46 protein-coding genes and 1 other RNA gene (2 of these 47 running past the window's edge) are annotated in these 57671 nt (G+C 47.1%); 10 read left to right on the top strand and 37 right to left on the bottom strand.

Annotated features, from left to right (window positions below; genetic code table 11):
* The 23 genes from ACO0KZ_RS02805 to ACO0KZ_RS02695 all read right to left on the bottom strand — a co-directional run.
* Positions 1-2045, bottom strand: partial view of a 3-hydroxyacyl-CoA dehydrogenase/enoyl-CoA hydratase family protein gene (locus ACO0KZ_RS02805; protein ID WP_422992494.1) — the 5' portion only. 355 nt of this gene lie to the left of the window's left edge; 2045 of the gene's 2400 nt are visible here — the first part of the coding sequence; its start codon is at positions 2043-2045; the stop codon falls past the left edge of the window.
* A gap of 249 nt (positions 2046-2294) precedes the next feature.
* Positions 2295-4085, bottom strand: coding sequence for an acyl-CoA dehydrogenase C-terminal domain-containing protein (locus ACO0KZ_RS02800; protein WP_422992492.1), 1791 nt, complete (start codon positions 4083-4085; stop codon positions 2295-2297).
* 116 nt (positions 4086-4201) lie between these two features.
* Entirely contained in the window at positions 4202-4822 is a 621-nt protein-coding gene (locus tag ACO0KZ_RS02795; protein WP_422992490.1) for a TetR/AcrR family transcriptional regulator, read from the bottom strand.
* A 351-nt stretch (positions 4823-5173) separates the two neighbouring features.
* Complete coding sequence (locus ACO0KZ_RS02790; RefSeq protein WP_422992488.1) at positions 5174-6853, bottom strand: methyl-accepting chemotaxis protein; 1680 nt, start codon at positions 6851-6853, stop codon at positions 5174-5176.
* 203 nt (positions 6854-7056) lie between these two features.
* The gene (locus ACO0KZ_RS02785) at positions 7057-7443 is read right to left on the bottom strand and encodes an RNA-binding S4 domain-containing protein (RefSeq protein WP_422992486.1); all 387 of its coding nucleotides are present in this window, start codon (positions 7441-7443) and stop codon (positions 7057-7059) included.
* A gap of 8 nt (positions 7444-7451) precedes the next feature.
* A complete protein-coding gene (locus ACO0KZ_RS02780; RefSeq protein ID WP_422992484.1) occupies positions 7452-8615 on the bottom strand; it encodes a phospholipase D-like domain-containing protein in 1164 nt (387 codons plus the stop codon).
* 6 nt (positions 8616-8621) lie between these two features.
* Positions 8622-9449, bottom strand: coding sequence for an endonuclease/exonuclease/phosphatase family protein (locus ACO0KZ_RS02775; RefSeq protein WP_422992482.1), 828 nt, complete (start codon positions 9447-9449; stop codon positions 8622-8624).
* Positions 9450-9480: 31 nt separating this feature from the next.
* Complete coding sequence (gene nudB, locus ACO0KZ_RS02770; protein WP_422992480.1) at positions 9481-9927, bottom strand: dihydroneopterin triphosphate diphosphatase; 447 nt, start codon at positions 9925-9927, stop codon at positions 9481-9483.
* A gap of 129 nt (positions 9928-10056) precedes the next feature.
* On the bottom strand, positions 10057-11859 hold the full coding sequence (gene aspS / locus ACO0KZ_RS02765) for an aspartate--tRNA ligase (protein ID WP_422992478.1): 1803 nt from the start codon (positions 11857-11859) through the stop codon (positions 10057-10059).
* 96 nt (positions 11860-11955) lie between these two features.
* Positions 11956-12585, bottom strand: coding sequence for a DUF502 domain-containing protein (locus tag ACO0KZ_RS02760; protein WP_422992476.1), 630 nt, complete (start codon positions 12583-12585; stop codon positions 11956-11958).
* Positions 12586-12614: 29 nt separating this feature from the next.
* Positions 12615-12971, bottom strand: a complete 357-nt coding sequence (locus tag ACO0KZ_RS02755; RefSeq protein WP_422992474.1) for an FmdB family zinc ribbon protein — start codon at positions 12969-12971, stop codon at positions 12615-12617.
* Positions 12972-13127: 156 nt separating this feature from the next.
* Positions 13128-14549: a sodium:solute symporter family protein gene (locus tag ACO0KZ_RS02750; protein WP_422992472.1), complete on the bottom strand. Its 1422-nt coding sequence runs from the start codon at positions 14547-14549 to the stop codon at positions 13128-13130.
* A gap of 189 nt (positions 14550-14738) precedes the next feature.
* Positions 14739-15035, bottom strand: coding sequence for a response regulator (locus ACO0KZ_RS02745; RefSeq protein ID WP_422992470.1), 297 nt, complete (start codon positions 15033-15035; stop codon positions 14739-14741).
* 275 nt (positions 15036-15310) lie between these two features.
* Positions 15311-20131: a PAS domain S-box protein gene (locus ACO0KZ_RS02740; RefSeq protein WP_422992468.1), complete on the bottom strand. Its 4821-nt coding sequence runs from the start codon at positions 20129-20131 to the stop codon at positions 15311-15313.
* Positions 20132-20347: 216 nt separating this feature from the next.
* Entirely contained in the window at positions 20348-20998 is a 651-nt protein-coding gene (pcp, locus tag ACO0KZ_RS02735) for a pyroglutamyl-peptidase I (RefSeq protein WP_422992466.1), read from the bottom strand.
* A 39-nt stretch (positions 20999-21037) separates the two neighbouring features.
* Positions 21038-22039, bottom strand: coding sequence for a DUF979 domain-containing protein (locus ACO0KZ_RS02730; RefSeq protein WP_422992464.1), 1002 nt, complete (start codon positions 22037-22039; stop codon positions 21038-21040).
* Complete coding sequence (locus ACO0KZ_RS02725) at positions 22036-22776, bottom strand: DUF969 domain-containing protein (RefSeq protein ID WP_422992462.1); 741 nt, start codon at positions 22774-22776, stop codon at positions 22036-22038. The genes ACO0KZ_RS02730 and ACO0KZ_RS02725 overlap by 4 nt, the downstream gene beginning before the upstream one ends.
* A 68-nt stretch (positions 22777-22844) precedes the next feature.
* Entirely contained in the window at positions 22845-23636 is a 792-nt protein-coding gene (gene pxpA / locus ACO0KZ_RS02720; protein ID WP_422992460.1) for a 5-oxoprolinase subunit PxpA, read from the bottom strand.
* Complete coding sequence (locus ACO0KZ_RS02715; protein WP_422992458.1) at positions 23629-24618, bottom strand: biotin-dependent carboxyltransferase family protein; 990 nt, start codon at positions 24616-24618, stop codon at positions 23629-23631. Before ACO0KZ_RS02715 ends, pxpA begins: the two co-directional genes overlap by 8 nt.
* A gap of 30 nt (positions 24619-24648) precedes the next feature.
* A complete protein-coding gene (pxpB, locus tag ACO0KZ_RS02710; protein ID WP_422992456.1) occupies positions 24649-25314 on the bottom strand; it encodes a 5-oxoprolinase subunit PxpB in 666 nt (221 codons plus the stop codon).
* 54 nt (positions 25315-25368) lie between these two features.
* Complete coding sequence (locus tag ACO0KZ_RS02705; RefSeq protein ID WP_422992454.1) at positions 25369-26103, bottom strand: hypothetical protein; 735 nt, start codon at positions 26101-26103, stop codon at positions 25369-25371.
* A gap of 147 nt (positions 26104-26250) precedes the next feature.
* A complete protein-coding gene (locus tag ACO0KZ_RS02700) occupies positions 26251-27657 on the bottom strand; it encodes an MBL fold metallo-hydrolase RNA specificity domain-containing protein (protein ID WP_422992452.1) in 1407 nt (468 codons plus the stop codon).
* A gap of 109 nt (positions 27658-27766) precedes the next feature.
* On the bottom strand, positions 27767-29467 hold the full coding sequence (locus ACO0KZ_RS02695) for a thiamine pyrophosphate-binding protein (protein ID WP_422992450.1): 1701 nt from the start codon (positions 29465-29467) through the stop codon (positions 27767-27769).
* Positions 29468-29760: 293 nt separating this feature from the next.
* Between ACO0KZ_RS02695 and ACO0KZ_RS02690 the strand changes: the two genes are divergently transcribed.
* The 3 genes from ACO0KZ_RS02690 to ACO0KZ_RS02680 all read left to right on the top strand — a co-directional run bounded on the left by ACO0KZ_RS02690 (position 29761) and on the right by ACO0KZ_RS02680 (position 34622).
* A complete protein-coding gene (locus ACO0KZ_RS02690) occupies positions 29761-30366 on the top strand; it encodes a chalcone isomerase family protein (RefSeq protein ID WP_422992448.1) in 606 nt (201 codons plus the stop codon).
* Between the two features lie 184 nt (positions 30367-30550).
* Positions 30551-30930: RNase P RNA component class A (rnpB, locus tag ACO0KZ_RS02685), an RNA gene on the top strand.
* 500 nt (positions 30931-31430) lie between these two features.
* A complete protein-coding gene (locus ACO0KZ_RS02680; protein ID WP_422992446.1) occupies positions 31431-34622 on the top strand; it encodes an EAL domain-containing protein in 3192 nt (1063 codons plus the stop codon).
* 32 nt (positions 34623-34654) lie between these two features.
* Here the strand turns inward: ACO0KZ_RS02680 and ACO0KZ_RS02675 are convergent, their stop codons facing one another.
* From ACO0KZ_RS02675 to ACO0KZ_RS02650, 6 genes are all read right to left on the bottom strand, one after another.
* On the bottom strand, positions 34655-35380 hold the full coding sequence (locus ACO0KZ_RS02675) for an ABC transporter ATP-binding protein (protein ID WP_422992444.1): 726 nt from the start codon (positions 35378-35380) through the stop codon (positions 34655-34657).
* A gap of 151 nt (positions 35381-35531) precedes the next feature.
* Positions 35532-36197: a prepilin-type N-terminal cleavage/methylation domain-containing protein gene (locus ACO0KZ_RS02670; RefSeq protein ID WP_422992442.1), complete on the bottom strand. Its 666-nt coding sequence runs from the start codon at positions 36195-36197 to the stop codon at positions 35532-35534.
* Positions 36198-36354: 157 nt separating this feature from the next.
* Complete coding sequence (locus tag ACO0KZ_RS02665; RefSeq protein ID WP_422992440.1) at positions 36355-37446, bottom strand: sensor histidine kinase; 1092 nt, start codon at positions 37444-37446, stop codon at positions 36355-36357.
* The gene (locus ACO0KZ_RS02660; RefSeq protein WP_422992438.1) at positions 37439-38056 is read right to left on the bottom strand and encodes a response regulator; all 618 of its coding nucleotides are present in this window, start codon (positions 38054-38056) and stop codon (positions 37439-37441) included. Before ACO0KZ_RS02660 ends, ACO0KZ_RS02665 begins: the two co-directional genes overlap by 8 nt.
* Positions 38053-38775: a hypothetical protein gene (locus ACO0KZ_RS02655; protein WP_422992436.1), complete on the bottom strand. Its 723-nt coding sequence runs from the start codon at positions 38773-38775 to the stop codon at positions 38053-38055. Before ACO0KZ_RS02655 ends, ACO0KZ_RS02660 begins: the two co-directional genes overlap by 4 nt.
* Positions 38776-38791: 16 nt before the next feature.
* Positions 38792-39559 carry an ABC transporter permease gene (locus tag ACO0KZ_RS02650; RefSeq protein WP_422992434.1) on the bottom strand — a complete coding sequence of 256 codons (768 nt, stop codon included), beginning with the start codon at positions 39557-39559 and terminating at the stop codon, positions 38792-38794.
* A gap of 237 nt (positions 39560-39796) precedes the next feature.
* On the opposite strand from ACO0KZ_RS02650, the gene ACO0KZ_RS02645 reads away from it, so the two are divergent.
* Both ACO0KZ_RS02645 and ACO0KZ_RS02640 read left to right on the top strand, forming a co-directional pair.
* A complete protein-coding gene (locus ACO0KZ_RS02645) occupies positions 39797-40777 on the top strand; it encodes a type II secretion system protein (RefSeq protein WP_422992432.1) in 981 nt (326 codons plus the stop codon).
* Entirely contained in the window at positions 40752-41681 is a 930-nt protein-coding gene (locus ACO0KZ_RS02640; protein WP_422992430.1) for a type II secretion system protein, read from the top strand. The genes ACO0KZ_RS02645 and ACO0KZ_RS02640 overlap by 26 nt, the downstream gene beginning before the upstream one ends.
* 199 nt (positions 41682-41880) lie before the next feature.
* Here ACO0KZ_RS02640 and ACO0KZ_RS02635 read toward each other — a convergent pair whose 3' ends face one another.
* The 8 genes from ACO0KZ_RS02635 to ACO0KZ_RS02600 form a co-directional block, all read right to left on the bottom strand.
* Positions 41881-42423: a hypothetical protein gene (locus tag ACO0KZ_RS02635; RefSeq protein WP_422992428.1), complete on the bottom strand. Its 543-nt coding sequence runs from the start codon at positions 42421-42423 to the stop codon at positions 41881-41883.
* 41 nt (positions 42424-42464) lie between these two features.
* A complete protein-coding gene (locus tag ACO0KZ_RS02630) occupies positions 42465-43157 on the bottom strand; it encodes a hypothetical protein (RefSeq protein WP_422992427.1) in 693 nt (230 codons plus the stop codon).
* A 1-nt stretch (position 43158) separates the two neighbouring features.
* A complete protein-coding gene (locus tag ACO0KZ_RS02625) occupies positions 43159-44724 on the bottom strand; it encodes a hypothetical protein (RefSeq protein ID WP_422992425.1) in 1566 nt (521 codons plus the stop codon).
* Between the two features lie 17 nt (positions 44725-44741).
* Positions 44742-45944 carry a type II secretion system F family protein gene (locus ACO0KZ_RS02620; RefSeq protein WP_422992423.1) on the bottom strand — a complete coding sequence of 401 codons (1203 nt, stop codon included), beginning with the start codon at positions 45942-45944 and terminating at the stop codon, positions 44742-44744.
* Positions 45941-47647, bottom strand: a complete 1707-nt coding sequence (locus ACO0KZ_RS02615; protein WP_422992421.1) for a GspE/PulE family protein — start codon at positions 47645-47647, stop codon at positions 45941-45943. Before ACO0KZ_RS02615 ends, ACO0KZ_RS02620 begins: the two co-directional genes overlap by 4 nt.
* A 75-nt stretch (positions 47648-47722) precedes the next feature.
* A complete protein-coding gene (locus tag ACO0KZ_RS02610; protein ID WP_422992419.1) occupies positions 47723-49369 on the bottom strand; it encodes a tetratricopeptide repeat protein in 1647 nt (548 codons plus the stop codon).
* Positions 49366-51150 carry a pilus (MSHA type) biogenesis protein MshL gene (mshL, locus tag ACO0KZ_RS02605; RefSeq protein ID WP_422992417.1) on the bottom strand — a complete coding sequence of 595 codons (1785 nt, stop codon included), beginning with the start codon at positions 51148-51150 and terminating at the stop codon, positions 49366-49368. Before mshL ends, ACO0KZ_RS02610 begins: the two co-directional genes overlap by 4 nt.
* 95 nt (positions 51151-51245) lie before the next feature.
* Entirely contained in the window at positions 51246-52727 is a 1482-nt protein-coding gene (locus ACO0KZ_RS02600) for an ExeA family protein (protein ID WP_422992415.1), read from the bottom strand.
* 339 nt (positions 52728-53066) lie between these two features.
* On the opposite strand from ACO0KZ_RS02600, the gene ACO0KZ_RS02595 reads away from it, so the two are divergent.
* The 5 genes from ACO0KZ_RS02595 to ACO0KZ_RS02575 all read left to right on the top strand — a co-directional run.
* Complete coding sequence (locus tag ACO0KZ_RS02595) at positions 53067-55313, top strand: beta strand repeat-containing protein (protein ID WP_422992413.1); 2247 nt, start codon at positions 53067-53069, stop codon at positions 55311-55313.
* A gap of 476 nt (positions 55314-55789) precedes the next feature.
* Complete coding sequence (gene mraZ, locus ACO0KZ_RS02590; RefSeq protein WP_422992411.1) at positions 55790-56218, top strand: division/cell wall cluster transcriptional repressor MraZ; 429 nt, start codon at positions 55790-55792, stop codon at positions 56216-56218.
* A gap of 9 nt (positions 56219-56227) precedes the next feature.
* The gene (gene rsmH, locus ACO0KZ_RS02585) at positions 56228-57184 is read left to right on the top strand and encodes a 16S rRNA (cytosine(1402)-N(4))-methyltransferase RsmH (protein WP_422992409.1); all 957 of its coding nucleotides are present in this window, start codon (positions 56228-56230) and stop codon (positions 57182-57184) included.
* The gene (ftsL, locus tag ACO0KZ_RS02580; RefSeq protein WP_422992407.1) at positions 57184-57459 is read left to right on the top strand and encodes a cell division protein FtsL; all 276 of its coding nucleotides are present in this window, start codon (positions 57184-57186) and stop codon (positions 57457-57459) included. Before rsmH ends, ftsL begins: the two co-directional genes overlap by 1 nt.
* On the top strand, positions 57456-57671 hold the 5' portion of the coding sequence (locus ACO0KZ_RS02575) for a peptidoglycan D,D-transpeptidase FtsI family protein (RefSeq protein ID WP_422992405.1). 1548 nt of this gene lie beyond the right edge of the window; 216 of the gene's 1764 nt are visible here — the first part of the coding sequence; its start codon is at positions 57456-57458; the stop codon falls past the right edge of the window. Before ftsL ends, ACO0KZ_RS02575 begins: the two co-directional genes overlap by 4 nt.

Below are 57671 nucleotides of genomic sequence, written 5' to 3'. Positions count from 1 at the left end.
AAAACGATCACGTCATTTTGATCGAGGTAACCCATCTTCTGTGCTTCTAAGGCTGACTTCGATACATTCGCAGTTGCTGCATTCGTGAAGTAGTTCTTCAAGAATTGCAGGAGGTCAGTACCTTTGGCATCTTTGGCTGCACGTACCGCGGCTTCTTTCAAACCGCCGCCGCCTGGAACCAGACCGACACCAACTTCGACCAAGCCGATGTACGATTCCAACGCTGCTACACGTTTCGATGCGTGCATCATCAGTTCGCAACCGCCACCCAGCGCCAAGCCTGCAACGGCAGCAATGACTGGAACATTCGCGTATTTCAAAGCTTGATGCGCGTTTTGCAATTGTGAGATTGCTGGTTCGATCGCTTTCACACCACCAGACATAAACAATGGCAACATCGCTTGCAAATCTGCACCGGCAGAGAAAGCGCCGCCTTCAGCTGCATCTGCATGCCAGATTACCAAGCCTTTGAAATTTTTCTCAGCTTCTGCCAAGGCTTTTTCCATACCCGCGACGACGCCTGGGCCGATCACATGCATCTTCGTTTTGAAGGACAGGATCAAGACATCATCATTCTGATGCCAGATGCGTACAGATTCATCTTCAAAGAATGTCACTCCTGCGGTAGCGCCTGTTTCCGCACCAGCACCTAGAACTGGGGCACGGAATGCTTGACGATCGTAGACTGCCAAGCTTGAACGTGGAACGAAGGTGCTGCGGCTGATAGACCATGAACCTGCAGAGCTATGCACGCCAGCGTTATCAGCCACTGGGCCTTCGAATACCCAAGCTGGCAACGGTGTTGCGCACAATGCTTTACCTGCATCAATATCTTCCTTGACCCAAGTCGCAACTTGTTGCCAACCAGATGCTTGCCATGTTTCAAATGGACCGACGTTCCAACCAAAGCCCCAACGCATAGCGAAGTCGATATCGCGTGCATTGTCAGCAATCGTTGCGCCATGAATGGCGATGTAATGGAAAGCGTCGCGGAAAATAGACCACAAGAACTGTGCTTGCTTGTTGGTTGACTCACGTAAGGATTTCATTTTCTTGACAGGATCTTTTTCCTTCAAGATGCGACCAACCAAATCGTCTGCCTTAGCGCCGCCAGGTACGTAAGTGCCACTCGCGAAATCTAAACGCAGAATATCTTTGCCGACTTTCTTGTAGAAGCCTGCACCGGATTTGGAACCGAGCGTACCAGCGGCGACCAATTTCGCCAATACTTCTGGTGTTTTGTAGACCGCGAAGAAAGGATCATCTTGCAAATTGTCTTGCATAGTTTTGATCACGTGCGCCATGGTGTCGAGACCAACCACATCAGCAGTACGGAACGTGCCAGAAGAAGCGCGACCCAATTTTTTACCAGTTAAATCATCAACGACATCTACACTCAAACCGAATTGTTCTGCTTGATAGATGGTTGCCAACATGCCGAAGATACCAACGCGGTTCGCGATGAAGTTTGGTGTGTCTTTTGCGTGAACTACGCCTTTACCCAAAGTCGTTGTCAAGAATCCTTCGAGTTGATCGAGGATGTCAGAACGCGTTGCTGCAGTTGGGATCAATTCGACCAAATGCATATAACGTGGTGGGTTAAAGAAGTGAACGCCACAGAAACGTGCTTTCAGTTCAGCGTCAAAACCTTCTGACAAGGCAGTGATCGACAAACCAGAAGTGTTAGACGCGAAGATCGCATTTGGCGCGATATGTGGTGCGACTTTCTTGTACAGATCATGTTTCCAATCCATACGTTCAGCAATCGCTTCGATGATCAAATCGCAGCCAGCTAAAACGTCGAGGTTGTCTTCATAGTTTGCGACTTCGATCAAAGCGGCATCGTCTTTGTCGCCGAGTGGCGCTGGGTTGAGTTTTTTCAGATTCTCAATCGCTTTGAGAACGATGCCGTTTTTCGGGCCTTCTTTAGCTGGCAAGTCGAATAAAACGACAGGAACTTTGGCATTGATACAGTGCGCAGCAATTTGCGCTCCCATCACACCTGCGCCGAGTACGGCGACTTTTTTGACGATGAAATTAGGCATTGGATTACCTTTACATTAAATTCAAACTTGGTTGGGGTAGGGCGGCTATAAGTCGCTTCGCCATTTTTTACAACTTTTATTTCCCTCTCCCGCAAGCGGGAGAGGGGCCAGGGTTGAGGGAAGCTCAGCATACTCAACAATTATTACTAGCTGATTGCTCATTCAATTCGAGAAAAAGTAAACTTCATCTTTCTCAAGCACCTTCACCCCAACCCTTTCCCGCTTGCGGGAGAGGGAGCTTAAAACTAATTAAAATAAATCAGCTTCCAGTGACAACAAATTCGCAGAACCAGAACGTGCCTGACGGATGCACATCGCTGTTTCTGGATACAAGCGTGCAAAGTAGAAACGGATCGTTGCTAATTTCGCTTTGTAGAAAGTGTCGTCAGAATCTTGTTTTGCTAAAGCGATTTTCGCCATTTGTGCGAAGAAGTAGCTGTAGACTAAATGTCCCGCAACGCGCAAATAGGGAACCGCAGCCGCACCAACTTCATCAGGATTTTGGAACGCCTTCATACCAATTTCCATCGTCAGCTTAGTCACTTTATCGCCGAGTTCTGCCAACGGTGTGATGAATTCTGACATCGCTTCATCAGTACCATTTTCCTCAACGAAGGCTTGTACTTTTGCACCGAATTTGCGAAGCTTCGCGCCGTTGTCTTGCAAAATCTTACGACCCAATAAATCCAAAGATTGGACGGTATTTGTACCTTCGTAGATCATGTTGATACGAGCATCGCGTACATATTGTTCCATACCCCATTCAGCGATGTAACCGTGACCGCCGAATACTTGCAAACATTCAGAAGTCGCTGTCCATGCGTTATCGGTGATGAAGGCTTTGATGATCGGTGTCAGCAAAGCGACTTCGTCCGCACATTCTTTACGTACTTCTTCATCTGGGTGATTCAATTCTTTGTCGAGTTGTAAAGCGACATATGAGCAGAATGCACGACCACCTTCTGCCCATGCTTTTGCTGTCAATAGCATACGACGTACGTCAGCGTGAACGATGATAGGATCGGCTGGCTTATCCGGCGCTTTTGGACCAGACAGGCTGCGCATTTGAATACGGTCTTTAGCGTAGATCAAGGCATTTTGGTAAGCGACTTCAGTCAAACCCAAGCCTTGCATACCAACACCCAAGCGCGCGGCGTTCATGAATACGAACATCGCGTTCAAACCTTTGTGTGGTGCGCCGATCAGCGTGCCCACTGCGCCATCCAAATTCATTTGGCAAGTCGAATTGCCATGAATACCCATTTTTTCTTCGATCGCGCCGCAGAAAATAGGATTACGTGCACCTAAGCTGCCATCAGCATTTGGCATGAACTTCGGTACTAAGAAGAGGGAAATACCTTTAGAGCCTTCAGGTGCATCTGGCAAGCGTGCTAACACCAAGTGAATGATGTTTTCTGCGCAGTCATGTTCACCCGCAGAGATGAAGATCTTTGCACCAGTGATTTTGTAAGTGCCATCACCTTGCGGTTCTGCTTTAGAACGCAACATACCAAGATCAGTACCGCAATGTGGCTCTGTCAAGCACATCGTGCCTGTCCATTCGCCAGAAGTCAGCTTCGGTAAATACTGCGCTTTTTGTTCTGGCGTGCCGTGTTCATGCAAACACTCATAGGCACCGTGTGATAAACCTGGATACATGGTCCAAGCTTGATTTCCGGAATTCATCATTTCGTACATGGAATTGTTCATCACCAGTGGCAGGCCTTGGCCGCCGTATTCTGGATCGCACGCGAGCGCAGGCCAGCCAGCTTCTACATACTGCTGGTAGGCTTCTTTGAAACCTTTTGGTGTGGTGACAGCATGGGTAGTCTTGTCGTGGTGGCAGCCTTCACGATCACCAGAGTGATTGATAGGGAAAATCACTTCCGAGCAAAACTTGCCGCCTTCTTCCAATACCTGATTGATGATGTCGGCGTCGACTTCAGCGTACTTAGGCAATTCTTTGAGTGCTGCTTCGACACCTAACAATTCATGTAAAACGAATTGCATGTCACGCAGGGGAGCGACGTATTGACCCATAATATTCTCCTGAGAACTAATTTAAAAAATTTTAAAAAATCGAAAAAACGGTTGGACTGTTTCTGCCTAAATAGACTGACTACTATGGCGTGTTCTGATTCACGCACTGATTAAATTCACGCTGACTTCTTCGGCGCATACGACTCAAGCACCCTCTCAAAACCTATTCTGGCGCGCTCCACGCTGCCTGACTTTTTCAAGAAGCGAGCATCGTGATGAAGCGCCAAAATCAAACCATACATGTCAAACACAATTTGTTCCGCTTCAACATCGTTACGCAAGTGATGGAGTTCCATCGCTTGCATGGTGGCTCGCAGCAAAGCACCTTGCCAAGCACCCACCATTGCGACCAACTCATCACGGATCAAACCATGGCGGTCATCGTATTCGGTGGCACCACTAATGTAGATACAACCCGATGCAATTTCCTTGGTTACCCGTTGTATCCATAAAGCGAACATTGAGCGCAAACGCGGTAAACCACGCGCTTCTTTCATACTGGGGTAAAACACTTCCTGCTCGAAGGTATGGTGATACAAACGTAATACTTCAATCTGTAGGTCTTCGCGCGAACCGAAATGCGCAAAGACGCCGGACTTACTCATATTCATCTTGTCAGCTAAAAGACCAATTGTTAAACCTTCCAGTCCATCACGGCTGGCGGTTTCCAACGCAGTCTCTAAAATTGCAGCACGGGTTAATTCTCCTTTGCGCAAAAACTTCGATGTAATAGTCATTGTTTCAGTTTAACTTCGCCTGGTCAGTTTTTTGATCTTACTACGCTGTTTTGTGGCTTGTTTTTTCAACTACAAAAATGCGAATAAGAAATTAATCGAACGACCGTACTATTCAACAGGCGACATCAAAAGTCAATCATAAAACTCCCATTAGAATGGATTACCTACAAGTCTGTGCGTGATTGCGACAGTTCTTGTTTTCTCTCTGAAACCTTAGAAAAAGACTGCTAACTTATTTGATGCTTTTGTCCCGGTTTTTATTTCTGAACTAGATCAATTTTGCTGTACATGTTGGCGCTTGAGACAACAAAGCCGAGACGAGCTCGGCTTTGTTGGTACAGCTTTGGACATTTAGAATTCTTCCCAGTCCTGCGTTTCTTCGCTCTTGGCTTTGGCTGGCGCAGCTTTGATACGAGGGGCTGCCATGCTCGCGGGCGGTGCTGATCTTGCAGCGGGGCGGGGCGGTGGCGCGTTGAACGTATTGTGATCGAGTTTAAAGACGCTCACCACTTTGACTAGGTTTTCTGCCTGTTCTTGCAAAGTCGCCGCGGCAGCTGCCGCCTCTTCCACTAAGGCAGCGTTTTGTTGTGTGACATTGTCCATCTGAATGATCGCAGTGTTAATTTGATCTATACCGGTGCTTTGCTCTTGGCCTGCAGCGGTAATTTCACTAATCATATCGCTCACGCGTTTGACGCTATCGACCACTTCTTGCATGGTGCTACCGGCACTGTCGACTAACTTACTACCTTGGCCGACTTTCTCGACTGAGTCGTTAATCAATTCTTTAATCTCTTTAGCTGCGCTGGCTGAACGTTGTGCCAAGCTGCGAACTTCGGACGCAACGACGGCGAAACCACGGCCTTGTTCACCGGCACGCGCTGCTTCAACAGCGGCGTTCAATGCCAGAATATTGGTTTGGAAAGCGATACCATCAATCACGCTGATGATATCGACAATTTTACGTGAAGATTCGTTGATCGAAGTCATGGTGGCGACTACCTCAGAAACCACACTTCCACCTTTCACAGCTACCGCAGTGGCAGATTGCGAGAGGATATTGGCTTGGCGTGCGTTGTCGCTATTGTGCTTGATTGTTGAGGTGATTTCCTCCATCGACGACGCAGTTTCTTCTAAGGAGCCTGCTTGTTCCTCAGTCCGGTTCGATAAATCTAAATTGCCGCTCGCGATGGAAGCGGATGCAGCGTTAATCTGGTCGGTGCCAGTACGTACTTCTGCAACTACTTGCAGCAAGCTCGTATTCATATCAGACAAAGCTTGAATTAATTGGCCGGTTTCGCAGCTGCTACTTGGGACGACGGTCCGGGTGAGGTCGCCACGGGCAATGGCTTCGGCAAACTCGACCGCTTCTTTCAGTGGTGCCGAAACAATGCGGGCTAACCAAGTTGCGAGCACTAAGCCAATGATAATGGCAGCGATAATGACCCCAACTACCCAAGTTTGCGCACGTTTGTAAATGGCACTACTTTCTGCGAAGGCCAACTTGCCACCGGAGATATGGTCTTCAGTGATCTTCTCCACCATGTCACGCAGTTTCTTATTCGCTTTAGATGAGTCAGTGCGCAGGAGATTTACTGCGGCTGGTGTATTGGCTTCTTTGGCGAAGTTACCGATTTTTGCGGAGATTTGCACGTAATCATTGAACGCGCTTAGCGTATCGTCTAGTGCTTTTTTTTCACCGGCTTGATCCGCATATTTGAGTGAAGCCGTATGATGTTTCTTGAACTGCTCAATTGCTTCGTTGGTGCGCTCTTGATATTTTTTGACTTCGTCGGGCGATTCTGCGGTTGCCAGTTGAGCCTCTTGCGAACGCATGCGGGACATGCTTTCTTTCATGCCCATGGCCTCAATCGCACTCGGCATCCAGTCATTGCCAATTTCATCAGCGGCGGCGTTCACCTTTGCCAATTGCGACACTGAGAATAGACCTAAAAATGCTGTCAGAAAGAGCACGCTGACGAAGCCGACGATAAGTTTTGTTGCAATCTTTAAATCGTAAAACGCTTGCATTTGCTTCTCCTTCGAAGGAACAAGTGGTGAACATTAAAAGACCGATTTTGCGTATAAAAATTCCATCTAGACAATATATACTGATTCAGAAGAAAGTAAACGCCATCGATCCAAAAAGCTTGCAATTATTCAACATCGGAATGATGTTTATTGAGAAAGTACATGGTCAGCGCTTGCCATGGCTTGAGAATCCCGTGATTGGCTCAGTCGAAACTAATATGAGTGAGTTGGCGACGTTGTTTCTTAGTGGGGCGGCTTTGAATGTGTATGCTTGGCTCCACCTGCATGCGGCGGTTTTCGGCGCGCTGTTGGCGCTTTTCTTTGCTCTCCTCGGTTTCTTGATATAGGGTTTGTGCGACCGGAGCTGGTCCGCGCACCTCACTTAATCCCAAAACGACGACAGTCCATGTTTGCTCGCCCTGTTGAATTTCCAGCTGATCGCCGAGTTTGACGGCATGGGCCGGCTTAACCCTTTGTTCGTTTTGAAGGACTCGTCCAAGTTCAACCGAGTTGGTCGCAAGGCTACGTGTCTTAAAAAAACGGGCGGCCCAAAGCCATTTATCGATGCGCAAAGAAGTGGAAGAACTCATAAACAGAATTAACGATATTGACCTAAGGTGGCTAATTGTAATACCCAACGGTACAGCATGTAAGCGAATCGATTTTTCATTTGCCGAAAAAAACTTTGTTTAGCGACGGTGTCGGCCGTAATCTCGACCGCTTCTTCAAAGCCCTTCATTAGGTGCTGTTCGAGCTTACTTCCCAATACACTGTCGTTGATTAGAATGTTTGCTTCATGATTTAAGAAAAGGCTAAGGCCGTCAAAATTGCTCGAGCCAACGGTACTCCATTGACCATCAATGACTGCCACTTTGGCATGCATTTGTGTGCGGTGGTATTCATAAATTCTGATGCCATGCATCAGCAGCCGTGGGTAATACGATTGCGCCACGAGGTCTTGTAGATCAAACTCACCGACACCTAATAGTAGCCGCACATCTACGCCGCGCTTCGCCGCATTGATTAAGCCATTGCGCAAACGACGACCGGGGGCAAAATAGGGATTGGCAAAATAGGCTTTGGTTTTGGCTCTACCAAGAGCACGCAAATAGGCGCTTTGAATCGAAAAACGATGGCGTAAATTATCGCGAAAGACGACGGCAGCCGCGCTGCCGTCAGTGCCTCTGATGGTAGTTGTCCGGCGTAACTCTCTGGCCAAGCGCAGGCGATTTAAGAGAGGTATTTTGCCAAGTTTTAGCCATTCTGCGGTAAGTTCTTTGTGGATCGTCGAAACGCAACTTCCTTGCGCTTGAATGGCAAAATCCCAGCGAGGAAAGGGGAGTTGTCTTGGGGGTATATCGTTAGTTAGCAGGTCGTCAACGATATTGATACCGCCAATGAAGGCAGTCTCCCTATCGACCACGCAAAGTTTTCTATGGGTGCGTACCAAGCCACGACGAAACCATATATTGAAGACACGACAGCTCACGCCATTTTGTGCAAAACGCGCTTGCAATTTCATACTGGCATCGCGACCGCTGCCGACCCAATCAATGATGACTTGAACCCGTACTTCGCGCGCTGCTGCTTTGATTAAGGCGACTTCAATTTCTTTTGAACTTTGGTCATGCGCGAAAATATAGGTTTCGAGGTAAATTTCTTCGCGGGCTTGATCGATTGCGGAAAGTAACGCGGGGAAAAAGGCTTCACCCGTATAGTGTAGTTGTAAATGATTCCCACTTTGGTAAAGGATCTTTGGCATCGTGCGTCAGCCTAAATGCTTAGTGATCAAGTCAAATCGATTTAAACTTAGGTCGACACTGAGCGGCACATGGTCTGATAAAGTTTTCCATGACCCGCCTTGCATGACTCTCGCATGCTCAACCTTGAAGCCACGGAGGTAGATGCGATCAAGACTGAGCCAAGGCAGTCCAGCTGGAAAGGTGCGGGCATGAGCGTTTTGTCCTAGGCCGATACCACGCAGCTTAAACTTTGGCGCCAATTGTTCTATCCCTAGTTGCGGGGCGCTGTCGAAAGCTTCAATGACATTCAGTTCTTTGTATAAAGTGTGACTCAAACGCTGGCTCCAATCATTAAAGTCACCAGCGATGATCAATGGCGATTGAGGCGGAACGTGTTCTTTTATCTGTTGAATCAGTGCTTGAACTTGACGACGTCGGCTAGCAGCAAATAAGCCTAGGTGAATAACAAAGCAGTGTGCTTCCAATTCTGCTATTTGGACCACCACATGCAAGATGCCACGTTGTTCATAAGCATGATCAGAAATATCACGATTGGTTGATGTTTTGATCGGCAAACGACTTAGTAAGGCATTGCCATGATGCCCGTGCTCATACACTGCATTCATACCATAGACGCATTGATGTGTATCGCCTGCTAGAAATTCATGTTGTGCTTGACTCGGCCATGTGTCGTGCCGTTTGGCATGGTGGTCGTGTTGGCCTTGTACTTCTTGCAGGAAAACGATATCGGCATCGAGTGTTTTGATCGCTTCTTTCAATTCATGGATGCGTGTCTTGCGTCCAAACGCAGTCACCCCTTTATGAATATTGTAGGTGGCGATGCGTAGTTTCATGGCAGTACTTCCTGATTGATGTTACAGAGCTCTATGTTTGCAGTCGTCGCCCGAGCTGAAGAATAGCCTCGGCGTTTGATGCGGAAAAACAGCGATCAGCGGCTTCTTTTAAGGGTAACCATTCAAAGCGCAAATGTTCGCGTGGAGCTAGTGTAACGGAAGTTTGGCGCGGCACACATAAGCCAAACACATGCTCTTTGTTTTGTGTCACACCTGGAGCATAGCGATGGCGCCAAACGGGGTAAATTTCATACACATTACTCAGTTTCCAATCACTGAGTGTATGCAAGCTGGCGTCAATACTCGTCTCCTCCAGGACCTCGCGTTGTGCGGTAAATGCTAAGTCTTCCTCCATGCTATCCTTAGAGCCCGTGACCGATTGCCAAAAACCTGGTCTATCGGCCCGCTCCAGAAGAAGCACCTCGAGTTCAGGGGAGTAGATGATAACGAGAACGGATTCAGGGATTTTATAGGACACGGTGTTTCATTGTAATAGGCTTGAGTGAGACATAGTATACCGTTTTCCTTGATCGTATTTTTACTCAATCCGGAACAAAAAAATGGCAGACCGAAGTCTGCCATTTTGTCTTAGATTGTGCGTATCGGCTTATACGACTTTAGGCTCCACTGCACGCAGACGAATATGCAATTCTTTTAATTGCTTTTCATCGACTTCAGATGGGGCTTGCGTCAGCAAACATTGTGCACGTTGTGTTTTCGGGAAAGCGATCACATCACGGATTGATTCCGCACCGGTCATCATCGTCACGATACGATCCAAGCCGAACGCCAAACCACCATGCGGAGGCGCGCCGTATTGCAAAGCGTCGAGCAAGAAACCGAATTTCAATTGTGCTTCGTCATCATTGATCTTCAATGCGCGGAATACTTTGCTTTGTACTTCAGCGCGGTGAATACGCACGGAGCCACCACCGAGTTCCCAACCGTTCAAGACCATGTCGTAGGCTTTAGCGATACATTTGCCCGGATCGGTTTCCATCAAATCTTCATGGCCATCTTTTGGTGCGGTGAATGGATGGTGGGTCGCAGTCCAACGATCGTTTTCTTCATCGTGTTCAAACATAGGGAAGTCGATTACCCATAGTGGGCGCCATGCATCTTCGAACAAGCCATTGTTTTTGCCGAATTCGCTGTGACCGATTTTCACGCGTAATGCACCAATCGCATCGTTGACGACTTTAGCTTTGTCTGCGCCGAAGAAAATTAAATCGCCATCATTCGCGCCAGTCAATTCCAGAATTTTTGCCAGGGCTGCGTCGTGCAAGTTCTTCACGATAGGCGCTTGTAAACCATCGCGACCAGCCGCTTTGTCATTGACTTTGATATAAGCCAAACCTTTAGCGCCGTAGATGCGCACGAATTGATCGTAAGCGTCGATTTCAGAGCGAGGCATGCTTCCACCGCCTGGAACTAACATGCCGACTACGCGGCCATTGTGCATGTTCGCTGCGTTGGAGAAGACTTTAAAGTCCACGTCTTTCATGACTTCGGTCAAGTCGGTGAATTGCAATTTCACGCGCATATCTGGTTTGTCGGAACCATACAGACCCATCGCTTCAGCGAAGTCCATGACTGGGAATGGGTTAGGCAAATCGATATCCAGTGTTTTCTTGAATACGCCACGGATCATGCCTTCAAACATATCGCGAATTTCTTGTTCGCTCATGAATGAAGTTTCGCAGTCGATCTGCGTGAATTCTGGCTGACGATCTGCGCGCAAGTCTTCGTCGCGGAAGCATTTGGTGATTTGGTAGTAGCGGTCAAAGTTTGCGACCATCAACAGTTGTTTGAATAACTGTGGTGATTGTGGCAAAGCGAAGAAATTACCGGCATTGACGCGAGATGGGACTAGATAATCACGTGCACCTTCTGGTGTCGATTTGGTCAACATCGGAGTTTCGATGTCGATAAAGCCGTTTTCGTCGAGGAATTTACGTACTTCCATCGCGACTTTGTAACGCAAACGCAAATTATTTTGCATTTGTGGACGACGCAAGTCTAAAACGCGATGTGTCAAACGCGTTGTTTCAGACAGATTATCATCGTCTAACTGGAACGGTGGCGTGACGGATGGATTCAGAATCTCTAAATCATGGCACAAGACTTCGATTTTGCCTGACTTCAAATTATTATTAATCGTGCCATCAGGGCGATTGCGTACGATACCTGTGATGCGTAAGCAAAACTCATTACGTATAGTCTCTGCATTCTTAAAGACTTCAGCGCGATCAGGATCGCATACTACTTGCACCAAACCTTCACGGTCGCGCAAATCGATAAAAATAACCCCACCGTGATCACGACGGCGATGCACCCAGCCACACAGGCTGACGGTTTGGCCGAGTAATGCTTCAGTAGTAAGGCCGCAGTAGTTGGTACGCATGGACATAATTTCTTACCTGTTTTCTTAAAAGTTAATAGCTTTGATGTTAATTCGCTAAGCGTGAGGCTTGTTCAATTCGCATAGATAGGGTCTTGAACAACATTAATTACAAATCTTGTTTTGCGCCGTTGCTGCTTGCTCTGCCGCCTCAGGCGCGACGACACCCATAGAAACTACGTATTTCAGCGCCGTATCGACACTCATATCAAGTTCAATCGCATCCTTTTTGGGGATAATCAGAAAATACCCAGATGTTGGGTTGGGGGTGGTTGGGACATAGACGCTGACGAAGTCACCATCGAGATGTTGGGCGACTGCATGACCTGGTTTGCCAGTCAGAAAAGCGATAGTCCAAGACCCTTCGCGCGGATACTGAATCAACAAGGCTTTACTAAAGGCGTTGCCGGACGAAGAAAACAGCGTGTCAGAAACTTGTTTGACACTGGAGTAAATCGAGTTGACGATGGGAATCCGATTGAGTAATTTTTCCCATAGACTGACGACATATTTACCAATAAAATTTTTGGTTAATAAACCCGTAACAAATATGATTAAGACGGTGAGCACCGCGCCTAAGCCAGGAATCCTAAAGCCAATTAGGGCTTCGGGGCGCCACTGCTCGGGTAGTAACAGTAGCGATTGATCCATGGTGCTGATGACGGCATGCAATACCCACGCGGTGATCGCGAGTGGGACAAGTATCAATAAGCCAGTAATAAAATATTTACGCATAGGTCCTGAATCTTTTTGGTTCGATTTGCTTATGCTGCTTTGTTATCGCTGCTGCCAGTGCTACTTGTGCTGACAGCGGTGCCGCTATCCGTACTTGATGTGCTGACCGCTGGTGCAGTGCTACCTGGTGCGTCTGTTGCTGTAGATTCACCGGTTTTATCTTCGTTTTTAGCAGCAACGCCAGTTGCCGCTGCATTTCCTGCTCCACCACGGAAGTCGGTCACATACCAACCCGAGCCCTTTAATTGAAAGCCCGCCGCTGTGACTTGTTTTTTGAAGGCTGGCTGATTGCATTCAGGGCAAACCGTGAGTGGGTCTTCCGACATTTTTTGCAGCACATCTTTGGCAAAGCCACATTCATCGCAGCGATAAGCATAGATAGGCATTTTTATCCTTAGGAAAACTTGTAAAACCCTGAATTATAACGGTTTACAGGCAATTTTTGCAGAATTGCCTCAGGGCTTTAGAATATCCTAAGGATACTTGCTTGCTTTTTGAGTTTTAGATTGCCATGCAAAAGCCGGTTTACTTATTAAATTTGCTTAATGGGCAAGTTTTCCTTTGAATTGCGGTAGAAGCGAGCCGAACAGCATCCCCGCCAAGCTCATCAAGACCCCAACCAATTGCGGCGGCCAGAATTCTTCAGGCGCATTCACTTCCAGCAGAATCCAAGAACTTAAACCTAATATGATAGACAAAATAGCACCTTGTCTTGTTGCAGGCTTCCAGTACAGACCAAAAGCCAATGGAATAAAGGCCGCTACCAAAGTCACTTTGTAGGCGTTCTCCACCATTTTGTAGATGCTTGCTTCCGTGTTCATCGCAAATAAGGTCACAACCGCGGTAAATATCAAGACCACCACACGCATCATGAACAGAAACTGTTTATCCGACTGATTTGGGAAGAAGGGTTTCAAAATGTTTTCAGAAAACGTCACGGATGGTGCCAATAAGGTGGCACTGGCACAGCTCTTAATCGCTGACAGTAGGGCACCAAAGAACATCACTTGAGCGAACAAAGGCATGTGTGTCATGATCAATGTTGGCAAAATCATTTGAGAATCGGTGTTAATCAGCTTAGCCACCATCGTTGGATCAATCAATGTTGCTGAATAGGCCAGAAACATCGGAATGAAAGCAAACAAGAAATATAGGCTGCCGCCAAGAACGGCGGAATTAGCTGCCGCATTTTCAGTTTTGGCGGAAGCAACTCGTTGAAATACGTCTTGCTGTGGAATTGATCCTAGCATCATGGTGATCCAAGCGGCGAAGAACCACAGAACCTCACGGGTCGTTGGCGCAGGCCAAAATTCCATCTTGCCGGCATTGACGGCATGGTTAATCACGGCGCCGGCACCACCAACCATGTTGGAAACTTCCCAGCCCATGTACAGCATGCCTATCATAATGATGATCATTTGCAAGAAATCGGTAATTGCAACCGACCACATACCGCCCATCAGTGTGTAGATTAGGACGCTGCCAGCACCGATCATCATGCCTGTGTTCATATCAACTGCACCGCCTGATACGACGCTAAAGACGAGGCCGAGTGCCTTAATTTGGGCAGCTACCCAACCGAGGTAAGAAACAACAATACAAAGCGATACCAAAACCTCAACGGTACGACCGTATTTGGCTTTGTAATAGTCGCCGATGGTCAGCAGATTCATTCTGTAGAGTGGTCGCGCGAAGAAAAGGCCCACAAATATCAGACATAAAGAGGAGCCAAATGGATCAGCCACTACACCTTTTAAACCCTCCTTCACGAAGGTGGAGGAAATGCCCAGCACGGTTTCGGAACCAAACCAGGTTGCAAATACGGTCGCGGTGACAATGTACATAGGCAGGGAACGTCCAGCGACCGCGAAATCTTTGGAATTATTAACGTAACGTGCTGCGTAGAGTCCCAGGCCAACGGAAATAACCCAGTAAATTACAACTAGCCAGAGCAGAGTATTCATGGAAGAAATAGCAAAAAGGATAAAGAATAAAAATGCCCGCAGATTTGCGCGGGCATTATAAGACAATTCAAGCTTATAAAAACAATGCAGAATTTTATCTAAGATTTATGCGCTAGTTGGTGTCTTGCTGCCAACAAATTTAATTTAATTGTTTAAAACAAGACAAATAATGGATCAGAGAATAATTTGCTAGTTGGCGAGCATTTGATTGATTTTCTCAACGATTGCTTCCTTGCTGACGGGTTTGGTTATATTGCCAAGAAAATTTTGGCGCGACAATTGCGCAACCAGAACGGCCGAATGCATGATGCGCGAACTTTGAGCGGACATGATTACGACACCACCAGCAAATTGTCTTTCACTCATTTTCTTCATAATTTCAAAACCGTCAATATCTGGCATTTGTATATCACAAAGCAAAAGATCAGGTCTCGCTTTTGCATTGTCAAAAGCGAGTAAGCCCGCTTTGCCACCATTTGCCGCCATTATTTAACTGACACCTAATTCATCTAATATTGAGGAAACAAAGTCCACCTGGAAATCGTCGTCTACGATCAACACACTAAGACGTCGATATCGCTTTGAATTTGTGTTCGGGATGGGCTCCATCCTTTGGGTAAAAATTGTCACTAGAAAGTGCTTCGGTCAATTTTTTCAATGGCACTGGCAAGAAGTGATAAAGCAAAGCAAGCAATAAAAAGCAAGCTCAAGAAAACGGCAAAAGTGCTATTTAGCCAGTTTTCTTGTCCCAATATCTCGCTCTAATTTTCACGTTTTAATTTCTTCTCCCAAGCGATTTTCCATTCAAGGAATTCGCTCGCAGGCATGGCTGGAGCCACGAAGTAGCCTTGTACATCGTCACAACCGGAGTCCACGATGAAGTCCCAATCTTGTTTTGTTTCGACGCCTTCTGCGACCAAATTTAAATTAAATATCTTGCCTAGTTGAATACTAGAATTGAAGATTGCTCTTGCTGCTTCGTGGTCCAAAGCGGCATTCACAAAGGCGCGATCAATTTTTAACTCGGTGAAAGGTAATTGTTTGAGATTCTCCATAGTTGAAAACCCAGTGCCAAAATCATCGATCGATAAGCCGAATCCTTTCAGACGCAGTCGTGTCAGTATCTCTAGGCTAACCGTCAGATTTTCCATAAGACGTGGTTCGGGCAGTTCTAAAATGAATTGTGAGGGACGCACGCCAGTTGATTGCAAAATCGATTCAAATTGTTCCGGCAAATCGAGCTGAGTTAAATTGTCCATAGAAATATTAACTGACAGCTTTATTTGGTGCCCTTGTTTATGCCATTGACGCAGTTGTATTGCACTTTTCTCCAAGACTATCTTACTCATTGTGTCTATGAGACCGTGTTTTTCAAGTCCTGATACAAAAGCAGAAGGGCCGAGCAAGCCGCGAATAGGATGACGCCAGCGCGCGAGACATTCTGCGCCGGTGATACGCTTCGCGCTGATCGAGATTTTTGGTTGAAAGTGAATTTCTAAACAATCCTCAGCAAGTCCTTTTTTCAATTCTTCTAACGATAGTAAAGTCACTTTGGGTAATGCACTTGAATGTGCAGGTAAAGAGGACTGGCGGGTCAGCACTTCCAACATCTCTTCAGTTTCTAAGGGTTTTTGCAATGAACCTAACAAGTTCAAACCGTAAGCTCGCGCCAGATTTTCGGCGGCCTTAATCACACTACGATCCGCAGCGCTCAGGATAATGATTCCCCCTTGATAGTCATTTTCGGCAACAATACGTAAGAAACTAATGCCATCCATTCCAGGCATAGTCAGATCACAAAGTATGATTTCCGGCTGATGGTTATTCAATATGGCAAGAGCATGAGCCCCATTGCTACAGTTAGAGATACGATTAACACCTGCTTTACGTAAAATTGTACAAGCGATTTCCATATCAATTGGGTCATCTTCCAATACTAAGATATGTAAGTCTGGCTTTAGTTTGAAATTTTTGTCTGTTTTCGAAACCGTATCGACATGTATGGCGCTGACCCCTGTCTCAATTGCAGTTTGAGGATTCAGATAGTGTTGGATCTCAATTTCAACTTGGTCCAACATAGGTCGCAATTGAGCTATCAAGGGTTTTGCTTGCGCCATGTTTCCCGAGGGTATTAAACCCTCAAGTTGGTGGCAGAGTTCGCCAAATTGAATAGCACCCACGGTGCGCGCACTTGATTTGAGCTTATGCCCAAGAGCAGCTATTGCTGCCAGATCTTGATTCTTTTGTGCCTCTTCAATTTCTTGCAATCCCCGTTGCGCTGAGTCCAAAAATTTCAGTGCAAATTTGCCGATTTTCTCTGCTGAGTTGCCGACTAATTTTGCTAATATACTCAGATCAATGTTAGCCTCAATTGCTGTAGGTTTGTCTTGTTTTTGGGTTTCCGAAATGACCGATATTGTTTCGTTATCCGTATTGTTCAATTCTCGATCAACCCAATGCAATAGCGTGGAATATAGTAAATCGGGAGAGAATGGTTTGGGAATAAAATCGTTCATGCCTGTCGTTAGACAATAGACACGGTCCTCTTTCATTGCGTTGGCCGTAATTGCGACTACCGGTAGGGTAGCAAATTCTGGGATCGCCCGAATTTGTCGGGTTGCCTCAAGTCCGTCCATGACAGGCATTTGTATATCCATCAAGATGCAGTCAAATCTGTGCAGCTTTTGTTTTACTAAATTGACCGCTTGTAGGCCATCTGCAGCGAGTATTACTTGGCAGTTTGCTGTTTCTAATAACTCCGTTCCAACTTGTTGATTAAACTCATTGTCGTCAACAAATAGGATATGAATTTGTGACTGGCCTTGATTAATCTTTTTGAGTCGTGCCAGTGGATTATGTTGGTTCTGCTGGCGTGTCGCGTCTACTCCTTGTAGTTTGCTCTGAGCAAGCATAGCGGTGAACCAAAAGGTACTGCCTTTGCCTAATTCACTTTGAACGCCCACTTCCCCGCCCATTAATAACGCTAGTTGCTTACTGATTGCTAAGCCCAATCCCGTACCGCCAAATTTACGGGTAGTTGAACTGTCAGCTTGTTCAAATGATTGAAATAGTTTTTTTTGTTGCTCCTCACTCATACCAATACCTGGATCTTTGACCTCGAAGCGGATTAACCATGCTTCGGCTAATTCTTGTGCACGTTTCACGTGAATTTTGATTTCTCCACGTTCGGTGAACTTAATTGCGTTGTTCGTATAATTGATGAGAATTTGACTCAAGCGGTGTGGGTCGCCATGCATTTGACGCGGTACGTCGGGGTCAACCTGAATACGCAGTTGTAGTTGACGACCAGCAAGTTTGGTATTCATGATCGTCAGTAATTTGCCTAGCAATTCATCCAGGCTAAAATCAATGCCCTCGATGGTCATTTTGCCGGCCTCAATTTTAGAAAAATCTAAAATATCATCCACAATGTGCAGTAGGTGCTGTCCAGATAAGTGTATTTTTTGTAGGTAGTCGCGTTGTTTGGGATCTGTAGCGGCGGCCAGTGCCAGATAGGTCATTCCCAACACACCGTTCATTGGCGTGCGTATTTCATGACTCATATTCGCGATAAAGTTGCTTTTGGCTTGATTCGCTGCTTCTGCTAATTGGCGCGCTATAGCCAACTCTTTGGTACGACTTTCTACCAGTTCTTCCAGATGATGTCGGTGCTTGTCGAGTTCTTCGCCGAGCTGTTTTTTTTCATTAATATCTTCCTGCGTTGAGACAAAATGGGAGATGCTACCGTCTGACTGACGTAAGGGGGAGATAGTGGCATATTCCGTTGATAGCGATCCGTCCTTGCGCCGGTTGATGAGTTCGCCTTTCCAGGTGTTACCCGCACGCACGGTCTTCCACAATGTCGTAAAGGTTTCCGTTGGTGTCATGCCTGAGTTTAAGATATTTGGGTACTTACCAATGACCTCTAACTTGCTAAAACCAGATTTACGCACGAAGGTATCGTTGACGTATTCGATTTTACCGATCACGTCGGTAATGATGATTGCTTCGGTACTTTGCTCCACCGCTTGTGATAATTGGTTTAAATGTGCTTCGGCGCTGAGGCGCTGCGTGATGTCTTGAATCTGTGTGACAAAGTTCAGCGGAAGTCCGTCCGTATCACGCAATAGTGAGACATTGATCTGTAACCAAAGGAAATCACCGTCTTTGTGGCAGTAGCGTTTGTAGATTTCATAGCGTTCAACAGCGCCACTGAGTAATTGTTTTAGTAGTAGTTTGTCATTTTCAGCATCATCTTGGTGAGCATGTTGACGCCAGTCATTTTGCAGCAATTCTGTTTCTGGATAACCCAGCATATCGCACAGTACCCGGTTGACCTTGAGGAATTTTCCTTCGAGATCGACAAGTGCCATACCGATAGGTGAGCTGCCGAAGGCTTGTTCCATTAAAGCGTGGTTGAGCTGACGCTCTTCTTCTTGTTGCTTGCGCTCTGTGATGTCCTGTACGGTACCGGTCAAACGTGTGATTCTGCCTTGCGCGTCTTTTTGTTTGCGTCCAGTTTTCGCCCATATGGATCGTATGCTGTTGTCGGGTAAAAGAATGCGATATTCAAAAGGGTCGTAGTCTTCTTTGGACTCGAAGGCCTCTTTGCAAGTCTTGATTATGAATGGCTGATCTTCTGGCAGCACAGTGCGACGTATCATTTCGAACAGATCACCATCGAACTCATCAGGGTCACGTTGCCAAATGCGCTTCATTTCATCAGACCAGGAAATTTTGTTGGTTTCTGCAACCCAGATCCAATGTCCGACCCGACTCGATTTTTCCGCTTCTAATAAGTCATGTTCACTTTGCCTTAGCGCTTCCAATGTACTTTTTCGGTCGGTGATATCGCGCGTCACGCCAACAAAATGGGCTAATTGACCTTGATCATCAAAGACTGGCGTAATGCTGAGTTCATTCCAAAAAAAACTGCCGTCTTTACGGTAGTTGAGAATTTCACCGTTGTAAGGCTGTCTCGCCGCGACTGCCTCACGAATGGCTAGCCGCGAAGTTTCACTGGTCAATGGACCTTGAATCATGCGACAGGTGTTACCGACAATTTCTTGATTGCTGTAACCAGTTTGTTTAATAAAAGCATCATTGACCGAAACGATGACTTGATCGGGGGTCGTGATGATGACGCCTTGCGAAATGACTTTCAGAGCAAGATCGCTAATTAATAGACGAGACTTTGCTTCATGTTTGTACAGCGCCATCTCGATGACAGTGCGTAATTCTTGATCCGAAAAGGGTTTGATAATGTAACCAAAGCCGTTGGCTCGGGTGGTTCTTTCGAATTCTTCGTCCGACCGTCGATTGGTCAGGAAAATAACGGGTACCGTATAGTGCTTGTAAATTCGTTCGGCCGCGGTAATTCCATCCATATCACCGACCAACTGAGTGTTCATTAATATTAGATCGGGTTTTAACTCACAGGCAAGTCGAATCGCCTCATCACCGCGATTGGCTTGCCCTATGGTTTGGCAGCCATACAGTTCAATTTTAAGTTGTATGAAAATCCCGACTAGCTCATCGACTTCGACAATCAGGATTTTCGGTTTTTTCAACGAACCCAGCATGCTTAACTCCGCGGCGACGTGGACGGGATGGCTTTTGCACTAGCGAATGTTTCTTTATGGATTTGTATTGTACTGTGCAGGATGCCAAAAGGTCATAATAAAATGAAGCTTGGCTTTTGAGTTTGAGTGCTGCAAACAGCCAAGAAATAGAATATGGCGCCCAAGGATCAACATGCTTTGAAAAAAATCTTACAAAATAAAGTCCATCTAGTGCGATTAATGTGTTGTTCCAGCACCTAGTTTCAGGTCATTTACTTGGGTAATGCTGGTCTCGAGAACGAGATTAAGTGCTTTTTTCATTTGTTCTAATGCCATACTTGCTGCACCAGGATGAGCGCATGCCTGATTCGGTAGGTAAGGTATATGTACAAAACCTGCGCGTAAAATCTGACTAGATTTGTTGGCATAATGCATCAACCCATAGAATACATGGTTGCAGACATAGGTGCCTGCAGTTTGCGAAACACTAGCTGGAATACCGTTGTCTCGCAGATTCTTAACGATGGCTTTGATTGGCAGTGTGCTGAAGTAAGCTGCGGGTCCCTCTGGCACAATACTCTGATCGATAGGCTGCGCCCCCGCATTATCGGGAATGCGCGCATCATCTATGTTGATCGCGATACGTTCCAGACTGATGTCGACACGACCGCCAGCTTGTCCAACGCAAATAACAATTTCCGGCTGAATCTGAGCGAGTAACGTCGTCAATACTGTATTGGATTGACCAAATTCACAGGGTAATTGCGCGATGTGGACTGTATGATTTGCTAAGATTTTTTTATCTTTAAACAGCTTCACAACTTCCCAAGCTGGATTGGTGATCTCGTTATTGAAGGGCTCAAACCCGGTGAGTAAGATGTGCGGCATAGAGTAGACTCATTTGGAAGATGAAAGTCGAAAACGAAATTAGACGATGAAATACATCAAACCGATATTACAGACTAAGACCGCAACAGCGGTTGGAATCTGATATTTAATGACCAGGTATTTGTCTTTAAGCTCTAGTAATGCTGCGGGGATAATATTGAAATTGGCCGCCATCGGTGTCATCAAGGTGCCACAGTAACCGGACAGCATGCCCATTGCCACCAATGGTGCAGGATTAGCGTGATGCTGCTGAATCAAAAAAGGTAAAGCAATACCGGTCGCCATCACGGGGAATGCTGCAAAGGCATTCCCCATAATCATGGTGAACAAAGCCATACCTAGGCAGTAAATAATGATCAAGGCTAAGCGACTATCAGGATTAACCAAGAGCGTGACCAAGGTTTGTATGGACAGCCCAGTTTTTGCCGCGACGAATACACCGCCTAACATGGCGAGCATCAATGGCAAAATTAATGCCCAACCTATCGCATCGACCAAGCGACGCGATTCTTGTATCGCAGTGACAGGCGTGCCGCCTGTGATTTTGCAGGCATATAAAACGCTGATGACGCAGGCTAAAGTCAGACAGGCGAGTGTCAGATTTTTTGGGTCGAGTAAAGCGTAATTGCCCAGCGCGACATCTTTGCCTGCAATGGTAAGGACGACGGTAACAATCGGAATGCAGATGGCGGGTAAAAAAAGTTTGTTGCCCAGACGTTTAGCAGAAACCACTTTTTCTGCATCGACGGTTGCTTTATCCACGGTATTGTATTTGCCAGCACCTAAGAGATTAAACCCCGCTAGCAACGCCAAAAGCATGACGATAATGCCTTGCAATTTGTGCGTTAGCGCCTTGCCTAAATACATCAGCATTAGATCGCCGAATAAAAATCCTATGCCAAACAAAAACCAAAATAGGGCGGTTGTCAGGCGTTTAGGATTGCTGTGATCACGTAAGCTCATCCAGGCTATCGCCATGACGATGAAGCCAATTAGATAAAAAATCAAGTTAATGCTGATCAATACATGTGGTGCATTCATAATGTTTGCCCCGCGCTGTCCGTGTGCTTTTGCGTACTGGATAGGGTTCTATATTCCGCAATCTCACGCGCGATTTTTGCGTCTAAAAATGACAAACGCAGCAAGTGAATAATTAAAGCGCAAAGACCAGTAGGGATCGCCCATAAACCTATCTCGAGTGGCTCGACATTGCTGATGCCATTTTCCTTCAGAAATCCACTCATCAACAATACGGCACCAAAAGCAATAAAGATGTCTTCGCCAAAAAATAATGCGACGTTATCGCAAGCGGCAGCGTGGGCAGCGATACGATCGCGTAACGCTTCTGGTAAGTCACCATATTGACTAATTGCAGCCCCTTCGGCCATAGGGAATAGTAAGGGGCGCACCGTCTGAGCCTGACCGCCTAGGCTGATCAGACCCAGCGAACAGGTGAACTGCCGTACTACTATGTACAACATCAATATACGTCCAGTCGTTGCGCTACGGATTCCGGCAACCCAGCTTTGTGCTCTTTCTTTAAGGCCGAATTTTTCTAATAGGGCGATGATAGGTAAGATCAAAATAATACTGGCAAGTTGTCGGCTGTTCATAAATTTTTCACCGAAGGTTTCTAGTAGCAACGCGAAATCCATACCAACGGCCAGTCCAGTGGCTAAACCCGCACTGACGACGACCAACAAGGGATTAAATTTCAAAGCGAAGCCCAAAACAATGATGGGAATGCCGACTAGGGGAAGTAAAGTTGCTAAGTCCATCTGGGTCTCCGAGGGTCTTTGTGGATATTGCTATTTTTAATTTGTTTTTTCGCGCTAATGAACTTAAATCACCCATTACTTGATGCTTTGGTCTGGCTAGTCACTTCGATACCATGTTCGTCAAATGCCGCTCGTAATGCCTGTATCGTCGCGAGTGCATGTACGCCATCGCCATGTACGCATATGGTATCCGCCTGTACTTTGATTATGTCTCCGTCAACGGTGCACAGCTGATGCTTTTTTATGAGTTGTAGACTTTGTGCAACGGCCTCATCGCGATGCTCTATGCAAGCGTTCGCTTGGGAGCGTGGCACCAGGCTGCCATCGGTTCGATAGCGTCGGTCCGCAAATGCTTCGCTAATGACCTGCAATCCAGCGGCTCGCGCTCGCCCGATTATCGGACTACCTGCTAGAGCGACGAAGCTGAGTTGAGGTGCAATATCTTGCATGACCTGAATAATAATATCAGCCAGAATTGGGTCAAAAGCCGCTTGATTGTATAAAGCGCCGTGTGGTTTGACATGTCGTAGATGCGCGCCGTGTTCCGTTGCAATCCGTATTAAACTACTTATTTGATCACGTAGGTCTTGCGCAACGTGATCATAGGGTGGTGTTTGAATCTTTCGTCCAAAATTTTCTTTATCTGCGAAGCTGGGATGCGCGCCGATGGTGACACCATATTGTTGCGCGAGTTGAACTGCGACACGCATACTGTCCTCGTCGCCAGCATGCCCGCCACAAGCGATATTGGCAGAGCTGACCAACGCCAATATTTGCCCATCACAACTTGCGCCTTCGCCTAGATCCGCATTTAAGTCTATGGATAACAATTGCTGTTGAGTTGTTTGTGATTCAGGCATGAATAATCCAGTCAATTCGTGCGAATTCTCTCCGCCATTTTTCTTGCGCCAAAATTGCGGTGTCGTTTTCTACGGGAATAAAACAAAAACTGTGACCGGGTGGTGTCTGTGCCACTTTCCACAAGTCGGCTTCGATCACACAAGCAATTTTCGGATAACCTCCGGTTGTTTGTGCATCGGCTAATAAGATGATGGGTAGTCCGTTCGGCGGTACTTGAACCACACCGGGTAAGACGCCATGCGATAGTAAATCCTGCGACACGGTACGTTGTAAAGCGAGGCCTTGTAAGCGGCAACCCATACGATTACTTTGTGGGCTGAGTTTCCATGCTTGCTGCCAAAACTGCTGGCGTGCGGCTGAACTAAATTGCTCATATTCCGGACCAGGAATGGCGCGAATTTCTGGCGACCAGATGCGCTGTTGGACACCCAGTGACTTTTGTAAATCTTGTGCGGGGCCTAATTCGAGGACATCACCAGACATTAAGGCGCGACCATGATAGCCGCCGAAGCCGGCCTGTAAGTCAGTCGAGCGCGATCCCAATACTTGTGGAACCGCTATCCCACCATCAACCGCGAGATAAGCTCGTGCTTCTTTAACTGCGCCTGTTAGTCGCAGAATTTGACCCGCTTTCGCAAAGTGACGCCATGCTTTGGCGACGGATTTACCGTCGAGCAGAGCGGCAAAATTAGCACCGCCAATCGCAAACCAGCTATCGCGTTGGAATTGAATTTCTACTGGCCCTATGACGATTTCTATGCCAGCACATTGCACGGCATTTCCGACCAGTTTGTTCGCCAGCATGAGGGAGTATCGGTCAAGTGCGCCGCTTTGACTAATCCCTAAGTGACGTTGACCATGTCGCCCTAAATCCTGTACAGAAGTTTGTATGCCGGCTTTGAGTACACGCAACTGAGATAGTTGATTATCCTTGCCATTAGCCGCGCTTGGGTTTGCCTTGCTGGGTGAGCTAATAGTCATAGGAATTTAGCGTGTGTTAAGTAGCGTGTGTTAAGAGAACTGAATATGTTCGACAACAAATCGTACGCTATCACCCGGTTGCAAAAGTGTTGGTTCGGCTCGCTGTGGATCAAATAGTTTCAGTGTCGTATGACCAATCAACTGCCAACCACCTGGGCTCGCAGCAGGATAGATCCCAGTTTGTTTGCCACCAATTCCGACTGAGCCTGCAGGCACACGCGAGCGTGGCTCGGCGCGCCTCGGCGTCGCCAAACTTTCAGGCATACCACCGAGATAGGCAAAGCCCGGTTGGAAACCTAAAAAATACACGACATAGTTGGCAGCACAATGACGCTTGACGACGTCTTCAAGTGATAGCTGACAATGCTCTGCAACGAATGGCAAGTCAGGCCCAGAATCGCCACCGTAATGCACTGGAATTGCAATTTCGCGACCACCCTGAAACTTATCTTTGCTATGCTGAAACAGGTCTTTCAATGTGCGCAAAATGTCGTCGGAAGAATGCAGTAGCGGATCAAAGATCGCTGTCAGATTATTCATGCCTGGCACGATGTCAATGCAGAGATTGAGATCTCGCAATTGCTGCGCCACATGCCATAGTTTCTTCTGATGAATCAGATCAATCTTGTCTGTGCTCGTTTGCATGACAACAGCACGTTCGCCTAGACAATAAAAAGACATGGATGGCGCAGACATAGTCGGTCGCGCGCTTTAAGTTAAGGTATTCATTGCAAGTTTAGGTGTTAAACCTTACCAGCGGAAACCGACTTTGACGCTAACTGTGTCGTTGTCGCCCGTACGATCCAGCTCAGCACCCAGATTCACTAAACCCAAATTGGCGTTAATGCCGGCGAACAGTTTGTTCGCAGTTGGGGATACTTTTTGTAGACCGCCGACGTTTGGAGTAATTGCACCCCAGACACGACCAATGCCTACGTACGGTGTAAACATGACGAAACCTTTAGACGCTAGCAGTTCCACACTCTTTGTGTTTGCAGCGAATTGGCTGACGCCGGATAACTTGGTGTAAGCACCACGTATTGCCACAGCAGGCATAGCAACACCACCTTCGATCAAGGCATAGCGTGCTTCCATACCGAACAATTTGATATCAGAATCAGGCGCTGCGCTGAGCGAGGCGCCGACATCGATGTTGAATGGCAAACCTTTGTGTACATGAATTTTAGGCATAAACAAAGTGGAGACATCCGCCCCCGCTTTTTTCCAGACTGAGCTATTGCCTAATTGTGTGGAGCTCAATTCGCCACCGATATCAAAACCCGTGATGCCTAAAGGGGCTGCTGGCGTCACGCCTTTATAGCTGCTAACAGAAGTGAAGTCAGTCGCGAGGCGATGGAATTCGCTTTGGTTTAAGGTCTTTAGTTGTGTGAAATCAGTACCGGCAAATGCCGGTGTGGCTACACCAGTAATCACGCTAGTGAACAAACCAACATACGCGGCTTTGAAAATCTGTTTAGCTATCATTGTTACTCCAAAAAAGTGAAAGTTGCGATGCAATGCCGGTGTACCGTGGGCAGCAACAAGGGGAAAGCACTAATTTTACCCTGCACTGGTGATTCCACCTAGTACTCAGCTTGGTAACAAGACGGTGAATCTGCAAATCGGTTGTGACTATATGTCGTTGCCAAGTTCAAAAGCTTGCGATTTGCTAGGGATAATGACTTCGGTTTTGCTTGCTGCGTTAAGATTTTTGGCAAAAATATGCATTACATCTTCTTCGCCGTGAACTAAGAACGTTTTTTTTGCATGGGTTTGCTTATGCCAAGCCAGCAATTCATCCCGGTCTGCATGCGCTGAAAATCCATTGATAGTATAAATGTTGGCATTCACAGAAAAATCTTCACCGAGAAAGTAGACGCTGCGCGCGCCATCGATAATCTTGCGCGCCAAGGTACCGTAAGCCGCGAAGCCAACAAACACCACGCTAGCGTTTTTGCGCCACAGATGGTGTTTGAGGTGATGCCGTACCCGACCTCCCGTGCACATGCCAGAGCCAGCCATAATAACCGCACCACCGTTGATGCGATTAATCGCCATGCTATCAGCCAGATCACGTGTGATATGCAAATTCGATAAATGAAATGGATCTTTCCCTTGCTTAAACAGGGCCGCGCTTTCTTCGTCATAGCACTCTGGATGTTGACGGAAAATTTGGGTCGCAGAGATGGCCATCGGCGAATCTAAGAACACATGCATAGACGCGGATAAAATCCCTCGCTCTACGCCTTCTCGCAGATACCAAAGGATTTCTTGCGCACGTTCTAAAGCAAAGGTCGGAATGATGACGTTGCCTCCATGCGCGAAAGTATTATTGATGGCTTGGTAAAGTTCTGCCACTGAATCGTCTAAAGAGCGATGCAAGCGATCGCCATAAGTTGTTTCCATTACTACGATATCGGCCTTGGGTGGTACCGCAGGATCGCGCAAAATTTTTCTGCCATCACTACCCAAATCACCAGAAAACAAAACACGAACATGTTTGCCTTCTTCTTTCAAATCGAGAAAGATACAGGCTGAGCCTAAGATGTGGCCTGCTTCGTAGAAGGTCGCGCTGATTCCATTTGCTATGTGGATATTGTGTTCGTATTTTGCCTCGCGGCCAAAATAGTCAAAACAACGGGTGGCGTCATACAGGGTGTATAAAGCGTCTGGTGGGGGCGCATCGCTGTGTCGGGCAAATTTTTTTGCTTGAAATTTTGCTTCAGATTCTTGCAGATGGGCGGAATCGAGTAAGACTAAACGTGCTAGATCTTTGGTAGCTGAAGTAGAAATGATCTCACCGCGAAAACCGCGCTTTACCAATAAGGGTAATCGTCCACAATGATCGAGATGGGCATGCGTCAGCAGCACATAATCGATTTCACTGGCAACAAAGCCAAAGTCTTCGGCGTTCTCTTCGGATAAGTCACGCCCTCCTTGGAACATGCCACAATCGATTAAGATCTTTTTACCCGCGCATTGAATTAAGTGACAAGAGCCAGTGACATCCTTATTTGCGCCATGAAATGAAATTCTCATTACGTCTCCTCATTGGATTTTTTGATGCCGGTTGAGTGTAGTCCGGCATTTCATAAGCCACCTTGATCTTGCACAGAGAATACTCACAGGCCCTAGGGCCTGTCTCGTCCTAGACTTTTTGTTTATTGGCTAGAGCTTGCTTTCGTAAGCTTTGCAGACTAGCGCCAGGGGTAATTAAATTACCGTCGTATCGCAGTTCTATCAGGGCGGGTAAATTCTTTTCTCGCGTATGCGCCAATGCGCGAGCTAAAGCCGGTGCAAAGTCTTCCGTTTTTTCTACTATCTCACCCGCCGCACCAAAAGCTCGCGCTAAGGCGGCGAAATCTGGGTTGTGCAATTGAGTGCCCGATACGCGACCAGGAAATTCTTTCTCCTGATGCATGCGTATCGTGCCGTACATACCGTTGTTGAACACCACAATAATTACACCCGCTTGATATTGGACGGCGGTGGCTAGCTCTTGCCCATTCATTAAATACTCACCATCACCTGCGAATACCACCACCGTGCGCTCAGGCTGCACAATTTTGGCCGCAATCGCAGATGGCATGCTATAGCCCATTGCACCAGAAGTCGGTGCCAATTGGGTACGGAACCCTCCATATTGGAAATAACGATGCGCCCATGTCGCGTAGTTGCCAGCGCCATTCGTGATTATCGTGTCGGCAGGGCAGGCTTGCTGAATGCTGCGTACAACTTGCCATAAATTGAGTGGCGCTTGTTCTTGAGCAAAGATGGCGGGCTCAGATTGCCATGCAAGTAGTTCGGCTTTGGCCTCGCTGACCGAGTTGCGCCATGCATCGCTATTGACAGCTTCCATTTGGCTTAGAACTTCGGCGATTTGCGGCATACCGCTGTTGATCATTAATTCACCTTGGTAAACTCGACCTAGTTCCAAGGCATCGCTATGTATGTGTATCAATGTTTGTTTCGGAACTGGTGCGTCCAGTAAGCTGTAGCCGCTGGTCGTCATTTCGCCTAAGCGTGGGCCTATTGCCAAAACCAGATCTGCATCCTTGATACGTTGTGCTAATTTGGGGTTAATGCCGATACCAACATCGCCTATGTAGTTTGGATGCGTGTTCGGCAATAGGTCTTGAAAGCGGAAAGCGCAACCCGCTGGTAAATGATTGGCTTCGATGAAGTGGGTGATCTTGGCACATGCTTCAGCATCCCAACCGCCACCACCTAGAATCACGACAGGCCGTTTTGCCTGCGCCAGATAATTTCTAATCTGCGCTGTTTGTGTTACAGAAGGGGAGGCCTGAATTGCTGTGTAAGCTCGGGTGTCGGTAACGCTTGCTTGCGCCGCCAAACAGTCTTCTGGTAAGGCGAGTACCACAGGGCCTGGTCGGCCGCTGGTCGCGACTTGAAATGCATGTGCAATGTATTCGGGGATACGGTCGGCTCGATCGATTTGTGCCACCCATTTCGCCATCGTCCCATACATACGTCGATAATCAATTTCTTGGAATGCTTCGCGTTCGACAAAATCATTACCAACCTGGCCGACGAATAAGATCATTGCGGTGGAATCTTGTTGTGCTGTATGCACACCTATCGCAGCATTAGTTGCTCCCGGGCCGCGCGTAACAAAGCAGATTCCGGGTTTGCCCGTCAATTTGCCGTATGCTTCGGCCATAAATGCAGAGCCGCCTTCCTGTCGATTGATAATGAAGCGGATAGGACTATCATGTAGTGCGTCCAGTACTGGCAGATAGCTTTCACCAGGAACACCAAAAATAAATTCCACTCCATGCACTTGCAGGGCGTCGACGACTAATTGACCACCAGATCGGGATGTAATCATAGAAACTTTGAGTTGTGAAGGTAAGGTGAAGAAGCAAAAGCGATACGCTAACAGAATAGTAGTTATTTCGACAAATTGAATGTAAACGCTTGGTACAGCCCGGTCGCAATTGATCCACCGCATTTTGAAAATGGTATTTTTGCTACTTTTGGAGGGGGCACTCCAAAATTCTACTTTTCAGAATGAAACGCTTGCGTGTAGGAGGGTTTTTCACTATCTTTTATCGGTGGAAAAAACACAGTCAATCAAAAAATATTTTTTTGAGATGATATTTAAAAAACTAGGAGACACCAATGAATTTCGTATCAATGTCCAAGCGCCGCTTGGCGCTGTTTAGCCTTGCCTGCGCAGCTTTCTTATCTGCCCCTGCACTTGCCGACACGGTGACGGTCGCCGGCATCAAACTTGACGACACAGCGCAGGTGAGCGCGCAAACTTTAAAGTTAAATGGGGCTGGCATACGTTATAAAGTGTTCTTCAAAGTGTACGTCGCCGCGCTTTACTTACCAGAGGCAAAGTCAACAACACCGGAGGTTCTGGCCTTGCCCGGCGCCAAACGTGTGACCCTGGTGATGTTGCGAGACTTGAGTAATGATGACTTGGGTCAGCGTTTCATGGATGGTTTGAGAAACAATTTGGATATCGCAGAACGTTCCAAATTCATTAAGCATATGATCACATTTGGTCAAATGTTTTCCTTGGTGCCCGTATTGAAGAAGGGGGATATTTTGACATTTGATTGGGTTCCAGGCACTGGTATCGTTTGTCAGTTTAATGGTCAAAAAGTAGGTGAGACCATTAATGATGCTGCGTTTTATAACGCCGTTCTCAAAATTTGGATAGGCAATGTACCAGCAGACGAGTCTTTGAAACAAAAGATGTTGAATGCCAAGAGCTAATTTTTAGTGTTGATTAATGCTGATAATATGCCTATTGATCAGACGTAGTTAGACTTAAGAGACACCGCTGCGGCGGTGTTTTTTTATTTTTGTTTCCGTCTTTTGCCCAATTTTCAGTGTACTTAGAAGCGGTTAGTCGCTCGACAGCTCGAGTAGCGCTCTGCAAACTGTTACAATAGCGCCCGAAGCAGGCCAGACAATCGCTGGTTGCCGTGTTCACACGGCGACGGGAGGAAGGTCCGGACTCCATAGAGCAGGGTGACGGCTAACGGCCGTACGTTGAAAGCTAAGGCGCGAGCTGAGGTATAAGGCGAGGAATAGGGCCACAGAGACGAGTCTTTGGGGAGTAGCGGGCGCAAGCCTATGCTAAACCACAAAGGGTGAAACGCGGTAACCTCCACCCGGAGCAATTTCAAATAGGCACGCGTTGAGGTGGCTCGCTGAGCGTGCGGGTAGAAAGCTTGAGCGGCGGAGCAATCCGTCGCCTAGAGGAATGATTGTCATAGCGCGATGTAGCAATGCAAAGCGCCGTAACAGAATCCGGCCTACCGGCCTGCTTCATTTTTTCGCGATCTTGTTTCGATCAAGATCCACCATGTCATTATTCGGAAGTTCTATCTTCAGTATCTCCTTACTTAGTTTTCATCTAGTCGAGAGATCGTCAAATTTATGGCGTTTTACGATGTCGTACCTCATGTTTGTTGGTACTCTGCAAATGCAGTGATACACTTCAATTCAACCCAGAATTTCCATGAGGATTTGAGACGATGGTGGATGCGCTTTTCGAGGCAGTTCTTACGTGAATGAGGCGAAAATAGCTAGCTATTTGCAACGAAGAACGAAAAGAGTCACCGAAAATGCGCCGCCAGCGCTCAAGTAGCGTCGAAGATGCGCCTAGTGGAAAATCTGGGTTCAAATAGACTTTCCCTATATTGTTCTGCGTAAGCTGTGAGCTGCTATCTTTTGATACCTGAGGATCATTAATGTTTGTGATCCAGGCGGCGACTAAGCAAAACGGGTTGAGATTGACTCGCAGTCCTTATTGATTCAGGAAGAGGTGAAACATGGCAGGTAGTACGAAGAAGGACGAAGCTTGGGAGGTTCCGATTTGGGCATTGTTAAGCTGCGTTTTGCTGATTGTTCTCGTTATTGTTGCACAAACTTGGTGGTCCATCGTCCAAGATAAAAACCTGACCTTGGCCGCCGCGAATCGTAACAGTCTGCTCAGCGTACGGATTTTAGAAGAGCATGCCAATCGTGTGCTGAGTGACACCTCCCGAGCCGTTATGGCAGTGAGTGAAGAGTTGCAGGGCAAAAATGAAGTAGTGGCGCATGACGAGGCGCAGGCGCGCCAAGTTTTAAGCAATCAACGACGTGATTCACAGTTTATTTATGCACTCTCTTTAATTGATAATCGGGGCATGCTATGGGCTTCTTCCTTACGCTTCCCGATAGAGGCGACCGATGTTTCAGCACTGACGCATATCGCGGACTTGAATAAGCCAGCGAACGCTTACCAACGCAGTGTGGTTATTGGTCAGCCGTTCACCATAAAAAAGACGAATCAATACCTACTGCCGATGGCGCGCAATCTATTCGATGCAAGCGGCCGCCCCATGGGACAGGTACAGGCCGATATCAATCTATCTTATTTTCAAGAGTTCTATGAGCGTGTAGCAAAAGATGCCGGTGCAAAAATTTCTCTCTACGATAAGGAGGGAAAGTTGATCGTCCAAACGCTCAACACGAGTGCATCCTCGCAAAACCAGAGCATTGATGCGAAGGTAGCGCAAAGCATACAAAATAGTTTTTCTGAAAATGGCCGGGTAGAAAATTCCTTGATAGACAGCGGTCAGGTGATGACTTATACCTATCTAAAGATGAACGATTTTCCGCTGGTCGTCGTGTTTGGTCGTGATGTAGATACGACATTGTTAGAGTGGCGTAAACGTGTAGAACAAAAGTTGTTGATCGCGATGATCTCAGTCAGTTTTACTTTGTTGCTCGCATATCTGTTGTATCGCAAGGTCAATAACTTACGTTTGTCGCGCGGCAAATTGAGTGAGAGCGAACGCCGATATCGCATGTTATTTCAGGATGCACAAGATGGTATTTTGTTGATCGATAAATCTTACAATTTCGTTGATGGCAATCAGAACGCATTGGAAATGTTAGCAGTTGATAGTAAAACTGATTTTTTGATGCTTGATATTAGTGAGTTTTCTGCTGATCTTCGCTACACTCAACCTACGGTTGCAGCAAAAAAAGCCGAGGCGATAAAGAAGTTTGTTGATTTGGCTTTTAAAGGCAAGGTGCAAAAATTTGAATGGATTGCGCATAGACGAGGGAAAGACTGGTACAGCGAAGTGACCTTAAGCAGAGTCAAGATTTCCGCTGAACCTATGGTTTTTTGTGTGATGCGAGATATCTCACTACGCAAACATGCGGAGCGTTTGTTACAAGGGCAAAATCAATTATTGCAATTGATAGGTAGTAGTGAAAGCTTGGAATCTATTTTGATCGATACTTGTCACTTTGTGGAACGTAATAATCCACATTGGCATTGTGGCGTACAGTTACTGACGATTGATCAAAAAGTATTTACACAAACGATAGGCGCGCACTTCCCCGAGATTTTGCGTCGACAACTTACCGACGCGCCGGTTTGCCTCGGGAACGGTGTGTGGAGTGAGGCCGTGATTGATGTCGTCCCAGTGTGGACACAAGACATTCCCCGTTCGCCGTCGATGGAGTTTATTGCGCAACGCAAGTTACTGGCAAATTATGCCGCAGTAGGTTCTTGGCCGATTATGGGTAAAACGGGATTAATACTCGGTACTTTCACCCTATTTTCTGAGTCAACCGCTGCCTTAAGTAATGAAGATTTGAGTCTGATTAGCATAGCCACTGATGTCTCGAGTATCGCGATTGAGGGCAAGCGTGCCGAAGAAAAGGCGATACGATTAGCGCATTACGATGATGTCACCAAGTTGCCGAATCGATTTTTACTGAGTCAGTATTTAGCGAAGGCCTTGATTTATGCCGAAGATACGGATGGCAGTTTGGCTGTGTTATTGCTTGATCTGGATCGATTTAAAGCGATTAACGATAGTTTTGATCACGATGAAGGCGATAAAGTTTTGCGCAATGTCGCAGCGCGCCTCAAGATAGTACTTTCGGAATCTGACACGATCGCGAGGGTGGGCGGCGATGAATTCATGTTGTTGTTGGATCGGTATAAAACACCGCGCGAATTAACCGATATCGCAGACAAACTATTGCAAGCGGTAGCAACACCATTCGAAATTAATGGTCAAGAATTGCAGATCAGCGCCAGCATAGGTATCGCCGTGTTTCCGCAAGATGGCATAGAAGCTCAGTCCTTGATGAAGAATGCCGAGATTGCCATGTATCGAGCTAAGCACAATGGCAAAAACAATTACCAGTTCTACGATGCGAATATGAATGTGCATACGGTAGAACGCCTAGCATTTGAAGCGCAACTGAGGCGCGCTCTAGACAATCGCGAGTTTGTTGTCCATTACCAACCTAAAGTGAGCGTTGTAAACGGAAAAATTCTGGGGGCGGAAGCGCTGGTGCGCTGGAACCATCCTGAGAACGGCATCATTTTGCCTTCGCATTTTATAGGTCTAGCGGAAGAAGCTGGCTTAGTCAGTAAGATGGGCTTGCAAGTGTTGGATATGGTTTGTCGCGACATCTCACACTTTAAAACGATGAACACGGAATTTGGACGGGTCGCAATTAATTTGTCGGGTGCGCAGTTTAATGACGATTTTTTATTGGGTGAACTGCAGAAGGTGATTGACTTCTGGAAGGTCCAACCGAAGGACATAGAATTCGAGATCACCGAAAGTATGGTGATGAATAATCACGAGCAGGCGATTCGTCACATGGATGGTTTAAATGCTGCCGGATATACTTTGTCTATCGACGATTTTGGAACGGGTTATTCTTCTCTCGCCTATTTAAAACGCTTCCCAGTGAATAGTTTGAAAATTGACCGGTCGTTTATTCAAGATATGCCGGGCGATTCAAACGACACCGCGATCGTCCTGGCGATCGTCGCGATGGCTAAGACCTTGGGTTTGAAAGTTGTGGCAGAAGGCGTGGAAAATGTCACGCAGTTGGAGACTTTGGTAGCTTGCCAGTGCGATGAATATCAGGGCTTTTACTTCTCGAAAGCAGTGCCTGTTGAGGCCTTCGTTGAATTGTTGGAGCGTCAAAATAGAAGTTGAACGCTTGTGCATGGCCGCCTTAAGTCGTGGCCTTAAGGCGGGAAACTAATACAGCGCATATAGGCTTGCTCTAAAGTGTCTGCAGCATATTGCGCACGACAAGCTTGCGGACTGCCTACAAAGCGCAATTGGCCTTCATGCAAAATCGCCATGCGGTCGCAAATGCCTTCTACGTCAGCCAAAGCATGTGAGCTGAAAAACAGTGTACCACCTTGTTCGCGCAATGCCTGCAGTCGGGCGCGCAATAAGGCGCGTGCTTTGGGATCCAGCCCACTCATGGGTTCGTCCAACACATAGAGTTTTTTCTGCGCCAGAAAGCAGGCGGCTAAGCCTAGCTTTTGGGTCATGCCTTTGGAATACGAACGCACGGGCTTGGTCAAGGCTGACAAATCTAAATCGAGTTCCTGCAAAGCTTGTTCCGCTACCTCGGTTTGATACGGAATATTCTGTAAGCGCAGCATGTAGGTCAAAAAATCTTTACCGGTCAAATAATACGGCGGCATAAAACGTTCAGGCAAAAAAGCCAAAGGCTCGCGTGCTTGCGTCAGGCGGTTGCTGACACCGAAGATATCAATGGTCCCTTGATCGACTGCGCAAAAATCTAGCAGACATTTTAATATCGTGGTTTTACCCGCGCCATTCATACCCACCAAACCAAAAAACTCGCCTTGTGCGATCTCAAGGTCGATCGATTTCAAGACCGTTTTTTTGTCGTAGTTTTTGACGACTTGCTGTAAGTGGATGGCGGCGTGAGTCATGTTAGTGATAAGCGAGGAGAATTATTTAACGAAGTATCATAGCATTGTGAGCAAAGCCATGTAAGACTCAGTTTGTATATAAAAATGAGTTAGCTTCATCCATAAAAAAAGCCGGAAAATTTCCGGCTTTTTTTATTCGATCAAACGAAGATTATTGCAAGCGACGGCACATAGTCCAAGTTGTTGCTAAACTTTCGTTGTATGCAACAAGCGCTGGAACTGCCGCAACTGGGTTTAAAGGTGCTGCACCTACTGCACCACGTGCGTCCCCCACGTTATTGCCTGCAGCACCATCAATAATGGTATCCACGCCGAGAGCCTGCTTGTGAGTCAATGCAGATACGCAAACCGACGGACCTTGCAAACCGTATGGGCCAGCAGCTGCGCCAATCGAACCACCAGTAGCGGCGCGTGGTACGGCGTTGAGGCCGATAGCATTTTGGGCGCCTGTAAAGAAGCCAGAAGCACGTAAAGCCTGCCACATAGCCAGATGTTCAGCTACTGGACCTGCTGCAGCAAAAGTATTCGCTACAGGTAATGCCAGCACACCATCAGCATTGCCACCAACCGTAACTGTCCAACCACGTCCTGTCGCAGTTGCAAGTACTTCATCACCAGCCAAAGCACGATAACGGTCAAAATAGCCAGTAAATGCGGAAGATACACCACGCATATCGGTCACTACCGATTTAATACGAGAATTTTCTATCAATTCCTGGCCTTTCAATACACCACCCAGCAATAAGCCGATGATGACCAGAACGATAGCGATTTCAATCAAGGTAAAACCTGATTGTTGAGATTTGATTTGTTTCATACAGACTCCATGAGTAATACAAAAAACGACAAGAACTTGAATTAAAACTATTTGCGGAGTGTAAGTTACCACAAAGAAAAATCACCGCAAGATGTCTAATTTATTTACATGTGGCAATAATTCAATCGAACCGAGCACAATGATCTGATCGCTAATATTAATTGGAAATACTGTCTTTTAAGATTGGCGATTCTTTTTTCACTAATCTGATCATAAACGACAAACGATCACTATCGCTTTGACTAACGCTGAGCGTAGCGCCGCAGCTCTCGAGTAAATGTTTAGCTTGATATAAACCTATTCCCAAACCATTCGGACTCATGCCCCAGAATGGCTCGAATAAACGCTCTATTTGTGGCATTGCGGGGGTATCTTCCGATGCTATGGTAATGATGATGCTGTCAATTTGCTCACTGATATTTATTTTTACTAAAGGTTTGGCTCCGCCAAGGCGTAAATGCAAATCACTGTAATTTTTGAGTATATTTTCCAAAGCACCTTCCAGACTGGTCTCGGCAATATCGATTTGAGCCGATCCCGAGATGTTGGCGTGTAATTGATATAGGTTGACTAGCGAACTCAGTAATTCTTGCAAATCTACGGTGCGGATAATTTCATCTTGAGGCTGGCCTAGCGTCAGGGTTTGTACGATGCGATCCGCCCTTTGCCGCATCAAGGGTGCGGCGTTGCTTAGATAATTGAGTACCTGTTGCTCTTTACCTGCCGGTATCTCCGCCAATTGATCAGCCATTAATTGAATAAACTGCGCGACATTCTTCATGTCGTGTTGCAGGAACAGGGTGAGTTTGGACATTTGTGCCAGCGTGGCATGGATCGCACCGGCTTTGATCCACATATCGCTGCGCAAGAGTAGGAGAAAAGTTTCGATCAGGGTGGCATCAAAATATTTTTTCTCGCCACGATGGTTTTGAAAAAACTCTATGACCAAATGCATTTCGCCTATATGGATTTCTTGTTTGGCGGGTTTGCCTTGCTGTACGCCTTCTTGCGCTTGAATGACGATGCCAAACCAGTCACATTTCCAACGTAGGCCAAGCAGTCCTGCGCTTTCTAATAGCGGCCAGGCATGCTGTAACAAGGCCGGGGCGTCAAATTTATGTTCTTCATTCAGGCGTATTAAAGCAAGATTATGCTTACTGGCGCTGCGTGCCTGCCACCATAAGTAAGTTAGTACCAAGCCTATGGTGGCACCAATAACGATAAGCAGGGGATAAATCAGACTAAGCATCGCGCTCGATACCGAATTTCTTTAAAAAATAATAAATATTCTCGCGTTTCACACCGAGGCGTTTGGCGCTTTGATTGACGTTAAAGCCAGTCTCTTTCAGAATTTGCCGTACCAGACGTTCTTCTGCATCGCCGCGCACACCCTTCAAACCATCGCTGATCTGGGCATTGATCGCAATCCGGGTAATGCCTTGTTCGCCTAATTCGCGTTCTTTTTGTAAGAATAATTCGGCTCGTTTTACGGCACGTAAAATAGCCTCCGCACTTGCTGGTTTTGCCAGAAAGTCAAATGCGCCTTCACGTATGGCGGCCAGCGCTGCGGCTTCTTGATCTTGCCCTGTTAAGACAATCACTTTGACCGGAAGTATCGCCGCTTGAATCTCCTGCAAGGTGGCGATACCTTCGGTAATCGCGTGTGCGTGCGGTGGTAAGCCGAGGTCGAGTATGACCACCGCAATATCACTCTGTTCGGTCAACAAACTGAGAGCAGCATTGCGCGACTCTGCCTCACTCACGCGGTAATCATGTAACTCCAAAACGCCTCTGAGCATCATGCGCAAAGCAGGGTCATCATCGACAACTAGTAAGTGAGCGGTGTTCGCAGCGTTCATGGTTTTTTCGTCTTCTTTTCTGCCGAGGCTTCCATTGCCGCTAGACGTTGCTCAAGGAATTTAAACTCATGAGGGTCGCTGATTTGTCCACTTTGAAGTAATCCACCGAGCAAGATTTTGGCACGCTCTAGTTCGTTCATATCTTCTAATAAGAAAATTTCCATTTGCTTAGCCCAGCTCGGCACCTCAGCTGCCGTCGAGTTCAGACGAATTGCCTGCGCATACTTTTGTGCCAGTGTTAAATCTTTCAAACGATGGCGCGCCAAGTTTGCTGCTTGTGCCATTGCTTTCCAACGATGATTGGGGTCGAGTAAAAATTGTCGATAGATAAAATCGAGCATGCGTCTTTGCTTGGCGTCGTTATTGATTTCCCCATACAACTGGCTGGCCGCAAAGAGAGGGTATTGTGAGCGTGGATCGAGTGCCAGCGAACGGTCTAACCAAGCTTCAACCTGCGCATAATCAAGTTGTTGAAACGAGAGATTGATCCCTGCTTGATTATCAAAAGCCTGCACATACAGCATGGCGACTTTTGAGAGAGAAATCGGCTCACCGAAACTCGCTAAGCGCATGCTCGCTAAGTCAGGTGGCGCCATTAAATTTTCTGCTTTGGCTGTGACGGGGGGCTGCATAAAATGCCAGAGTAATTGCGCCGCAAATGCTAGCAACAATAAGCCCAGTGCCGATTTTGGAACCGTGGAGATAGGGCGTTCACGCATAAAATTGGCGCCTCACTCAGATGTTTTTACGATAAAGATCGAACAAGGCTGCCGCTACCAATAAACTGAGGCAAATCGCGCTTTGTAGCACAATCGAATTTAAATCTGCTAACTGTCCCGTGCGATATACCAACCACTCAGTCTTAGTGAACGTGTCTAAATGCGGAATGACTGCCGAGATACCATTCATTACCATGCCCATAAACTGTTGCGAATTACTTGCTTCCAGTTGTGCATCTTTCGCGATCAATTGCAGCGCAGTGATAGAGCGTGCCAATAAATAAAATCCTAGCGTGGCGCTTAACGCGGCCATGATTTGGTTAAAGCTCAGCACACATAACATCGCAAAGGCGGCGACTATCCACAACTCGAAAATGAGCGAAATCGTCCATAGCAAGCTTTGCGTGGGACTACTAAGAAATAAGGTCAACAAGCCAAATAAGACGGCGGGTACCACTGCCAAGGCAGCAAAACCTGCTAGCTTACCGAGTAGATAGGCGGCGCGCGGCAGGGCAAGCGACAAGAGTAATTCCAAACCCTTATCGTTAAATTCGCGCACCATGCTGGTGACGACGAAAGTGGCCAGTAAAAATGCGGCAGAAAAACGTAAAAAAGCCGCGAGCAAAGCAAGCTGTGTTGCTTGGCTCTCAGTTAATGCAAGTGCATTCAAAAAGCCACTTAAACCTATGCCAAGCAAGGCGACAATCAGCATCAGCCAACTCAAGCGATTGCGTAATGCTTCCAATAAAGTGTAGCTAGCGATACTATAAATTTGTTTGAACATAGGGCGTTTGTTTGTGCTTGTTAGCGCTAGGTATAAAGTGTCGAACAATGACAAAACCAAATAGTCGATAGATTTTAGGATTATAGTGTGGTTTGTGGCGCTTGGATTTAATAAAACCTGAGGTGGCGGCGGCAAGGTGCCCTGTGTGCTTTGGTTTTATGCAACTGAACTTGTTGGAATTTTAATGTCCGTTAAAATAAAATTTGAAATACAAGCAAGCTAGTTTAAGGAAAAAATATGATTCAGCAACAGAGAAAAAAAACGCGTGGCTTTAGCTTGGTCGAGATTGCGATAGTCCTTTTAATTATTGGATTGGCGTTTGGTATGATCGTTGGCGTGACCGGAAGTTTGCGTGAAGGGCAGCAACGCAGTACGGTGCGTACTCAGTTAGAAACGATAGATACAGCTTTAGCTAATTTTGTCGCGCTGTATAAGCGTTTGCCTTGTCCTGCGGATGGTACTATCGACAGCGGTACAGCCGGTGTTGGGCTGGAGACTTTGTGGCTAGGGCCAACTGTACCGTCATCGATAGGCAACTGCAACCCGAATAACCAAGCGAATGGCGTCGTGCCTTGGGTCACATTGGGACTGAGTGAAGCTGATGCGACCGACCCTTGGGGCGGACGCATTAGCTATAGGGTCGATCCCGCACTGGCGACGGGTAGCACATTTCCTCGGTTAATGGATATGAGTAACTGTGATCCTGCGAGTATCGGATTAGCAAGTGCCATTGGTGAATGCAAAATACCAGCTGCGCCTTGCACCTCTAGCCCGAATTGTACTTCACCAGCCGAATTTCTTAAGAACAAAGGGTTAGATGTTTGGGATGGCGTCAATGGCGCTGTAGGCTGGGCATTGCGTCAGAATAACCGAAGTGCCGGCACAGGGGCTGCCTATGTGCTGATATCGCACGGGCCTAGTGGCGGTGGCGCATATAATAAAAGTGGTGTGTCCCCGCAGCCGGGAAATATTGCTTCTGGAACAGCAGACGAAACATTCAATCTCAATGGTGGAGCATTGTTGCCGCCGCCTCCTGCATCTGTTGCCGCTCCCGGACCTCTTCTTTCTCTTCCGCCACCATCTATACCCTACACCTATCGCGATGCACCGATGAACGATAGGGCAACAACGGCGCACTTTGACGACTACCTAAGTCATCCAACCATCATGACCGTTTTAATGAAAGCCAATCTTGGACCACGCGCACATACCAATTAATGCAAAGCAAAAGCAAGCTGGCTTCGCTTTGATGACGATCGTCGCGATTGTGGCAATTATCGCCTTGGCCGTATTTGCAAAATGGGCGATGTCGGATGCTCAGCGTCGTTTAGGTAAAAATACAGCGATAACCAAAGTCCTTAGCAAAGTGGATCTGGCCTTAGTCAGCTATGTGGCGCAGCACAGACGCCTGCCATGTCCTGCCGATGGAAGAATTGCCAGTGGCACAGCGAATGTGGGTTTGGAGCTGGCCAGTTGCCCTTTGCAGGCGCATGGTGTTTTACCGTGGGTGACCCTGGGTTTAAGTGAAGATGAGAGCCGAGATCCTTGGGGGGCTCGCCTTACCTATCGCGTAGATCCAGCTTTAACAGGATTGGCACCACGTTTAATGGATATGAGTAATTGTGATGTGTCTGGTACCGGTTCGGTCGCTGGTGGTGGCGCTTGCCGTACGCCTACCCCGACTTGCGTTGCGAATCCTGCTACCTGCACTCCGCCAGCGACTTTTTTAGCGGGTAAAGGTTTGGACGTGTGGGATGGTGTCGGTGGTGCGGGTGGCTGGGCAACTCGTATTAATAATCGTGTGTTGGGAACGGGTGCTGCCTATGTCGTCATTTCGCATGGAGAAACGGGTGCCGGTGCTTACAATGCTGCTGGGGTTCTACAACCCGGCACGATAGGACCGATTGCTCTAGTACCTCCACCCGGTACTCAACGCGCTGGTAACGATGAAATGCCTAATCTTGCAGACCAGCCTTTAACCTTACCGGCCGCCCAAGCTACTACTTATCGCGTTGCTGCTTTGAATACGAGTATTAGCCTTAGCCATTTTGATGATTATCTCAGCCATCCAAGTATTTCTGAGGTCTTGAAAAAAGCCAGTTTGCAGCAACGCGTTCATTAGTCTTGAAATGCCACTTTCTCATTGTTTAAGTGTACTCATCAGCGCTTAGTGTCGTTCAGTAAAGCTCTTGAGCATTTCTCGTCGTTCCCGCGAAAACGGGAACCCAGCGGCGTAACCCCCCAAAGACGCTGGATTCCTGCCTATGCAGGAATGACGCCATGATGTTTTATGCGTAACTGAACAAGACTGCGCATCGGTACTAAGGCTTTTCCTCAGTTTTCTTAATTGGTCTCGGTGGCGCGGCTTCATACACTTCACGTATTTTGCCCGTCGTGGCATCAAAACTTTGCCCAACTTTAAGTTCTTGACGCTTGCCTGAGGATAGCAGCACAGAGACGGCAGGCGGTTTGCTTAATTGCTGTATGACTTTAATATTCGACGATTTTTTCTGGTCTTGACTCGGCAGTTGATTGATCCAAGTCGTTTCTAACCCATTGCTGCGTTTTACAAAACCGTTATGAGTAAATTCTTGAGGCGGCACCTCAGTGACAGGCGCAGGGGAGGTTTCGACAACTGGCTGCTCTCCCAATTTGTTTTGCGAGCGCAAACGATCCAGATTGACGCGCTCTGCGGGCGTTGAAAATAATCTTCCCAGGTTCTGTCCTTGTGCCGGTACCGCACAAAAAAGAGCGAACAATAACATGGCCGATAGCATATTTGACGGCGATAAGAATCGATGACAGCCTAGGTAAGCTGATGCGGTGGATAGAAGCTTGATTCGCATAGTTAGCAATGTGGGCATCACGAATTCTTTGTGTCTAGATCGGTTGGCATGAGTGTTATTTATTGTGTCTGAGCGGGAGGCGCCAGATCGGCTGCCACACGTCGGCTCATCGTCACCCATTGCAGACTACATTCTGCTTCGAGTTGATTCGGTAAGAGGTTGGCACTGACGGCATTACTTGTTTTGACGGCGCAAGACTGATTAATAAATTGACCTCGCTCGCGCAGACTTTTGAACAGATTCAGCATATCCATCTCGTGCAATAAGTTCATTTTAAATACCAATTTGCTGGCGCGCAGCTCCAGTTCTCCGGACGGAGTCGCTGGGTCAAGTGCCACCGTTTGTTGTGGAAATATCTCATAGCTCATAGGTAATAAACGATATTTCGCTTGAATCGTTTGGATCAGCTCGACTACGTCTAAACGCTTTTCTTCACCAACAAAACCACGTTCAACGAGCTGTATATAGGCGGGTTGAAATTCGCGAATATCATTTTTTTCATTGGTTGCGTAAGTATATTTTCCTTGCGCTTGTGATAATTCAGTTTGTGCTTGCAGCTGTAATTCATTTTGCTGTAAATAGAAAAAATGTGTCCCGCCAATTAGTAGCGTCGCGAAAGCCAGGCATAGGCCAAGTCGAATACATGCCTGCCGGATGATAGGGAAATCATCGTGCATGAAGCCACGTAATTTGGGCGGCTCTTTGGCCGTGCCGATGTTTAGTTTGGCGGGTGGCTGTGAACTTTGCGCCATCTTAAGGTTTTCCAATAATTTTTAAACTAAAACGTGGTTTTGCCAAGGCATCATCATTGCCAATCTGGCTTTCCAGTTTAACGCTAGGTCGGGTATCCAATGCAGGTTTGACAATACTAACTTGTAGACGGGTATCCTTTTGCAATTCATTGACGAACAACTGTACGCTCTCCACCGCGCTTCGATAATCATTCTTAAATGGGATGACTTCCGCTTCCAATTCAAGAATGTCAAAAGCTCGTTTAGGAATACCTAACAGGCCAGGCGAAATTGATATCACGCCGTCAGCAGGCGGTGCAGGCATGGTATTGGGGTCGATAGCGCCACCATCAGTTTCACTGCTTTTCCAATTGAGTTCGTGTATTTTGATTTGCGGTAAGGCATCTAAGGCGCGGCTCAGACTGACTAACAATGCACTTGGGTCGGGCGCGTTCTTGCTAAGAGTGCGGTCCAACTCGACCGCCGTTCTCATTTCTAAGGGATTGGCAACCGTTGCCGGCATGGTGTTGGTTGTTTCCTGATACTTCGCCATTGCACTTAAGGTTTCTATCTTTGCTTGCTGTGCAGTTTGGCGTGCCTGGTAGGCGTCAATGCCATTTGATCCCGACCAAAATAAGGCGAGTGCGACGGTAGCGACGCTGACGACATTGAGCGCATCTCTGAGTTGCGAATAGTAATGGGTGCGAGCTTGTTCTGCGGTCGCATAATGACTAGCGATCCGCTGTGTGCCTAGCAATGATAAAAATAAGGGGTCACAGTAAGTCAATTCCAGCGAGGCGGGCATTTTAAATACCTGACGCGCTTCATTCAGATCGATAAAACGATAATGCGTTCCATCCTCTGTCACCGTACGTTCTTGTAAGCGGGTGAGGATTTCATCTTGCGCCACGACGACAATTTCTAGCGGTGCGCCGCGTGCAAGTTGTCTGGTACTGGCGAGGAATTGACGGGTTTTGCCAATCTCGATAGTGGTCGTATCGGCAATGGACTCAGGACTCCAGGCCGTTTCTGGTGCTAAGCGACTAAATCGTAAGTAGCCATCTTGAAAAAAACTCTGACGCAAACCACTAGATTGGTGGGTGACAAGCAAAGCGGCTTGTTTGCCCAAATTCAAGCGTTTAAATAGTAGCGGATTGAGTAAGGCAACCGAGTAAATCCCAGCAATATCGATTTTCAGTTTTTGTAAAGCGTCGATCCACGGTTTGAGTAATTGCGGATTGGTCAGTGCGCTAAATAGCATCTGATCGTCTTTGCGCCCATCCTTTTCGCGCCCTTGTCGGCTGGCGTCACGATAAGGCGTGTCACGATAAAGTGAATTCAAACGACGCTCAAGTAAATTTTTTCGTGCAGATCCAAAGACATGGGGAATACTGTCACGTTGAAAATCTTCTTCAATTAGATCTGTCAGAAAAAAAGCAGGGAGTTTGCTCAAGTCCGCTAAATACTCAGCAAACTTGGACCAACCGCTGGCATAGTTGTCAAAAACCCGGACGTGCGATAGCTCGCCTTTATCCCAGATAACGGCGCTTAATTGATTGTTCGTCAGGTAGAGCAGGTGCTTAGCCAAAATCGTTCCTAATTTTCTTATTTTAGTTTGGATAAACTGTCGTAAATTGGTCCCATCACAGCCAGCATAATCCAGCCTAAAGTCAGCCCTAGAATCACGGTCATCGCCGGTCCTATCATCGCCTGGACTCTTTCTATCATTTCTTTGATGTCGCGATTATAAAAATAACTGACATTGCGTAAAGCGGTATCCAAAGCGCCTGTTGTTTCACCGATCTTTAACATGCGTATCACCATGGGCGGGAAAATATCTGTGCTTTGAAATGCTGCAGTAACGCTTTGGCCTTCTGAGATCAATACACCAGCCCGACGCAAGCCCGCAGCGATGGCTTCGTTGTCGACGATATCTTCTGATAGACGTATGCAGTCTAAAATCGTAATGCCGGATTCATACATTAAGGCAAAAAACGTGACGAAGCGGGACAAAATAATTTTATGTAAAACTGGGCCTACCATCCATAGTCGCAATTTGTAGCCATCCGCCTTGAATCGCGCTTCCGGGCTATTTTTTAATAGAACTAACAGCCCCAGCCATAACAAAAAAGGTAGGCTTAGGACAATATACCAATAGTGAATAAAAATATTGGAAACAAAAATTAAAGCCTTAGTATGGAATGGCAACTCTTGTCCCATACTGGTGATAAAGCTGATCAATTGAGGCACCAGATAAATCATCAAAAAGAAAATAACACCCGTGACAACGATGCCGACAATCAGCGGATACATAATAATTTTCTTGGTTTGCGCCGCTAATTCATCTTGCCATTTGATGCTTTCGCCCAAGCTTTGAAATACTTCCGAAATACGTCCCGTCTTCTCACCGGCGGTAATCAGGCTGGTGAAAGTTCGATCAAAGATCATGGGGTAACGTTCCATCGCTTCTGATAGTTGCGAACCACCCTCGATGTTTTCAATCAGATCGGCCATGACACCGCGAAAACGCAGATTCTCTGCACCGTCTCGTAAATCGCTTAAGCCTTCTAAAATAGGTACGCCCGCCGCCGTCATCTGCTCCATATGAAAGCAAAAATTGATGAGATCTTTTCGCGTCACTTTGACGCGACCTAAGGAAATAGATTTTGCGGCTTGTTCTTTAAAGTCGATCAGATCCAAATCCATACGCTTCAGACGTAGCTCCAGCTCAGGCACGTTGGACGCATCCATGCTGCCTTTTTGCTTTTTGCCATTGCTGGCAATAGCACTATAGCTATACATCGTCATGGTTTGAGCCTGTCTGTCAAATCAACCACACGTGAAATTTCATCTAAAGTCGTTACGCCTTCCAATACACGTCTTACCGCGTCTTCGACTAAGGGACGGAATCCCGCAGCGAGTGCCGCTTTACGCAATTCTCGTTGCGTTGCGCGGCGCGCGATTAAATCATCGAGTTCGCTATCGATCTTAAGAATTTCTAAGATAGACATACGTCCTTTATAACCTTGGTGCATGCAGTGTGAGCAGCCTACTGCGCGATAAATACGGGTCGGGGCATCGTCTTTTTTAATTCCCAATAATTGTCTTTCCATGTCATCTGCAGTGACTTCCTCTTTACAATGCACGCATAATTTACGTATCAAGCGTTGCGCCACGATACCGATGATATTGCCGGCCATGATGTCGGGCAAAATGCCGATATCGAGCAAGCGAGGTACCGCACCGATGGCGGAATTGGTATGTAAAGTGGAGTAAACCTGATGTCCGGTCATCGCGGCGCTAAACGCCATTTCAGCGGTTTCTGTGTCGCGAATTTCACCGACCAGAATGATGTCGGGATCTTGCCGCATCATAGAACGGATACCATTTGCAAATCCCATCTTGGCCGATTCGTTGACCGAGGTCTGGCGTATCATGGGCATAGGATATTCGACGGGATCTTCCAAGGTCATGATGTTGACCGAATCGGTATTAACGTGATTCAGGATCGAATACAGCGTCGTGGTCTTACCGCTACCGGTAGGGCCGGTTACCAGGATGATGCCTTCAGGGCGTGCAATCATCAGTTTGAGCAACATCAGATCGTTTTCTTCTAAGCCCAGATTATCTAAGGGTACTAGGCCTTTTTGTCTGTCCAAAATACGCAGAACGACGTTCTCGCCATGCGTTGTGGGTTGCGCTGCTGAACGAAAGTCAATCTGTCGACCGGAAAAATTGATTGAAATCCGACCATCTTGCGGCGAGCGAGTTTCGGCAATATTCATATTGCTCATGACTTTTAAACGCACCACCATCGCAGGCCAATAGGTTTTATGCAAGCTGCGAATTTGCCGCAAAATCCCATCGATACGGTAACGTATGCGTAAGAAAAACTCTTCCGGTTCGAAGTGAATATCGGATGCGTTTTGCTGAACCGCATCGGCCAAAATAGCGTCCATCAAACGGACCAAAGGCTGACTATACTCATCGGAAACTGATTGCAGACTTTTGTAATTGATCTCACCGGTTTCGATCTCTTGCAAGATGCCATCAATGGATAATTCAAAACCGTAATACTGATCAATCGCTTTTACGATATCAGATTCACTCGCCAACATTGGGGTGACGCTGATATCTTTACCCAGCATTGCGCTGATTTGATCGAGCGCAACGATATTTGCAGTATCGGCCATCGCGAGCATGAGCTTGCGTAGATTCTTGTCGAACACCATAGGGAACACGCGATAGCGCTTCGCCACATCTTTAGAGACTAATTTGATCGCATTGGCGTCAGCGATGATGCTGGTCAGATCGGTACTTTGCTGATTCAGGTTTTCGCTCAGTGCTTCGCGTACTGTCGCTTCGGTAACAAAGCCCAAGGTAATCAGCAATTTACCGAGCGGCAAACTAGTTGCTTTCTGCTCAATCAGGGCAATACGTAATTGATCTTCACTAATGACCCCTTTTGAGATCAATAGTTTGCCCAAGGGGAGTTTTAACGGTTCAGCCATGCTTATGCTCTATCTGTTTTGTCGTGCTGGGATAAAACAAAACATCTTGTTGGTCCGCGGTCTATTGCAATTGCCTTACTCATTTAGTGCCTTCTCAAGATCGGCAATGCGTTGTTGCACTTTGCTGCGACTAAAATTACCGGGGCCGTTTTGGCCTGCTTCTAAAGCGCGTTGATAGTACTCTTTAGCGAGTTTGCTTTGATTTAATCTATCCAAACTGACCGCCAGATTAAACGCGTAGTCGGCATTGACGGGTTGTGTGGTGAAAGCGCGGAAATAATTCTGTTGTGCGTCAGACCAGCGCCCTTGTTGCGCATATAAATTACCTAATGCAAACAAGATGGAGCCCGCATTGGGGTGTAGTGTTAAGGCGATCTTTAGGCGACTTTCGCTTTGCACAGGATCACCTTGCTGCAAACTCGTGAGGCCAGCAATTGCTTCCGGGTCATTTGGATCAAGTTCTAATAATTTTCCGTAAAAACCACCTGCTTTATCTGCAGCTCTTTGATTGAGTGCGAGTGCAGCCAAGCCGAGTAAGGCATCACGACTATTCGGTTCTTGTGTTAGTACGCTTTGGTACTGACGTTCTGCCGTGGCGACATCGCCCGCTAAAAAAGCTTGATAAGCGCTACTCAATGTTGGGTTGATTTGGTTACCGCTATTGCCTTTGCGAATTTGGATAGCATTCGCGTCGTGTACGATGTGACCTGGCAAACTAGTGGCATTGCTGGAAGATGGCTTGGCCGATTTTTTCGACGATTGATTCGATGACCCGGCCGCAGATCCAAGATCATCCTCCTTATTTTTCTTGGAAACTGCTGCAATTTTTAGCTCACTGCTTGATGCTTTGTTCGCATTACTTGCAGGATTTTGCGCCGAATTTGAAGCCGTGCTTGCGCTTGAGTTTGTCGCAATAGCAGTCGGCAATGTGCTCGTTTCAACCGCGCTCGCGGCTGAAGCAGTGGCGATATCATTCGTGTTCGCAGTCGATGCAGGTGTTGGCAACTGCTCTGGAATTTGAGCTGGCACAGTATTGACAGCACTACCCAAAATTCCCGGTCGATTCTCTATCAGATTGCTTTGCCAATAGACATAAGCAACACCCGCTAACACAAAGAGGCTGATGCCGCTAAAGGCGAATAGCCAAGGTTTCTTACGGTCTGCTGGTATAGTTTTTGAGGCAAAAACGGATTGAGCTTTTTTTTGCTCTGCCGCAAGTAAAGGATCTACTTTTGCATTGGCTCTGACTTGCTCGGGATCTATTCGTGGTCTTTGCAGCCTGTCCGCCATGGATTGCTCAGGCTTTGTTGCCGGCATTTCTAATATAGCATCTGCTTCCGGCGTTTTTTGTGCGGAGTTATGTGCGGTCTCGTGTGCTGTCTCTTGTACCGCATATGATGCTGATGAGGGGGCTGTAAAGCCTTCACCCATAAACGGTTCATATTGAGCAGCCAAGGCATTCAAGGGTTGACTGATAGTCGTGGCAGGGAGTACATCTTCTAGAAAATGGCTTTCCGGTTTGGTCTGATCCAATGTGAGCGACAACGATGCATCATCCGCTAACACAAGTTCGGATTTGACCGGTTCCAAACTCGGCGTTTCAGCTGCGGGAAATACGGTTTCTGGATGATTTTCTGTCGGCGATAGAGATAGGACGGCATCGCTTTGTTGCTTTTGTTTGGTTTGCTCTGCTTTCTTGAGCGCCTGCATTAACAAACTCATGGTTGTCCCGCCTTTTTTGCACTGTTTGCGTTAGGCGTTTTGCTTGTCGGTTGGTTGGGCGCGGGTTCCGTATAGGGTTCTTTATTGAGCGGCGCATCGTTCGGTAAAAGGTAGCGATAATTTTTATAGTCACCGCTCAGACTCGCATCTTTAACGACGATAGGACGCATAAAAATAACTAATTCTGATTTAGTCGCGGTCTCATTTCTGTAGCTTAAAGCATTGCCAAAGAAGGGAATTTTACTGGCACCGGGTACTTCGTCTTTTAAATTATTGACACTGTCTTGCATCAAACCACCCATGACAGCAATCTGGCCGCTGCTGACTTTTAAGACCGATTCCATCTCGCGGGTTTGTATGACAGGTACTTGACTTACTACTGGCACGGTCGCATTGGCTAATGCTGGGTTGGGATCTTGAACAAAACCGATAATGCGAGAAATGCTAGGACGGACATTGATCGTTACTTCTTCGCTGTCCGCGATCTGCGGAGTCACGCTCATGACAAAACCTACCGGCACCGTATTGAGGCTTGAAGTGTAGGTCGTGATAGCGGGGGTGCCGACGCTGCCTTGCTGGGTTGTTGCCGTAATCGTGAAGTAAACACGGTTGTCTACTACTTTCAGCAAAGCCGTTTGATTATTCAAAACGCTAATTTTCGGGCTGGATAGCACTTTGACTTTACCAAACGATTCTAATAATTGTATGGTCGCAGCGATATTGCCTAAGCCCGTCAAGGGTTTCAAGAAATTAAAATTCAGGATGCCTTGACTGGTGCTTGGGTTGATACCGGATGGTAACGCGCTTCCGTTTGCTTGACCGAAACTGACATTCGGTCCTTCGTTGGGACTGGTGCGTAACGATGACCAGTTTATTCCTTGCTGGTATTGATCGTTGAGTTGAACTTCAATGACGGTCGCCTCGATCAAGACTTGGCGTTTGGCACTGGACATCACCAAGTCGAGGAACTCTTGAATTTTTTCATGTTGACGACCCGTAGCACGTACGGCAATCAGGCCGGTTTCGGGATTGGCGATGACCGATGCGGCTTCACGATAGCTAACTTGACGAGCATTGTTATTGTTTGCGGTCGTATTTGCGCCCGCAGTGCCATTGGCCGTTGCTGGCGCTGCCTGATTGGCGGCATTTTGTGCATTATTGTCTGGGAATTGCTTGTCGGTCTCACGCAAAGTGTCCTTGATGTTTTCTACCAAGGTTATCCAGAAACGATTGTTCGAGGTGTTTGAGACCGATGTCGTTGAATTGTTATTGCCCCCGCTACTATCGCCCGAGGTGCCACCGGTGGTCGAGATTTGCGTTGCAATACTGACGGTGCTGCTGGTGTCACGCGATACGTTGACGTAATCGATCTTGTAGTTGCGCAGGAAGGGCGTGTCTGGCAGTACGACTAAATTGGCGCCATTTAGTTCGAATCGCATATCAACTTGTTTGGCGATGCGTGACAATATTTGCGGCAAGGTTTGATCCAAGGCATTCAAAGTGACTTCGCCTTCGATACCAGAATGGATATCGACATTGACTTTGGCATCACGTGCTAAGGCAAATAACAGGGATTGCACCGGTACTTTGTAGACAGCGACACTATAGGTCTCCACTTTAGGGGTGGGCTTAGGTGGGCTGATGCTGGCGCTTTGACGCACTGGCTCAGGAATCGTATCGGTACTTCGATTCGCCTCTTGGATGTGACTGGTAGAAGGCGCAATTGCTTGCGTACCGCAGCCAGCGAGGAAAACGCAACAGGTGACAGCTAATTTATTCATCGATTCGAGTTATTGGTCAATTACAAGTCATTGGCGAGTATATGTGAGGCAATTTTAATGCCACCTAAGCGTTAATGCGGCGAGTTTTCTCTATTTCACCACAAATCCGCACTCTGTGAGCGCTCCATTTCGCTCTTAAGTCCCTCTATCGTGCGTAATTGTGCCCGAATTGCCGTGGTTTCTTCTAGTTCCTTACGCTTTTGCCAGGCGTTTTCGCGCTTGTTGAAGCTGTTGTAGACAATGCCGTAGCGCGCTTGGTTCGCTAGTTTGGTTGGATAGAGATAGATATTGTCTATGCCAAATTGTCCGGCATATTGTTTAAGTAGCGCCTCTAACTTCGATGCGTCGCTATTATCGACTAAACTCAGTTGTATCGTGTAAAAATGGTCGGGCGTCTCAGCTAGCCATTTTTTTGATTGTGCGACGCGTAGTTGGAGTACGCTGGTATTCTCAGTCGCAGGCGGCGCTGTGGAAACGGAATTAACTGGTTCAATCAGTTTTTCTGATCGTGGTGAGCTAGTCGATACCGGGTCTTGCTCATTTTTGACGGTATTGGTTTGCGTGGCTGTAAGTGCAACGGGTGTTGTGTTGATGCCTGCATTTTTTTTAGTTGCAGCCGTTGCAGTGATTGTCGCTGGCGCATTGAGCTCAGCGACTTTATTGGCGTTATTTGTTTTCCATGACCAATGTGCCCAATACGCCAGACCCGATAGCAATAACATACTCAATATTGCTAAGCTAATAGGCTGGTAAGCGATATCTGGCTTCTTGGAAGAAAATTCGCTATCGCGGATCGCAGCGTTAATGTGCTTGGCTTCCACCGCATGAGTATTGTCTGCAAAGGCGGCCAGCAATGCCTTGTCCGCGAGGATGTTAATACGCCTGACGATGCCCTCCGATACTTTTGCCAGGCGTTTAATCGCGGCTTTGCTAAAGACATTCGGGCCGTGGTAGCCTGCTGCCCGCATGCGAAACATCAAGAATTCTGGAATGAGAGCCGGTGGCATTGGAGGTACCAAAAAACTGTGGGTAATCCGTTCTTTCAACTGGCGCATGCTGGGCAAGTTGAGATTCTCATCTAATTCTGGCTGGCCAAATAAAACAATTTGCAATAACTTGTGGTGGGCTGTTTCCAAATTAGAGAATAGGCGGATTTCCTCCAAAGTGTCGAGTGGCATTGCTTGCGCTTCTTCCACCAATAAGACGACTTGTTTGCCATTGATATGCTTGGTAATTAAATCTTGATGCAATAAGCGTATTACCTCGTCGGGGCGTTTTCCTTCGGTCGGGATTGATAATTCGCCCGCAATAGTGAACACGACTTCTTCACGACTTAAGGTCGGATTAACTAGGTAAATCACTTCTACATGAGCCGGCATTAAGCCTTCCAGCATGCGGCATAGCATAGTCTTGCCGCTGCCCACTTCGCCAGTGACTTTTATAATGCCCTCGCCATGGGTTACGGCATAAATTAGCGCATCCAAAATATCACCGCGCTTACTTCCAGAATAAAAGAAGGCGGGGTTGGGTGTGATACTGAATGGGGATTGGTTCAGGCCAAAATGAGAATGGTACATAGAAATTGAGGTCTGTTGTCCTAGTGGCGATTATAAGCATTTCTCGTCGCAAGGATACGCACTATCCACCTGTTTTGCAGGGATTTGAATGTGTCATGTTGTTTCTCACATGGGGAATTTGTAACAAATGATCATGTTCTATGCAAAAATATCGCTGACATAGTATTGGTATTGGTCTTTAATTTAGCTTCGCCCGCCTGCTTAAATCTCTGCGAGACGTCGTTCATTCCTTTGAAATACTTTGTATATACTTTGCATAAAATCAGGCAGAAAAGAAAAATCGATAGGATAATGGCGCTCAATCGAAGTTCAATTAGCAGTAAATTTTTTTGGATAATTATGGTTTCTCATACGACTTATAGTTTGGCGACAAAAGTCGCGCGCCCACTTCGCTTGATTTATACCTTGTTTGGATTGCTGCTGAGTGCGTTACTGCTTGCATCTTGCGGCGGCGGTGCCGGCACAGTAGGTATACCCACGGGTAAATCGCTGTACACGACAGCGCCTGCCACGGCGAGTATTGCGCTCGGCAGCACGGCTAGCTATGAGATTGGCGGTGGTACGGCAACCTATAAAGCGAGTAGCAGTAATGCGACCGTCGCTAGTGTGGAAGTAAAAGGCACGACCTTAAATGTTAAGGGTCTGCTTAATGGCACGGCGCAAATTGTGATCAGTGATTCTACAGGTGCACAAATTAGCATCAGTGTGACGATTGGTAGCGGCAACACTACCGTAGATTTATTTGTGACAGCGCCAAGTAACTTGAACTTAGCGCCTGGGTTCTCCAATAGCTTTATGATCGGTGGCGGTAGCCCTGCTTATTTTGTGAGTAGCAGTAATACGTCAATAGCCACGGTTGGGATTAATAAAAATAGCTTCTTTGTTTCTGGTATTAAAGCCGGGACTGCCCAAATTATTATTGTTGATAGTGCTGGTACAGCAGTTACTGTGAATGTGACTGTCGGTAATGGCGGGACTGTAACGCCTCTATATGTAACTGCTGCAGGAACCATTAATTCGAGTATAGGCGAGATCAACGATTATATGGTGGGTGGTGGTACCGGACCGTATCTGGTGACTAGTAATAATAAGAGCGTCGCCACCGTTACCTTGACTGGAAATTCAGTGTCGGTCAAAGGTATCGCTAAAGGTTCGGCCCAAATTATGGTGTTTGACGCAACGGGTGACTCGGTCAGTACAACGGTCGTGGTTGACCCGACTGGAACCGTGATTCCGCTATACATTGCAGCAGCTAGTGCCGTGACGATGGAACCTGGTGCGAAAGCGGTATATGCAGTGGGCGGTGGAACAGCGCCATATGTTGCGACCAGCAGCAACATTAACGTTGCCAAAGCTGAGGTAGCGAATAATGTTCTAACGGTTAATGCCGTAAGCGCGGGTAGTGCGGAATTTTTAGTGTTTGATGCTACTGGTGTGTCTGTTAAGATCGCCCTTACCGTGGGTTCGGGTGGCGGTAGTTCCGTCGAACTTTATACAACTGCCGGCACGGGTGTAGTCACACCTAAAGGTAGCAGCAATACCTATATCGTCGGTGGTGGTAAAGCGCCCTACAAAGCAACTAGTAGCAATTCCGCTGTGGTGACAGTGCCTTCGAATGTGAGTGGCACGGAATTTACAATTTCGAGTGTTGCGGTCGGCTCATCACAGGTAACGATTTTTGATGCGACGGGTGCTTCGGTTAGTTTTAGTGTGACAGTCAGCTCTGGCGATAGCGGTGTGAGTTTATTTACAACTGCCGGAAACAGTATCACCTTAGCGGTTGGTAAATCAGATACTTATGTTATTGGTGGTGGTGTGGCGCCATATAGTTCAACTAGTGGTAACGCTAGTGTTGTAACCGCTAAAGTCAGCGGTGGGACTACGCTAGAACTTAATCCGGTCGCAGCAGGTAGTACTCAGGTGACTGTATACGATAATAGTGGTAACTCCGTTACGATAGGTGTAACGGTTACAGCTACGACCATTACTGAAATTGATGTGCAACCAAATGGCGCCACTGGCAACGTCGGCGATGGCCTGAAATTTCTGGTGAGCGGTGGTAAGCCGCCGTATGCGATTACTGTCAATAACACTAGCATTGCTTCTGTTGCACCGGCTACTGTGACTAGTAGCGGAGGTGACTTTACAGCTACTTTACTGAATGTTGGGAGTACGGTCGTGACGATTACAGATGCGTCCGGTCAGACTAAGGCATTTACCCTAACGGCTAGTCAAATTAATACGATTCTTCGCATATCTCCGAATCTTTTCGTGCTAGGTGAAGACAGTAAGGAGATTGTTAATCTCAATATTTTTGGTGGCACGCCACCATACCGTGCCTTTACTAGTGATCAACGTTTGTCTAGTGTGAGTATTGCTGCCGGTAGCAGTGTTTTGAGCGTAGGCCTTGGCACAAATACTGATCGTTGCTTTACGCCGTTTGACTCCAGTGGCGTGCGTGTCCCATTCGGAACCTTTGATATCACTATCACCGTACTTGATAGCCTTGGTGCTACTGCGACAGCTACAATGACATTGAAAGATAATGGTCGTGGCGATGGCGTTACTCTGCCTTTGTGTGGTTAATTAGAATCGATAATTAGTCGATACTAAAGCTTGTGAGAAAGAGTCCAGCTAGCTAGTTTGGACTCTTTTTTGTTTTCCCATCTTTGTTTTCCTGTCTCATTTCTCGATTTAGTAGGTGCTTTTCACGAGCCAACCATCCGCTAGCGAGCGCTCGCTCACTGTGGCATTTCCCTCTCCATTCATTATTCAGGTCATTTAGCTAAACACATGGGTATAGCTGATGTCCTACTTTCAGTATCTTTCGTAAGTCTCTAATTTATCGAGATATTCTTCCGTTTACAGGTTTAACTGTGCGCGCTAAGTCATTGACTTTATTCAATAATTTCACATTTCACGTATAAATTTGCTTGACCATGCTCAAGTGATCCTCTAAAGTGGGGAAAAGTGTGAAAAAGTGTTTTTTTGTGGCGTAAATTAGCTAGTCATAAAATTACTTCAATCTTCCAAAGGTATTTCTCGAAAGCAAGGCCAAAATCGTGTTTCAAGGCGCGTCAGCACTCAATTTGGATGCAAAAGGCAGGATGTCTATCCCCGCCCGGCATCGTGACGCGCTCGCTCTGCAATGTGAAGGTCGGGTGACTTTGACCCGTCATCCTCATGGCTGCCTCCTTTTATTCCCGCGCCCAATCTGGGAATCACATCGCGAACAGATCGCCGCATGGCCTATGGCAGCGCGCGCTTGGCAACGTATTTTTCTCGGTAATGCTTCTGACGTTGAAATGGATGGCTCTGGTCGTATCTTGGTTACGCCTGAACTGCGTAATGCCGTCGGTATGCAACGCGATGTCATGTTGCTCGGCATGGGATCTCATTTTGAGATTTGGGATGCTACCAAGTTGGCCGAAAACGAAGCGCAGGCCATCGCTGGCGGCATGCCCGAAGCACTCAGTAATTTTTCTTTCTGATAGCGCGTTATGACTGTGAATCATCAGGAAGAATTCATTCACCACACGGTGTTGCTAGACGAGGCAGTTAACGCGCTCGACATACAAGGTGCCCGCACCAACGCGATTTTCGTCGACGGTACGTTTGGTCGTGGCGGTCATAGTCGCAAGATTTTGAGTCAACTTGGTCCTCAAGGTCGGCTGATTTCCTTTGATAAAGATTTATACGCGATTGCTAATGCGCAGCAGATTACTGACGCGCGTTTTCATATCGTGCATGACAGTTTCGCCACCATGTCCGAGGCTTTGCAAGAGCAGGGCGTGGCACAGGTGGATGGTATTTTGATGGACCTCGGTATTTCATCGCCACAGGTGGACGATGCAGAACGAGGTTTTAGTTTTAGAAATGATGGCCCATTAGACATGCGTATGGATACGACTCGCGGCATTTCTGCGGCGGAGTGGTTGGCGCAAGAGGATGAGCAAAAAATTAGGGAGGTCATAGAAAATTATGGGGAAGAACGGTTTGCTTTTCAGATTGCAAAGGCGATTGTTGCTCGCAGGGCGAGCGAGTCCATTTCAAGTACTCGGCAGCTTGCCGAACTCGTCGCACACACCGTCAAAACTCGCGAGAAGGGCAAAGACCCGGCAACTCGCACCTTTCAAGCTATACGGATTTTCGTCAATAAAGAGCTTGAAGACCTCGAGATCGGTTTAGCCGCGGCTTATGACAGTCTGGCGCCGCATGGCCGTATGGTGGTGATCAGTTTTCATTCTCTGGAGGATCGCATCGTCAAGCAATTCTTTGCATCTAAAGCCAAGGTAGTGCAGCCAGATCGCCGTTTGCCGATTCGTGAAGCTGATTTGCCTAAGCCGCAAATGCGCTTGATCTCTAGAATCAAACCGAGTGAAGAAGAGGTCTTGCGCAATCCACGTGCACGCTCCGCCATCATGCGGGTAGCAGAGCGCCTTACAGGAGAGGCGTAATGGGTGCGCGTTTGAATGTCGTGTTGGGTACTGCTTTGGTGATTTGTGCCTTGACCTTGATTAACTCTCAGTATCAGGCGCGCCGTTTGTTTATTGAATTGGAGCGCGCTCAGACTTTAAGCAAGCAGTACGAAGTAGAGTGGGCACAGCTTAAGTTAGATCAATCGACTTTTGGTAAACATTCCCGTATTGAGACAGTGGCCAATCAAGAATTGGGTATGGAGCATGTGACACCAGGTCGCACGCAGTATTTAACTGCAGAGGTGGTCAAGTGAGTCGCGCCAACTCAAATTCTCGAACGGCTGCTGGTAAGGGCGTATCATTTTCAACTAACCCCGTGTTGGCAGTGAAATTGCCAGTATGGCGTTCGCGCTTATTGCTATTTTTTTTATTTGCTGCGTTTTTTGCGTTGATGACGAGGGCCTTGTATTTGCAGGGTATGACGACTGAGTTTTTGCAAAAACAAGGTGAGAATCGTTATGCTCGT

This window comes from Undibacterium sp. Di24W (genome assembly GCF_049340325.1).
In the GTDB taxonomy this organism is placed as follows: Bacteria; Pseudomonadota; Gammaproteobacteria; order Burkholderiales; family Burkholderiaceae_D; genus Undibacterium.
The sequence above is the reverse complement of the archived record's forward strand: the minus strand, read 5'-3'. Positions and strand labels throughout refer to the sequence as shown.

Coding starts and splice junctions, on each gene's coding strand:
- ACO0KZ_RS02745 (WP_422992470.1), bottom strand. CDS start 15,035: ATGGCGGCAAATGGTGGCAAAGCGGGCTTACTCGCTTTTGACAATGCA.
- aspS (WP_422992478.1), bottom strand. CDS start 11,859: ATGTCCATGCGTACCAACTACTGCGGCCTTACTACTGAAGCATTACTC.
- ACO0KZ_RS02740 (WP_422992468.1), bottom strand. CDS start 20,131: ATGCTGGGTTCGTTGAAAAAACCGAAAATCCTGATTGTCGAAGTCGAT.
- mshL (WP_422992417.1), bottom strand. CDS start 51,150: ATGAATAAATTAGCTGTCACCTGTTGCGTTTTCCTCGCTGGCTGCGGT.
- pxpB (WP_422992456.1), bottom strand. CDS start 25,314: ATGTCTGCGCCATCCATGTCTTTTTATTGTCTAGGCGAACGTGCTGTT.
- ACO0KZ_RS02695 (WP_422992450.1), bottom strand. CDS start 29,467: ATGATTACATCCCGATCTGGTGGTCAATTAGTCGTCGACGCCCTGCAA.
- ACO0KZ_RS02650 (WP_422992434.1), bottom strand. CDS start 39,559: ATGTTCAAACAAATTTATAGTATCGCTAGCTACACTTTATTGGAAGCA.
- ACO0KZ_RS02600 (WP_422992415.1), bottom strand. CDS start 52,727: ATGTACCATTCTCATTTTGGCCTGAACCAATCCCCATTCAGTATCACA.
- ACO0KZ_RS02655 (WP_422992436.1), bottom strand. CDS start 38,775: ATGCGTGAACGCCCTATCTCCACGGTTCCAAAATCGGCACTGGGCTTA.
- ACO0KZ_RS02690 (WP_422992448.1), top strand. CDS start 29,761: ATGAATTTCGTATCAATGTCCAAGCGCCGCTTGGCGCTGTTTAGCCTT.
- ACO0KZ_RS02790 (WP_422992488.1), bottom strand. CDS start 6,853: ATGCAAGCGTTTTACGATTTAAAGATTGCAACAAAACTTATCGTCGGC.
- ACO0KZ_RS02610 (WP_422992419.1), bottom strand. CDS start 49,369: ATGAGTTTGTTAATGCAGGCGCTCAAGAAAGCAGAGCAAACCAAACAA.
- ACO0KZ_RS02705 (WP_422992454.1), bottom strand. CDS start 26,103: ATGATAGCTAAACAGATTTTCAAAGCCGCGTATGTTGGTTTGTTCACT.
- ACO0KZ_RS02675 (WP_422992444.1), bottom strand. CDS start 35,380: ATGACTCACGCCGCCATCCACTTACAGCAAGTCGTCAAAAACTACGAC.
- ftsL (WP_422992407.1), top strand. CDS start 57,184: ATGGGTGCGCGTTTGAATGTCGTGTTGGGTACTGCTTTGGTGATTTGT.
- rsmH (WP_422992409.1), top strand. CDS start 56,228: ATGACTGTGAATCATCAGGAAGAATTCATTCACCACACGGTGTTGCTA.
- ACO0KZ_RS02660 (WP_422992438.1), bottom strand. CDS start 38,056: ATGAACGCTGCGAACACCGCTCACTTACTAGTTGTCGATGATGACCCT.
- ACO0KZ_RS02785 (WP_422992486.1), bottom strand. CDS start 7,443: ATGAGTTCTTCCACTTCTTTGCGCATCGATAAATGGCTTTGGGCCGCC.
- ACO0KZ_RS02670 (WP_422992442.1), bottom strand. CDS start 36,197: ATGAAACAAATCAAATCTCAACAATCAGGTTTTACCTTGATTGAAATC.
- ACO0KZ_RS02665 (WP_422992440.1), bottom strand. CDS start 37,446: ATGCTTAGTCTGATTTATCCCCTGCTTATCGTTATTGGTGCCACCATA.
- pcp (WP_422992466.1), bottom strand. CDS start 20,998: ATGCCGCACATCTTACTCACCGGGTTTGAGCCCTTCAATAACGAGATC.
- ACO0KZ_RS02800 (WP_422992492.1), bottom strand. CDS start 4,085: ATGGGTCAATACGTCGCTCCCCTGCGTGACATGCAATTCGTTTTACAT.
- ACO0KZ_RS02725 (WP_422992462.1), bottom strand. CDS start 22,776: ATGGACTTAGCAACTTTACTTCCCCTAGTCGGCATTCCCATCATTGTT.
- ACO0KZ_RS02780 (WP_422992484.1), bottom strand. CDS start 8,615: ATGCCAAAGATCCTTTACCAAAGTGGGAATCATTTACAACTACACTAT.
- ACO0KZ_RS02795 (WP_422992490.1), bottom strand. CDS start 4,822: ATGACTATTACATCGAAGTTTTTGCGCAAAGGAGAATTAACCCGTGCT.
- ACO0KZ_RS02615 (WP_422992421.1), bottom strand. CDS start 47,647: ATGGCTGAACCGTTAAAACTCCCCTTGGGCAAACTATTGATCTCAAAA.
- ACO0KZ_RS02620 (WP_422992423.1), bottom strand. CDS start 45,944: ATGACGATGTATAGCTATAGTGCTATTGCCAGCAATGGCAAAAAGCAA.
- pxpA (WP_422992460.1), bottom strand. CDS start 23,636: ATGCCTGAATCACAAACAACTCAACAGCAATTGTTATCCATAGACTTA.
- ACO0KZ_RS02730 (WP_422992464.1), bottom strand. CDS start 22,039: ATGAATGCACCACATGTATTGATCAGCATTAACTTGATTTTTTATCTA.
- ACO0KZ_RS02760 (WP_422992476.1), bottom strand. CDS start 12,585: ATGCGTAAATATTTTATTACTGGCTTATTGATACTTGTCCCACTCGCG.
- ACO0KZ_RS02700 (WP_422992452.1), bottom strand. CDS start 27,657: ATGAGAATTTCATTTCATGGCGCAAATAAGGATGTCACTGGCTCTTGT.
- ACO0KZ_RS02645 (WP_422992432.1), top strand. CDS start 39,797: ATGATTCAGCAACAGAGAAAAAAAACGCGTGGCTTTAGCTTGGTCGAG.
- ACO0KZ_RS02755 (WP_422992474.1), bottom strand. CDS start 12,971: ATGCCTATCTATGCTTATCGCTGCGATGAATGTGGCTTTGCCAAAGAT.
- ACO0KZ_RS02635 (WP_422992428.1), bottom strand. CDS start 42,423: ATGCCCACATTGCTAACTATGCGAATCAAGCTTCTATCCACCGCATCA.
- ACO0KZ_RS02715 (WP_422992458.1), bottom strand. CDS start 24,618: ATGACTATTAGCTCACCCAGCAAGGCAAACCCAAGCGCGGCTAATGGC.
- ACO0KZ_RS02630 (WP_422992427.1), bottom strand. CDS start 43,157: ATGGCGCAAAGTTCACAGCCACCCGCCAAACTAAACATCGGCACGGCC.
- ACO0KZ_RS02680 (WP_422992446.1), top strand. CDS start 31,431: ATGGCAGGTAGTACGAAGAAGGACGAAGCTTGGGAGGTTCCGATTTGG.
- ACO0KZ_RS02750 (WP_422992472.1), bottom strand. CDS start 14,549: ATGAATACTCTGCTCTGGCTAGTTGTAATTTACTGGGTTATTTCCGTT.
- ACO0KZ_RS02595 (WP_422992413.1), top strand. CDS start 53,067: ATGGTTTCTCATACGACTTATAGTTTGGCGACAAAAGTCGCGCGCCCA.
- ACO0KZ_RS02775 (WP_422992482.1), bottom strand. CDS start 9,449: ATGAAACTACGCATCGCCACCTACAATATTCATAAAGGGGTGACTGCG.